Annotated in this window: 57 protein-coding genes and 3 pseudogenes (2 of these 60 only partly in view); 48 read left to right on the top strand and 12 right to left on the bottom strand. The window is 71.0% G+C overall.

Going from position 1 to position 55587, the window contains the following annotated elements:
• The 26 genes and pseudogenes from rplP to QE381_RS07390 all read left to right on the top strand — a co-directional run.
• Nucleotides 1-398: the 3' portion of a 50S ribosomal protein L16 gene (gene rplP / locus QE381_RS07515; protein ID WP_029145865.1), read on the top strand. Its footprint begins 22 nt before the window's first position; only the last 398 of its 420 coding nucleotides appear in the window; its start codon lies beyond the left edge, outside the window; the stop codon is at nt 396-398.
• Nucleotides 398-715: a 50S ribosomal protein L29 gene (gene rpmC / locus QE381_RS07510; protein ID WP_307216885.1), complete on the top strand. Its 318-nt coding sequence runs from the start codon at nt 398-400 to the stop codon at nt 713-715. The genes rplP and rpmC overlap by 1 nt, the downstream gene beginning before the upstream one ends.
• Nucleotides 715-1044, top strand: a complete 330-nt coding sequence (gene rpsQ / locus QE381_RS07505) for a 30S ribosomal protein S17 (protein ID WP_307216883.1) — start codon at nt 715-717, stop codon at nt 1042-1044. Before rpmC ends, rpsQ begins: the two co-directional genes overlap by 1 nt.
• A gap of 3 nt (nt 1045-1047) precedes the next feature.
• Nucleotides 1048-1416, top strand: a complete 369-nt coding sequence (rplN, locus tag QE381_RS07500; protein WP_307216881.1) for a 50S ribosomal protein L14 — start codon at nt 1048-1050, stop codon at nt 1414-1416.
• A gap of 2 nt (nt 1417-1418) precedes the next feature.
• Nucleotides 1419-1778: a 50S ribosomal protein L24 gene (gene rplX, locus QE381_RS07495; RefSeq protein ID WP_307216879.1), complete on the top strand. Its 360-nt coding sequence runs from the start codon at nt 1419-1421 to the stop codon at nt 1776-1778.
• Nucleotides 1779-1780: 2 nt separating this feature from the next.
• The gene (gene rplE, locus QE381_RS07490; RefSeq protein WP_307216877.1) at nt 1781-2368 is read left to right on the top strand and encodes a 50S ribosomal protein L5; all 588 of its coding nucleotides are present in this window, start codon (nt 1781-1783) and stop codon (nt 2366-2368) included.
• Nucleotides 2369-2455: 87 nt separating this feature from the next.
• Nucleotides 2456-2854, top strand: coding sequence for a 30S ribosomal protein S8 (rpsH, locus tag QE381_RS07485; RefSeq protein WP_307216874.1), 399 nt, complete (start codon nt 2456-2458; stop codon nt 2852-2854).
• A gap of 6 nt (nt 2855-2860) precedes the next feature.
• A complete protein-coding gene (gene rplF, locus QE381_RS07480) occupies nt 2861-3397 on the top strand; it encodes a 50S ribosomal protein L6 (protein ID WP_307216872.1) in 537 nt (178 codons plus the stop codon).
• Between the two features lie 2 nt (nt 3398-3399).
• Nucleotides 3400-3759, top strand: coding sequence for a 50S ribosomal protein L18 (rplR, locus tag QE381_RS07475; protein WP_307216870.1), 360 nt, complete (start codon nt 3400-3402; stop codon nt 3757-3759).
• Between the two features lie 20 nt (nt 3760-3779).
• Nucleotides 3780-4439, top strand: coding sequence for a 30S ribosomal protein S5 (rpsE, locus tag QE381_RS07470; protein WP_307216869.1), 660 nt, complete (start codon nt 3780-3782; stop codon nt 4437-4439).
• The gene (rpmD, locus tag QE381_RS07465) at nt 4439-4624 is read left to right on the top strand and encodes a 50S ribosomal protein L30 (protein ID WP_023954062.1); all 186 of its coding nucleotides are present in this window, start codon (nt 4439-4441) and stop codon (nt 4622-4624) included. The genes rpsE and rpmD overlap by 1 nt, the downstream gene beginning before the upstream one ends.
• On the top strand, nt 4624-5166 hold the full coding sequence (gene rplO / locus QE381_RS07460; RefSeq protein ID WP_307216867.1) for a 50S ribosomal protein L15: 543 nt from the start codon (nt 4624-4626) through the stop codon (nt 5164-5166). Before rpmD ends, rplO begins: the two co-directional genes overlap by 1 nt.
• 141 nt (nt 5167-5307) lie before the next feature.
• Complete coding sequence (secY, locus tag QE381_RS07455; RefSeq protein WP_307216865.1) at nt 5308-6633, top strand: preprotein translocase subunit SecY; 1326 nt, start codon at nt 5308-5310, stop codon at nt 6631-6633.
• Nucleotides 6630-7252: pseudogene (locus QE381_RS07450) on the top strand (adenylate kinase). Before secY ends, QE381_RS07450 begins: the two are co-directional and overlap by 4 nt.
• 2 nt (nt 7253-7254) lie before the next feature.
• Nucleotides 7255-8085, top strand: coding sequence for a type I methionyl aminopeptidase (map, locus tag QE381_RS07445; protein WP_307216863.1), 831 nt, complete (start codon nt 7255-7257; stop codon nt 8083-8085).
• 64 nt (nt 8086-8149) lie between these two features.
• A complete protein-coding gene (locus QE381_RS07440) occupies nt 8150-8908 on the top strand; it encodes a thioredoxin domain-containing protein (RefSeq protein ID WP_307216861.1) in 759 nt (252 codons plus the stop codon).
• A gap of 115 nt (nt 8909-9023) precedes the next feature.
• A pseudogene (locus tag QE381_RS17835) lies at nt 9024-9722 on the top strand (lamin tail domain-containing protein); the annotation flags it as partial.
• An 86-nt stretch (nt 9723-9808) separates the two neighbouring features.
• Complete coding sequence (locus QE381_RS07430) at nt 9809-12058, top strand: lamin tail domain-containing protein (protein WP_307216857.1); 2250 nt, start codon at nt 9809-9811, stop codon at nt 12056-12058.
• 299 nt (nt 12059-12357) lie between these two features.
• Complete coding sequence (gene infA, locus QE381_RS07425) at nt 12358-12579, top strand: translation initiation factor IF-1 (RefSeq protein WP_047544504.1); 222 nt, start codon at nt 12358-12360, stop codon at nt 12577-12579.
• Nucleotides 12580-12649: 70 nt separating this feature from the next.
• Entirely contained in the window at nt 12650-12766 is a 117-nt protein-coding gene (gene rpmJ / locus QE381_RS07420; protein ID WP_005050492.1) for a 50S ribosomal protein L36, read from the top strand.
• A 155-nt stretch (nt 12767-12921) separates the two neighbouring features.
• Entirely contained in the window at nt 12922-13296 is a 375-nt protein-coding gene (gene rpsM / locus QE381_RS07415; RefSeq protein WP_307216854.1) for a 30S ribosomal protein S13, read from the top strand.
• Nucleotides 13297-13330: 34 nt separating this feature from the next.
• Nucleotides 13331-13729: a 30S ribosomal protein S11 gene (rpsK, locus tag QE381_RS07410; RefSeq protein WP_039395885.1), complete on the top strand. Its 399-nt coding sequence runs from the start codon at nt 13331-13333 to the stop codon at nt 13727-13729.
• 145 nt (nt 13730-13874) lie between these two features.
• A complete protein-coding gene (locus tag QE381_RS07405; protein ID WP_307216852.1) occupies nt 13875-14864 on the top strand; it encodes a DNA-directed RNA polymerase subunit alpha in 990 nt (329 codons plus the stop codon).
• 34 nt (nt 14865-14898) lie between these two features.
• A complete protein-coding gene (gene rplQ / locus QE381_RS07400) occupies nt 14899-15474 on the top strand; it encodes a 50S ribosomal protein L17 (protein WP_307216850.1) in 576 nt (191 codons plus the stop codon).
• A gap of 285 nt (nt 15475-15759) precedes the next feature.
• Complete coding sequence (gene truA / locus QE381_RS07395) at nt 15760-16596, top strand: tRNA pseudouridine(38-40) synthase TruA (RefSeq protein WP_307216848.1); 837 nt, start codon at nt 15760-15762, stop codon at nt 16594-16596.
• Between the two features lie 62 nt (nt 16597-16658).
• Nucleotides 16659-17351 (top strand): endonuclease/exonuclease/phosphatase family protein, encoded by a 693-nt coding sequence (locus QE381_RS07390; protein ID WP_307216846.1) that lies wholly within the window; start codon nt 16659-16661, stop codon nt 17349-17351.
• Nucleotides 17352-17358: 7 nt separating this feature from the next.
• Here the strand turns inward: QE381_RS07390 and QE381_RS07385 are convergent, their stop codons facing one another.
• Complete coding sequence (locus tag QE381_RS07385) at nt 17359-17895, bottom strand: cell wall protein (RefSeq protein WP_307216843.1); 537 nt, start codon at nt 17893-17895, stop codon at nt 17359-17361.
• Nucleotides 17896-17941: 46 nt separating this feature from the next.
• On the bottom strand, nt 17942-19417 hold the full coding sequence (locus QE381_RS07380) for a DUF4012 domain-containing protein (RefSeq protein ID WP_307216842.1): 1476 nt from the start codon (nt 19415-19417) through the stop codon (nt 17942-17944).
• Between the two features lie 407 nt (nt 19418-19824).
• Here QE381_RS07380 and QE381_RS07375 point away from each other — a divergent pair, with 407 nt between their 5' ends.
• Nucleotides 19825-20424, top strand: coding sequence for a hypothetical protein (locus QE381_RS07375; protein WP_307216841.1), 600 nt, complete (start codon nt 19825-19827; stop codon nt 20422-20424).
• 23 nt (nt 20425-20447) lie between these two features.
• Here QE381_RS07375 and QE381_RS07370 read toward each other — a convergent pair whose 3' ends face one another.
• Nucleotides 20448-21560 (bottom strand): hypothetical protein, encoded by a 1113-nt coding sequence (locus QE381_RS07370; protein WP_307216840.1) that lies wholly within the window; start codon nt 21558-21560, stop codon nt 20448-20450.
• Nucleotides 21557-22810: a cell wall metabolism sensor histidine kinase WalK gene (locus tag QE381_RS07365; RefSeq protein WP_307216837.1), complete on the bottom strand. Its 1254-nt coding sequence runs from the start codon at nt 22808-22810 to the stop codon at nt 21557-21559. Before QE381_RS07365 ends, QE381_RS07370 begins: the two co-directional genes overlap by 4 nt.
• Before the next feature lie 86 nt (nt 22811-22896).
• Here QE381_RS07365 and QE381_RS07360 point away from each other — a divergent pair, with 86 nt between their 5' ends.
• Both QE381_RS07360 and QE381_RS07355 read left to right on the top strand, forming a co-directional pair.
• Complete coding sequence (locus tag QE381_RS07360; protein ID WP_307216834.1) at nt 22897-23226, top strand: hypothetical protein; 330 nt, start codon at nt 22897-22899, stop codon at nt 23224-23226.
• A 100-nt stretch (nt 23227-23326) separates the two neighbouring features.
• Entirely contained in the window at nt 23327-24013 is a 687-nt protein-coding gene (locus QE381_RS07355; protein ID WP_307216833.1) for a fructose 1,6-bisphosphatase, read from the top strand.
• 7 nt (nt 24014-24020) lie between these two features.
• Here QE381_RS07355 and QE381_RS07350 read toward each other — a convergent pair whose 3' ends face one another.
• Entirely contained in the window at nt 24021-25097 is a 1077-nt protein-coding gene (locus QE381_RS07350) for a hypothetical protein (RefSeq protein ID WP_307216831.1), read from the bottom strand.
• Nucleotides 25098-25500: 403 nt separating this feature from the next.
• On the opposite strand from QE381_RS07350, the pseudogene QE381_RS07345 reads away from it, so the two are divergent.
• The 5 genes and pseudogenes from QE381_RS07345 to QE381_RS07325 form a co-directional block, all read left to right on the top strand.
• Nucleotides 25501-25665, top strand: a pseudogene (locus tag QE381_RS07345) (glycosyltransferase); the annotation flags it as partial.
• Nucleotides 25625-26875: a glycosyltransferase gene (locus QE381_RS07340; protein WP_307216830.1), complete on the top strand. Its 1251-nt coding sequence runs from the start codon at nt 25625-25627 to the stop codon at nt 26873-26875. The pseudogene QE381_RS07345 and the gene QE381_RS07340, both read left to right, overlap by 41 nt.
• A gap of 34 nt (nt 26876-26909) precedes the next feature.
• Nucleotides 26910-28163 (top strand): D-arabinono-1,4-lactone oxidase, encoded by a 1254-nt coding sequence (locus QE381_RS07335; protein ID WP_307216828.1) that lies wholly within the window; start codon nt 26910-26912, stop codon nt 28161-28163.
• A gap of 14 nt (nt 28164-28177) precedes the next feature.
• Complete coding sequence (locus QE381_RS07330) at nt 28178-29257, top strand: NADH:flavin oxidoreductase/NADH oxidase (RefSeq protein ID WP_307216827.1); 1080 nt, start codon at nt 28178-28180, stop codon at nt 29255-29257.
• Nucleotides 29258-29433: 176 nt separating this feature from the next.
• On the top strand, nt 29434-29700 hold the full coding sequence (locus QE381_RS07325) for a hypothetical protein (protein WP_307216825.1): 267 nt from the start codon (nt 29434-29436) through the stop codon (nt 29698-29700).
• A 20-nt stretch (nt 29701-29720) separates the two neighbouring features.
• Here the strand turns inward: QE381_RS07325 and QE381_RS07320 are convergent, their stop codons facing one another.
• The gene (locus tag QE381_RS07320; RefSeq protein ID WP_307216823.1) at nt 29721-29900 is read right to left on the bottom strand and encodes a hypothetical protein; all 180 of its coding nucleotides are present in this window, start codon (nt 29898-29900) and stop codon (nt 29721-29723) included.
• A gap of 238 nt (nt 29901-30138) precedes the next feature.
• Between QE381_RS07320 and QE381_RS07315 the strand changes: the two genes are divergently transcribed.
• From QE381_RS07315 to QE381_RS07300, 4 genes are read left to right on the top strand one after another with little or no spacing between them, the layout of a single operon-like run.
• Nucleotides 30139-31395 carry an aminotransferase class V-fold PLP-dependent enzyme gene (locus QE381_RS07315; RefSeq protein WP_307216821.1) on the top strand — a complete coding sequence of 419 codons (1257 nt, stop codon included), beginning with the start codon at nt 30139-30141 and terminating at the stop codon, nt 31393-31395.
• Nucleotides 31392-32486: an N-methyl-L-tryptophan oxidase gene (gene solA / locus QE381_RS07310; protein ID WP_307216819.1), complete on the top strand. Its 1095-nt coding sequence runs from the start codon at nt 31392-31394 to the stop codon at nt 32484-32486. Before QE381_RS07315 ends, solA begins: the two co-directional genes overlap by 4 nt.
• Nucleotides 32483-35953 (top strand): primary-amine oxidase, encoded by a 3471-nt coding sequence (locus QE381_RS07305; protein ID WP_307216817.1) that lies wholly within the window; start codon nt 32483-32485, stop codon nt 35951-35953. Before solA ends, QE381_RS07305 begins: the two co-directional genes overlap by 4 nt.
• Nucleotide 35954: 1 nt before the next feature.
• Nucleotides 35955-36458, top strand: coding sequence for a hypothetical protein (locus QE381_RS07300; RefSeq protein WP_307216815.1), 504 nt, complete (start codon nt 35955-35957; stop codon nt 36456-36458).
• A 48-nt stretch (nt 36459-36506) separates the two neighbouring features.
• Here QE381_RS07300 and QE381_RS07295 read toward each other — a convergent pair whose 3' ends face one another.
• From QE381_RS07295 to QE381_RS07275, 5 genes are all read right to left on the bottom strand, one after another.
• Nucleotides 36507-37772, bottom strand: a complete 1266-nt coding sequence (locus QE381_RS07295) for an amidohydrolase family protein (protein WP_307216813.1) — start codon at nt 37770-37772, stop codon at nt 36507-36509.
• Nucleotides 37769-38617 carry an ABC transporter ATP-binding protein gene (locus QE381_RS07290; protein WP_307216811.1) on the bottom strand — a complete coding sequence of 283 codons (849 nt, stop codon included), beginning with the start codon at nt 38615-38617 and terminating at the stop codon, nt 37769-37771. Before QE381_RS07290 ends, QE381_RS07295 begins: the two co-directional genes overlap by 4 nt.
• Nucleotides 38614-40299, bottom strand: coding sequence for a dipeptide/oligopeptide/nickel ABC transporter permease/ATP-binding protein (locus QE381_RS07285; protein ID WP_307216809.1), 1686 nt, complete (start codon nt 40297-40299; stop codon nt 38614-38616). Before QE381_RS07285 ends, QE381_RS07290 begins: the two co-directional genes overlap by 4 nt.
• Complete coding sequence (locus QE381_RS07280; RefSeq protein ID WP_307216806.1) at nt 40286-41269, bottom strand: ABC transporter permease; 984 nt, start codon at nt 41267-41269, stop codon at nt 40286-40288. The genes QE381_RS07285 and QE381_RS07280 overlap by 14 nt, the downstream gene beginning before the upstream one ends.
• A 69-nt stretch (nt 41270-41338) precedes the next feature.
• On the bottom strand, nt 41339-42898 hold the full coding sequence (locus QE381_RS07275) for an ABC transporter substrate-binding protein (RefSeq protein WP_307216805.1): 1560 nt from the start codon (nt 42896-42898) through the stop codon (nt 41339-41341).
• A 128-nt stretch (nt 42899-43026) separates the two neighbouring features.
• Here QE381_RS07275 and QE381_RS07270 point away from each other — a divergent pair, with 128 nt between their 5' ends.
• The gene (locus tag QE381_RS07270; protein WP_307216803.1) at nt 43027-44067 is read left to right on the top strand and encodes an Lrp/AsnC family transcriptional regulator; all 1041 of its coding nucleotides are present in this window, start codon (nt 43027-43029) and stop codon (nt 44065-44067) included.
• Here QE381_RS07270 and QE381_RS07265 read toward each other — a convergent pair.
• Nucleotides 44057-44767 (bottom strand): GntR family transcriptional regulator, encoded by a 711-nt coding sequence (locus QE381_RS07265; protein WP_307216801.1) that lies wholly within the window; start codon nt 44765-44767, stop codon nt 44057-44059. The two genes, QE381_RS07270 and QE381_RS07265, sit on opposite strands and share 11 nt — an antisense overlap.
• Before the next feature lie 130 nt (nt 44768-44897).
• On the opposite strand from QE381_RS07265, the gene QE381_RS07260 reads away from it, so the two are divergent.
• The 9 genes in view from QE381_RS07260 to QE381_RS07220 are tightly spaced (at most 27 nt apart) and all read left to right on the top strand, a layout consistent with a single transcriptional unit that may run on beyond the window.
• Nucleotides 44898-45842, top strand: a complete 945-nt coding sequence (locus QE381_RS07260; protein WP_307216799.1) for a PDR/VanB family oxidoreductase — start codon at nt 44898-44900, stop codon at nt 45840-45842.
• Between the two features lie 27 nt (nt 45843-45869).
• Nucleotides 45870-47207 carry a Rieske 2Fe-2S domain-containing protein gene (locus QE381_RS07255; protein WP_307216797.1) on the top strand — a complete coding sequence of 446 codons (1338 nt, stop codon included), beginning with the start codon at nt 45870-45872 and terminating at the stop codon, nt 47205-47207.
• Complete coding sequence (locus tag QE381_RS07250) at nt 47200-48729, top strand: glutamine synthetase family protein (RefSeq protein ID WP_307216794.1); 1530 nt, start codon at nt 47200-47202, stop codon at nt 48727-48729. Before QE381_RS07255 ends, QE381_RS07250 begins: the two co-directional genes overlap by 8 nt.
• A 16-nt stretch (nt 48730-48745) precedes the next feature.
• The gene (locus tag QE381_RS07245) at nt 48746-50203 is read left to right on the top strand and encodes an aldehyde dehydrogenase (RefSeq protein ID WP_307216792.1); all 1458 of its coding nucleotides are present in this window, start codon (nt 48746-48748) and stop codon (nt 50201-50203) included.
• A gap of 27 nt (nt 50204-50230) precedes the next feature.
• Complete coding sequence (locus tag QE381_RS07240; protein WP_307216790.1) at nt 50231-51244, top strand: phosphotriesterase; 1014 nt, start codon at nt 50231-50233, stop codon at nt 51242-51244.
• 3 nt (nt 51245-51247) lie between these two features.
• On the top strand, nt 51248-52264 hold the full coding sequence (locus tag QE381_RS07235; protein WP_307216788.1) for a phosphotriesterase: 1017 nt from the start codon (nt 51248-51250) through the stop codon (nt 52262-52264).
• Nucleotides 52261-52890: a cysteine hydrolase family protein gene (locus QE381_RS07230; RefSeq protein WP_307216787.1), complete on the top strand. Its 630-nt coding sequence runs from the start codon at nt 52261-52263 to the stop codon at nt 52888-52890. The genes QE381_RS07235 and QE381_RS07230 overlap by 4 nt, the downstream gene beginning before the upstream one ends.
• 5 nt (nt 52891-52895) lie before the next feature.
• Nucleotides 52896-54410 (top strand): GMC family oxidoreductase, encoded by a 1515-nt coding sequence (locus QE381_RS07225; RefSeq protein ID WP_307216785.1) that lies wholly within the window; start codon nt 52896-52898, stop codon nt 54408-54410.
• Nucleotides 54407-55587, top strand: partial view of an amidase gene (locus QE381_RS07220; protein ID WP_307216783.1) — the 5' portion only. Its footprint extends 235 nt past the window's final position; only the first 1181 of its 1416 coding nucleotides appear in the window; its start codon is at nt 54407-54409; its stop codon lies off the right edge, out of view. Before QE381_RS07225 ends, QE381_RS07220 begins: the two co-directional genes overlap by 4 nt.

Raw genomic sequence — 55587 nt, 5'->3', positions numbered from 1 at the left:
AGTACCGCAAGCAGCACCACCCGGGTCGCTCGGGCCAGGCCACCGGCGGCACCAAGGTGTCGTTCGGCGAGTTCGGCATCCAGGCCCTCACGCCCGCTTACGTGACGAACCGTCAGATCGAGTCCGCTCGTATCGCGATGACCCGTCACATCAAGCGTGGCGGCAAGGTGTGGATCAACATCTACCCCGACCGTCCGCTGACCAAGAAGCCCGCCGAGACCCGCATGGGTTCCGGCAAGGGCTCGCCCGAGTGGTGGGTCGCGAACGTCAAGCCGGGTCGCGTCCTCTTCGAGGTCGCCGGCGTCAACGAGCAGCTCGCTCGTGAGGCCCTGACCCGTGCCATCCACAAGCTGCCGTTGAAGGCACGCATCATCAAGCGCGAGGAGGGCGACGCGTAATGGCGATCGGCACCAAGCAGCTCGCCCCGAGCGAGCTCGACACGTTCGAAGACCAGCGTCTGGTCGAAGAGCTGCGCAAGGCCAAGGAGGAGCTGTTCAACCTGCGCTTCCAGTCGGCCACCGGGCAGCTCGAGAGCCACGGCCGCATCCGCGCCGTCAAGCGCGACATCGCGCGTCTGTACACCGTGATCCGCGAGCGCGAGCTCGGCATCCGGGCCACCCCTGTCGTCGAGACCAAGCCGGCCAAGGCCAGCAAGGCCAAGGCGAAGAAGACCGAGGATGCGGCTCCCGCCGCCGCCGAAGGAGAGGCTGAGTGATGGCCACCACGAAGAAGGCCGACGAGACCGTCGAGGCCGGCCACGAGCACGCCGAGAACGACGTGCGTGACGCGAACGCTCGCGGATACCGCAAGTCGCGTCGCGGCTACGTCGTCAGCGACAAGATGGACAAGACCATCGTCGTCGAGGTCGAGGACCGCGTGAAGCACCCGCTGTACGGCAAGGTCATCCGCCGTACCTCCAAGGTCAAGGCGCACGACGAGGGCAACACCGCCGGCATCGGCGACCTCGTGCTGATCAACGAGACCCGGCCCCTGTCCGCCACCAAGCGGTGGCGTCTGGTCGAGATCCTCGAGAAGGCGAAGTAAGAAATGATTCAGACCGAATCCCGCCTCAAGGTCGCCGACAACACCGGCGCCAAGGAGCTGCTCACCATCCGTGTGCTCGGCGGCTCCAACCGGCGCTACGCAGGCCTCGGCGACGTCATCGTCGCCACGGTCAAGGACGCGATCCCGGGCGGCAACGTCAAGAAGGGCGATGTGGTCAAGGCCGTCATCGTCCGCACCGTGAAGCAGACCCGTCGTGCCGACGGGTCCTACATCAAGTTCGACGAGAACGCCGCCGTCATCCTGAAGAACGACGGGGAGCCCCGCGGCACCCGCATCTTCGGCCCGGTCGGTCGTGAGCTTCGTGACAAGAAGTTCATGAAGATCGTCTCGCTCGCCCCGGAGGTCATCTGATCATGGCGAAAATCAAGAAGGGCGACCTGGTTCAGGTCATCTCGGGCGCCAAGCCCGAGCGCGGCGGCGACCGCGGCAAGCAGGGCAAGGTCCTCGAGGTCCTTACCGAGCAGAACCGCGTCATCGTCGAGGGCGTGAACTACGTCACCAAGCACAACCGCGTGGGCCAGTCCCAGCGCGGCACCAAGACGGGTGGCATCGAGACGTTCGAGGCCCCCATCCACATCTCCAACGTCGCCCTCGTCGACCCCTCGACCAAGAAGCCGACCCGTGTCGGTCACCGAGTCGAGGAGAAGACGAAGGACGGCGTGAAGCGCACGGTCCGCGTGCGCTACGCGAAGAAGAGCGGCAAGGACCTCTGAGCATGAGCAACGCCACTGCTGCGGAGGCTGGCACCATCCAGCCCCGCCTCAAGCAGAAGTACAACACCGAGATCGCGAAGGCCCTGCAGGACGAGTTCGGCTACGCCAACGTCATGCAGACGCCCCGTCTGGTCAAGGTCGTGGTGAACACCGGCGTCGGCGAGGCGGCTCGCGACGGCAAGGTGATCGATGGCGCGGTCGACGACCTCACCAAGATCACCGGCCAGAAGCCCGTCGTCACCAAGGCGCGCAAGTCCATCGCGCAGTTCAAGCTGCGCGAGGGGCAGCCGATCGGTGCGCACGTGACGCTCCGCGGCGACCGCGCCTGGGAGTTCCTGGACCGTCTGGTCAACCTGGCGCTTCCCCGCATCCGCGACTTCCGCGGCCTGTCGCCCAAGCAGTTCGACGGCCACGGCAACTACACCTTCGGCCTGCAGGAGCAGTCGGTCTTCCACGAGATCGACCAGGACCGCATCGACCGCGTGCGCGGTTTCGACATCACCGTCGTGACCACTGCGACCACGGACGACGAGGGCCGTGCGCTGCTGCGTCACCTCGGCTTCCCGTTCACCCAGGCGGACGAGAAGTAACCCCGTGCCGGCACCCGCCGGCATCCACCACAGGTCGGCCGTCGTGTAACGGCGCGTCGAAACCTGGTGACAGAGAGAAGAACACACATGACGATGACAGACCCGGTCGCAGACATGCTGACCCGTCTGCGCAACGCGAACTCGGCCCACCACGACTCCGTGTCGCTGCCGAGCTCGAAGCTCAAGACCCACATCGCCGAGATCCTCCAGCAGGAGGGCTACATCGCCGGCTGGGAGGTCGCGGACGCTCGCGTCGGCCAGACCCTCACGCTGACGCTGAAGTATGGCCCGAACCGCGAGCGGTCGATCGCCGGCATCAAGCGCGTGTCGAAGCCCGGCCTCCGGGTCTACGCCAAGTCGACCGAGATCCCCAAGGTCCTCGGCGGCCTCGGCGTGGCCATCCTGTCCACCTCCTCCGGTCTGCTGACCGACCGGCAGGCCGAGTCGAAGGGCGTGGGTGGGGAAGTCCTCGCCTACGTGTGGTGACCTGACATGTCGCGAATCGGACGTCTTCCCATCGACATCCCCGCCGGCGTCACCGTGACGGTGGACGGCCAGGATGTCGCCGTCAAGGGCCCCAAGGGCGAGCTCGCGCTCGTCGTGGCCCGCCCCATCGAGGTCAAGGTCGAGGAGAACCAGGTTCTCGTCACCCGCCCCGATGACGAGCGTGCGTCGCGGTCGCTCCACGGCCTGACCCGCACCCTCATCAGCAACAACATCATCGGTGTCACCCAGGGCTACACCAAGGGCCTCGAGGTCGTCGGAACGGGTTACCGCGTGGCTCAGAAGGGCTCCTCGGTCGAGTTCGCCCTCGGGTTCTCGCACCCCGTCCTGGTCGACCCGCCTGCCGGGATCACCTTCACGGTCGAGGGCAACAACAAGCTCACCGTGAGCGGCATCGACAAGCAGGCCGTCGGCGAGGCGGCCGCGAACATCCGCAAGATCCGCAAGCCCGAGCCCTACAAGGGCAAGGGTGTGCGCTACGCCGGCGAGGTCGTCCGGCGCAAGGCCGGAAAGGCTGGTAAGTAACCATGGCTGTGACTTCGAAGTCCGTCGCGCGTTCGCGTCGTCACGCCCGTCTTCGCAAGAAGATCGTCGGCACCGCCGAGCGGCCGCGTCTGGTCGTGACCCGCTCTGCGCGTCACGTGTTCGTGCAGCTCGTCGACGACGCACAGGGTCACACCCTGGCGTCGGCATCCACCCTCGAGGCCGACCTGCGCGGCTTCGACGGCGACAAGACCGCCAAGGCGCACAAGGTCGGCGAGCTCGTCGCCGAGCGTGCGAAGGCTGCCGGTGTGTCGGACGCGGTCTTCGACCGCGGCGGCAACCGCTACGCCGGCCGTGTCGCCGCCGTCGCGACCGGTGCCCGCGAAGGAGGGCTCAACCTGTGAGTGAGATCAAGGAGACCGCTGTGTCCGATGGCACTGTGACCGACGCCCCCCAGGCTGCGGCCGAAGCGCCGGCGACCGAGCGTGAGCCCCGTCGCGGCGGCCGCGAGCGCAACCCCAACCGGGACCGCAACTCGCGCGACCGCAACGACAGCCAGTTCCTCGAGCGCGTCGTCACGATCAACCGCGTGTCGAAGGTCGTCAAGGGCGGTCGCCGCTTCAGCTTCACGGCGCTCGTCGTCGTGGGTGATGGCAACGGCCTCGTCGGCGTCGGCTACGGCAAGGCCCGCGAGGTGCCCCTGGCGATCTCGAAGGGTGTCGAAGAGGCCAAGCGCAACTTCTTCCGTGTGCCGCGTACGGGGTCCTCGATCCCGCACCCGGTCCAGGGTGAGGCGGCAGCCGGCGTCGTGCTGCTGCGTCCCGCAGCCGCCGGTACCGGTGTCATCGCGGGCGGCCCGGTTCGCGCCGTCCTCGAGTGCGCCGGCATCCACGACGTCCTGTCGAAGTCGCTCGGCTCGTCCAACACGATCAACATCGTGCACGCGACCGTCGAGGCGCTGAAGCAGCTCGAGGAGCCCCGCCACGTCGCGGCCCGTCGTGGCCTCGACTTCGACCAGGTCGCTCCGGCTCGGCTCGTCCGTGCCGAGGCCGACGCGGCCGCTGCGCAGAAGGTAGGTGCCTGATGGCCGCCCGGCTGAAGGTGACGCAGGTCAAGTCCAAGGTGAGCGAGAAGCAGAACCAGCGTGACACGCTGCGTTCGCTCGGTCTGAAGCGGATCGGCGACTCGGTCGTCCGCCCCGACGACGCGCAGACGCGCGGCTACGTCAAGACCGTCGCGCACCTCGTGAAGGTTGAGGAGATCGACTGATGGCCGACAAGGCTGAGAACACGACCGCAGAGGTCGTCGAGAAGAAGGCGCCCGCCAAGAAGGCGCCGGCGAAGAAGGCTGCGGCCAAGGAGACGGTCGCGCGTCCCGGTGTCCTCAAGGTGCACCACCTGCGTCCGGTCCCCGGCGCCAACACCGCCAAGACCCGCGTCGGTCGTGGTGAGGGCTCCAAGGGCAAGACCGCGGGCCGCGGCACCAAGGGCACCAAGGCCCGCTACCAGGTCAAGGTCGGCTTCGAGGGCGGGCAGATGCCGCTGCACATGCGCACCCCGAAGCTGCGCGGGTTCAAGAACCCGTTCCGCGTCGAGTACCAGGTCGTGAACCTGGACAAGCTCGCGGAGCTGTACCCGGACGGTGGCGACGTCACGGTGACCGACCTGGTCACCAAGGGCGCCGTCCGCAAGAACGAGAAGGTCAAGGTGCTCGGCACCGGCGAGATCTCGGTCAAGCTGAACGTCGCGGTGGACAAGGTCTCCGGCTCGGCAGAGCAGAAGATCCTCGCCGCGGGCGGCAGCATCAAGTAATTCCCCGATGGGGGTCGGAGCGTGTCTCCGGCCCCCATCGTCGTTCCCGGGAACGCCCTTCGTCGCGTGCGCGCACTCAGGGTGGGATAACCTGGACATCTGTGCGCCCCGCGCGCCGGAACCTTTCTGGAGGACCCCCACGTGTTCAGCGCAATTGCGCGCGTGTTCCGCACGCCCGACCTGCGGCGGAAGATCGCATTCACCCTGGGCATCATCGTGCTCTACCGGCTCGGAGCGCACGTGCCGTCGCCCTTCGTCGACTTCAGCAACGTGCAGCTGTGTCTGTCCGACTCCTCGAACACGCAGGGCCTGCTCTCGCTGGTCAACCTGTTCTCCGGTGGCGCGCTGCTGCAGCTGTCGATCTTCGCGCTCGGCGTCATGCCGTACATCACGGCGACGATCATCGTCCAGCTCCTGCGCGTGGTCATCCCGCACTTCGAGGCGCTCTACAAGGAGGGCCAGGCCGGGCAGGCGCGGCTGACGCAGTACACGCGTTACCTCACGATCGCGCTCGCTCTCCTGCAGTCGACCACCCTCGTGACCGTCGCCCGCAGCGGCCAGCTCTTCGGCAACACGGGTGTCGCGGCGTGTCAGCGACTGCTGACGAACGACGCGTGGTGGGCGCAGCTGCTCATGATCATCACGATGACCGCCGGCACCGGCCTCATCATGTGGTTCGCCGAGCTCGTCACCGAGAAGGGCATCGGCAACGGCATGTCGCTGCTGATCTTCACCTCGATCGCGGCGAGCTTCCCCGCGGCCATGTGGACGATCTGGCAGTCGAAGGGCTTCGAGATCTTCCTGCTCGTGCTCGCGGTCGGCATCGTGATCGTGGCGCTCGTGGTGTTCGTCGAACAGTCGCAACGCCGCATCCCCGTCCAGTACGCGAAACGCATGGTGGGCAGGCGCACGTACGGCGGCACGAACACGTACATCCCGATCAAGGTCAACATGGCGGGCGTCGTCCCCGTCATCTTCGCCTCGTCGCTCCTGTACATCCCGGCTCTCATCGCGCAGTTCAACCAGACCCCCGGTGCCGACGGCTCGCTGCCCGGCTGGGTCGTGTGGATCCAGAACTATCTGACGCGCGGCGACCACCCGCTCTACTGGCTGATCTACTTCCTGCTCATCGTCGGGTTCACCTACTTCTACGTCGCGATCACGTTCAACCCGGTCGAGGTCGCCGACAACATGAAGAAGTACGGCGGATTCATCCCCGGCATCCGGGCGGGACGTCCCACGGCCGAGTACCTCGACTACGTGCTGACCCGCATCACGCTCCCCGGCTCGATCTACCTCGGTCTGGTCGCCCTCATCCCGCTGATCGCGCTGGCGTCGGTGAGTGCGAACGCGAACTTCCCGTTCGGCGGCACGTCGATCCTCATCATGGTCGGTGTCGGCCTCGAGACGGTGAAGCAGATCGACGCGCAACTCCAGCAACGTCACTACGAAGGGCTCCTGCGATGACCGCTCGCCTTCTGATCGTCGGCCCGCAGGGCTCGGGCAAGGGCACCCAGGGTGTCCGCATCGCCGAGGCCTTCGGCGTTCCCGCCATCTCGACCGGCGACGTGTTCCGCGCCGCGATCAAGGACGGCACCGCGCTCGGAACGCAGGTGCAGGCGATCATCGAGGCGGGCAACCTCGTCCCGGACGAGCTGACGAGCGCCGTGGTGCGCGAGCGGCTGTCCGAGGACGACGCGGCCGCCGGCTTCCTCCTCGACGGCTATCCGCGCAACCTCGGCCAGGTCGGTGACCTCGACGCCTTCCTCGAGGCGCGGGACGAGAGCCTGGACGCGGTCATCGAGCTGAGCGTGCCGCGCGAGGAGAGCATCGATCTACGCCGCGGGACGAGAGCCTGCGCCTCGCCCGCCTCGCCAAGCGCGCCGCGGAGCAGGGACGCACGGACGACACGGAAGAGGTCATCGCCCACCGCCTGTCGATCTACGAGTCCGAGACGGCTCCCATCCTGGGCGTCTACGGCGACCGGGGACTCGTGCTCTCGATCGACGGCGTCGGCTCGCTCGACGAGATCACCGAGCGCATCGTGACGGCCCTCATCGGGCGCGGCCTGACTCCCCAGTCCTGACCGTGCTGCGGCGAGGAATCTACAAGACCGCATCGCAGTTGCGATCGATGGTCGAGCCGGGTCAGATCACGGCCGACGCGCTCCAGGCCGTGCGCGAGATCATCGCGCCCGGCGTGACGACGGCCGAGCTGGATGCCGCCGCGTCGCGGGTCATCACGGGTGCGGGAGCGCGCTCCAACTTCCAGCTGGTCCGCGGGTACCGCCACACGACCTGCGTCTCGGTCAACGAGCAGGTCGTGCACGGCATCCCGGGGGACCGGGCGCTGGAGCCGGGCGACATCGTCTCGATCGACGCCGGTGCGGAGTACCGGGGCTGGAACGGCGACTCCGCCATCACGATCGTCATCCCGGATCCCGATCGCCCCGAGCTGGTCGCGTCGCGGGAGGAGCTCTCCCGCGTGACCGAGGGATCGATGTGGGCAGGGATCGCCGCGCTGGCGACCGCCCACCACATCGGTGAGGTCGGAGCCGCGATCGAGGACCACGTCGTGGCCTCGGGCCACGGCTACGGGATCCTCCGCGACTACGTCGGGCACGGCATCGGGCGCAAGATGCACGAGGCGCCCAGCGTCTTCAACTACCGCACGCCCGACCCGGGACCCCGCGTCGGGCCGGGCCTCGTCCTCGCGATCGAGCCGATGATCGTCACCGCCTCGGAGGAGACGGTGGTCGAGGACGACGGCTGGACCGTGTCGACGACCGACGGCGGCGACGGCTCACATTGGGAGCACAGCGTCGCCGTGCACGATGGAGGTATCTGGGTGCTCACGGCGCCCGACGGCGGGGCTGCCGGCCTGGCTCCTTTCGGCGTCCGGCCACGCGAGATCGCCTAGCCCCGTCGACTGACCCGATCACAGCACGAGGCGGCCGACGGCCGCCGGGAGGAACGGAACGAACATGGCTGCCGCGCAGAAGAAGGGCAAGGGCGGCTCCGACCGCCAGGGCGCCCCGAAGGGGTACAAGCCCGTCAAGAAGACCAACTGGTTCGCCATCTGGGTGAGCGTCGCGGCCGTCGTGCTCGTGGTCGCGATCGCCGGCGGCGTGGTCTGGATGAACAACGTGAAGGCGGGTCCGTCCGCTCCGGTCGTGGTTCCCTCCTCCAGCGGCATCGACACCGAGACGGGGGCGATCGCCGTCGGCACGGGCTCGGGCACCCTCGACACCTACGTCGACTTCATGTGCCCCGTCTGCGGCAACTTCGAGAAGACCTACGGCCCGACGATCCAGTCGCTCGTCGAGGACGGCACGATCACCCTGAACATCCACCCGATCTCGATCCTCGACCGTCTGTCCAGCGGCACCCAGTACTCCACGCGCTCCGCCGCGGCGATGTACGCGGTCGCCGCGACCCGGCCGGACCTCTCGCTGGCCTACCTGCAGGTCCTGTTCGCCAACCAGCCCCAGGAGAACAGCTCGGGCCTGACCGACGACCAGCTGATCGCCTATGCGCAGCAGGTCGGCGCCGGGGATGCCGCCGACGCGATCCGCAGCGGCACGTACGAGTCGTACGTGACCTCGATCACGCAGAAGACGCCGATCCAGCCGGGACAGTCCGGCATCGCGACCCCCACGATCGCGATCAACGGCGAGGTGATCCTGAACTCGACGCTGACGGGCGACCCGCAGCGGGACCTCGTGGCGCGCTTCTCGGGCTGAGCCCGCTCGCGCAACGCGAGGCGTTCGGCCGGTGTTCACCGGTCGTTCGCATGCGCTCGGAACACTCCTCTACGGCGGCCTCCGCACCTGGCCCCCGTAGAGGAGTGTTCTTTCCATGCGACGACTCGTAGCGGCGACCGCCGCCCTGCTCGCCCTGTCCGCCGCCGCGCTGGTGGCCCCCGCGGCCCACGCGGCGCAGGCCGCGCCGACCCTCGTGATCAACGAGGTCGAGTCCGACGGCGACGCGCACGACTGGGTGGAGCTGTACAACCCCGGGGACCAGGCCACGGATGCGTCGGGGCTGCGCATCACGGACGACAAGCGCCTCGAGCGCACCCTGACCCTGCCTGCGAACACGGTCGTCGCCGCTCGGGGATTCCTCACGATCGACGTCGACGACAAGACGACGTGGGGGAGCAGCGCCTTCGGTCTCGGCAAGGCCGATGAGGTGCACCTCTACTGGGAGGGCGCCGAGATCGACGGCTACTCCTACGCATCCAGCCCCTCGACGACCTGGGGCGCGTGCCCGGATGGCAGCAGGTCCTTCGTCGCGACAGTGGCCGCGACGAAGGACCGCCCGAACGCCTGCGCCGTCGACCCCGTCGCGGCGGTGCGCATCAACGAGATCGAGTCCGACGCGCCCGACAAGGGCAGCGACTGGGTCGAGCTGACCAACGTCGCGACCGCGCCGGTCGAGATCGGCGGGCTGGTCCTCAAGGACGACGGCGGGAAGAACGACGTCGTCATCCCCTCGGGTCTCACGATCCCAGCCGGTGGGTACGCGGCGATCGACGTGACCGGGCTCGGCGGCGCGGACTCCGCCCGTCTGTTCACGGCCGACGGCGCCACCCTGATCGACAGCTACTCGTGGACCGCGCACGCCGGGAAGACGTACGGCCGGTGCCCCGACGGCACCGCGGCGACTTCGCCCCGACCGTGTCCTCGACGCGCGGCGCGGCGAACGACTGCGCCAAGCCGGCGGGCTCCTCCGACATCCGGATCAACGAGATCGAGTCCAACGGCGACGACCGGGGCGACTGGATCGAGCTGCACAACGGGGGGAGCGGCGCCGTCGACATCGGGTCGTGGATCCTCCGCGACAGCGACGACGGCCACACCCTCGTCATCCCCGCCGGCACGACCATCGCGGCCGGAGGCTTCGCGTCCTTCGCGACCGAGGACCTGGGCGGCTTCGGCCTCGGGAGCGCCGATGCGGCCCGGCTGTTCCTCGCGGACGGGAAGACCCTCGTGGATGCCTTCTCGTGGACCTCGCACGCCGCGACCACCTACGGGCGATGCCCCGACGGCACCGGCGACGTCGTCACGACGGTGTCGTCGACCCGTGGTGCCGCCAACGCCTGCGTTCCCGTGCGCATCAACGAGATCGAGTCCGATGGGGACGCCGGGGGCGACTGGATCGAGCTCCTCAACATCGGGTCGGCTCCGGTCGACCTGGGCGGGTACGTGGTCAAGGACGACGACGACACGCACGCGATCACGCTCGCGTCCGGGACGACGCTCGCCGCGGGCGCCCGCCTCGTGGTCGTCACGAACGACACGTCCGCATGGGGGAGCGCGGCGTTCGGGCTCGGCGCCGCGGACAGCGTGCGGCTGTTCACCCCGAAGGGCGCGCTCGTCGACTCCGACAGCTGGACGGCCCACGCCGCGACGACCTACGCGCGGTGTCCTGACGGCACGGGCGCCTTCGCGACGTCCGCGTCGAGCACCAGGGGGACCGCCAACGACTGCGGCTCGGCGGCACCGGTGGAGGCCTGGCCCGGCTCGTCGGAGGTGGCCACGATCGACGAGGCGAACGTCTTCGGCGGAGACCTGAGCGGGCTGTTCTTCCAGGACGGGTCGCTGTGGGCGGTCAACAACGGCACGGGACAGCTCCTTCGCCTCGCGTCCGACCAGGGTGCGATGCGCCCGGCGGCGACCTGGACGCTGCGCTACGGCGACGGCACGGGCGCGGTCGACGCGGAGGGGGTCACGCTCGTGGGCGACACGGCCTACGTCGCGAGCGAGCGCAACAACGAGGACTCCAAGAAGAGCCGCGCCTCGGTCCTCGCCTACGCGCCCCGGGGAACATCGGGCGACCTGTCGGCGACGGCCGAGTGGAACCTGACGCCCGTGCTCGGCATCACTGCGGCCAATGGCGGGCTCGAAGGGATCGCCTGGATCCCCGACACCGCGCTCGTCGCCGGCGGCCTCGCGGATGCGTCCACTGCGGCGCCGTACGATCCGTCGCGGTACCCGGGGCATGGTGCCGGGCTGTTCTTCGTCGGCGTCGAGTCGTTGAAGAAGGTCTACGCGGTCGCGCTCATGCCGAACGGGCAGGCAGCCGTCGTCGCGACGATCGACCCCGGGCTGAGCCTCGTCGCCGAGGTCGCGTACGACGCGAGCACGGACACCCTGTGGGCGGTGTGCGATGAGGCGTGCGACGGGGAGAGCGCCGTGTTCGCGCTGGGGGCGAAGGGCGCTTTCGAGCTCGTGCACCGCTACGCCAACCCTGCCGGCATGCGCGACACCATCGCCAACGAGGGCTTTGCGTTCGGCGCGTGCGCCGATGGGGGCCGTGCCGTCTACTACGCCGACGACGCGAACACCGACGGGCACGCGCTGCGGGAGGGGACTCTCCCCTGCGCCGACGCCGGGGGTGGCCCGGGGTCGGGCGGCGAGGGGCCGGGATCGGGGTCGGGCGGCGGCGGTCTCCCGGCCGCGACCGGGCCCGCGGCCCCCGCCGAGTCGGCGCTCACGGATGCCGCGCGGGGCGGGGTCACCGGTCCGTCGTCGGCGACGCCGGGTGAGACGGTCACGATCACGGTCGGCACGCGGTACGCCGGGCAGACCGTGTTCGGATGGGTCTTCTCGACGCCGATCCCGCTCGGCAGCGCGGTGGTCTCGGCGGCGGGTACGGCATCCTTCGCCCTTCCCACCACGCTCCCGGCGGGGGCGCACCGTGTCGTCGTGACGGATTCCTCGGGTGCCGTGATCGGCTGGACCCCGGTGTCCGTGGCGGCGCTCGCCGCGACGGGCGGCGACGACACGCGGGGCTGGGTCCCCGCGTCGCTCGTGGTCGTCGCCGTCGGCGCCGCGCTGGTGCTCCTCGCCCGCCCCCGCCCCCGCCCGTCCTCCCGCACCCGCGCCTAGCCTCCGTCTAGCTGGCCTCCGATGACGTCGTGACGGTCGAGGGGACACACCCCCACGACGAACGGGCCGTCGCGGACCTGCGACGTGGAGGACGCCGTGCTCGCCGAGAAGAGGCGCGAGGACCGGACCCGCGGAACCCCCACCCCGACGCATGCCGCGGCGGGGTGGCGAGGGGGCGGGGGATGGCGTATAGTTGATCTTTGGTGCCTTGCGCCCTCGTTGGCGTTCCGCCGCGGGGCGGCGGCACCCACATCCCATCCACCGCAGACCGGCCGGTCTGCAGAAGCGTCAGCGAGGCTATGGCTAAGAAAGACGGTGTCATCGAGATCGAAGGCACGATCTCCGAAGCGTTGCCGAACGCGATGTTCCGCGTCGAGCTCAGCAACGGGCACAAGGTGCTCGCCACCATCTCCGGAAAGATGCGGCAGAACTACATCCGCATCATCCCCGAGGACCGCGTCGTCGTGGAGCTCTCGCCCTACGACCTCACCCGCGGCCGCATCGTCTACCGCTACCGCTGAGCCCACAGCACCCCGGCCGAGAAGTAACGGCCCGCACCGCGGGCACGAAGACAGCGAGACAGGACACATCATGAAGGTCAACCCGAGCGTCAAGCCGATCTGCGATCACTGCAAGGTGATCCGCCGTCACGGCCGCGTCATGGTCATCTGCAAGTCGAACCCGCGTCACAAGCAGCGCCAGGGCTGATCGGATGCGGCGGGCTCGCCGCATCCGGCATCACAACTGAACATGACATCGGCAGGATCAGAGCCCGCCCGAGCGATCGGACGCGGGGGACACCTCGGGCGGAGGCCCGGGCACCGATCCTGCTCCACACCTCCATACACTCCTAGGAGCCCCGCATGGCACGTCTTGCCGGCGTCGACATCCCGCGCGACAAGCGCGTGGTGATCGCACTCACCTACATCTACGGCATCGGCCGTACCCGCTCGAACGAGATCCTGGCTGCGACCGGGATCGACGAGAACATCCGCGTCAAGGACCTCAGCGACGACCAGCTCGTCGCGCTCCGCGACCACATCGAGGGCACCTACAAGGTGGAGGGTGACCTTCGCCGCGAGGTGGCCGCCGACATCCGCCGCAAGGTCGAGATCGGCTCCTACGAGGGCCTGCGCCACCGCCGCGGCCTTCCCGTGCGCGGTCAGCGCACCAAGACCAACGCGCGTACGCGCAAGGGTCCCAAGCGCACCGTCGCCGGCAAGAAGAAGGCGCGCTAAGGCGCCCCGCCCACAGGTTTAGGAGAACACGCACATGGCACAGGCCAAGTCCGCGGCGCGCAAGCCCCGCCGCAAGGAGAAGAAGAACATCGCCGTGGGTCACGCCCACATCAAGTCGACGTTCAACAACACGATCGTCTCGATCACGGACCCCTCGGGTGCCGTCATCAGCTGGGCGTCCTCGGGCGGTGTGGGCTTCAAGGGCTCGCGCAAGTCGACCCCGTACGCCGCCGGCATGGCCGCCGAGTCGGCCGCCCGTCAGGCTGCCGAGCACGGCGTCAAGAAGGTCGACGTCTTCGTCAAGGGCCCGGGCTCGGGTCGCGAGACGGCGATCCGTTCGCTGACCGCAGCGGGTCTCGAGGTCGGCTCGATCCAGGACGTCACGCCGCAGGCGCACAACGGCTGCCGTCCCCCCAAGCGCCGCCGCGTCTGAGTTCACGGAGCCGGGGCACCCCTCGTCGGGTGCCCCGGCCTCCGCACGCTTCCGGCTGCGGTGAGCGCACCGCGGCCGTCCACAACTCAACACCTCAACACTCGCAAGTGTCATATAGCGGGCACTTAGCCGAAAGGAACACATCGTGCTCATCGCACAGCGTCCCACTCTGACCGAGGAGAAGGTCGGGGAGTTCCGCAGTCGTTTCGTGATCGAGCCCCTCGAGCCCGGCTTCGGGTACACGATCGGCAACGCGCTGCGTCGCAGCCTCCTGTCCTCCATCCCGGGAGCGGCCGTCACCAGCATCCGCATCGACGGCGTCCTGCACGAGTTCGACACCATCCCCGGTGTCAAGGAGGATGTCGTCGAGATCATCCTCAACATCAAGCGTCTCGTCGTCTCGAGCGAGCGCGATGAGCCGATCACGGCCTACCTGCGCAAGACGGGTGCGGGCGAGGTCACGGCCGCCGACATCTCGGCTCCCGCCGGCGTCGAGGTGCACAACCCCGAGCTCGTGATCGCGACCCTCAACGACACCGCGCGCTTCGAGCTCGAGCTGACGATCGAGCGCGGTCGCGGCTACGTCTCCGCGACGCAGAACCGCAACGAGTACGCCGAGGCCGGTCAGATCCCGATCGACTCCATCTACTCGCCCGTGCTGAAGGTCAGCTACCGCGTCGACGCGACCCGCGCCGGTGAGCGCACGGACTTCGACAAGCTCGTGCTGGATGTCGAGACCAAGCCCGCGATCGCCCCCCGCGACGCGGTCGCCTCGGCCGGCCGCACCCTCACCGAGCTGTTCGGTCTCGCGCGCGAGCTGAACGTCGAGGCCGAGGGCATCGAGATCGGCCCCGCGCCGGTCGAGACCGTGCTCACCAACGAGCTGTCGATGCCGATCGAGGATCTCGACCTGTCGGTCCGTTCGTACAACTGCCTGAAGCGCGAGGGCATCAACACGGTCTCGGAGCTGGTCGCCCTCTCCGAGACGCAGCTGATGAACATCCGCAACTTCGGCCAGAAGTCGGTCGACGAGGTGCGCGACAAGCTCATCTCGCTCGGTCTGTCGCTCAAGGACTCGGTGCCCGGTTTCGACGGCGCCCACTTCTACAGCGGCTACGACGACGAGACCGTCTGACCCCGCCCGAGACCTCACACTGGAGTAACTGAGAATGCCTAAGCCCACGAAGGGTCCCCGTCTCGGCGGGGGACCGGCCCACGAACGTCTGCTGCTCGCGAACCTCGCCGCCGCGCTGTTCACGCACAAGTCCATCAAGACCACCGAGACCAAGGCCAAGCGGCTTCGTCCGCTCGCCGAGCGCCTCATCACCTTCGCCAAGCGCGGCGACCTGCACGCTCGCCGTCGGGTGTTGTCGGTCATCGGCGACAAGGAGGTCGTGCACGTCCTGTTCACCGAGATCGCGCCGCTCGTGGCCGATCGTGAGGGTGGCTACACGCGCATCACCAAGGTGGGCAACCGGAAGGGCGACAACGCGCCCATGGCCGTGATCGAGCTCGTGCTCGAGCCCGTCACCAAGCGCCGTTCCGCCGCCGAGGCCACGTCCTCCGCGACGAAGGCTGCGGCTGCTCCCGTCGCGGACGAGACCGAGAAGCCGGCCGACGCCCCCGCCGAGGAGACCGAGGCCCCCGCCGAGGCCGCTGAGGCCGGCGCCGAGTCGCCCGAGGAGGGCGCGGCCGCCGAGGCCGTCGCCGCCGACGCCGTCGAGGGCGAGTCCGCCGAGAAGTGACGCCGCCGCCGCATGCCGGCAGCACACAGCAGGTCGAGGCCCGCACGAGTGGATCGTGCGGGCCTCGACCGTGTGCGGGCTGACTCCCGCAAGGTCAGCGCAAGACCGGCGCAAGAGCAGCGCAAGATCGCCGCAAGACGCGCCACGACGCCCCGCGGTGCTCGTACGGTTCTTCGGGGGATGTCGCGTGGGTGCGGTGATCGCCCCGATGCCCGTACCCGATCGGCTGGGGGGTTCACCCGAGTTCGCCGCATTCACGCGACACGCCCCGGATAGGCTGGATCGGTGCGGATCCGCCTCGACATCGCCTATGACGGAACGCACTTCCGTGGATGGGCCCGCCAGCCGGGCCTGCGCACGGTGCAGGGCACGCTGGAGGCGGCGATCGCCCGAGTCCTCGGAGGCGAGCCGCGGCTGGTCGTGGCCGGGCGTACGGACGCCGGTGTGCACGCGAGCGGGCAGGTCGCCCACCTCGACCTCGATCAGCAGCAGACGGCACGCGTGGCGCCGCGACGGGGAAGCGCGGATCCCGTGGCGGACCTCGCGCATCGGATCCGCGGCGTGCTGGGCGCGTACCCGGATGTCACCGTGTCGCGCACCTCGATCGCCCCCGACGGCTTCGATGCGCGGTTCTCGGCGGTCTGGCGGCGTTACGCGTACCGTGTCGCGGACGACGTGCCCGGCTACGACCCGCTCGAGCGTGCGCGGACGACCAGGGTTCGGGGCCGGCTCGAGGTCGCGCCGATGGACGCCGCCGCCCGCTCGCTCATCGGACTCCACGATTTCGCCGCCTACTGCAAGCCACGCGAAGGCGCCACCACGATCCGCACGCTTCTCGACTTCGGCTGGACCCGGCAGCCGGACGGCGTGCTCCTCGCCCACGTGACCGCCGACGCGTTCTGCCACAGCATGGTGCGCGGTCTCGTGGGCGCGTGCGTCGCCGTGGGATCCGGGCGGCTGCGGGTCGAGGACGTGGCGCGGCTGCGTGACGATGCGCAGCGCACGAGCGCGTTCGCCGTCCTCGCCGCCCGCGGGCTCACGCTCGCCGAGGTCGGCTATCCGGCCGACGAGCTGCTCGCCGCGCGCGCCGAGCAGACCCGTGCCCGGCGCGACGAGGAGTGATCCTGAGGGTTCGTCAAGAGGACACGGACCGGCAACACGCCGCCGGTAGGCTGGAACACACCATGCGGGTGATCTCGTACAACCTCTGCAAACACCGTGCCGCCGGTGAGCTCACCTCGCTCGTCGAGGCGCACGCGGTCGACGTCCTGTGCCTCCAGGAGGCCGACACCGCCGACATCCCCACCCGGCTGGCCGGGCTGCGGCTGGCCGATGCCACGCAGCGCAACCGCCTCGGCCTCGCCGTCTACTTCCGCGAGAGCAGCTTCCGCCTCGGCGAGGTGCGGGCGCTCTCGCTCAAGAAGTCCCTCCACGACCGCGTGCTCAAGCCGGCCGAGGAGCGGATGCTGGGCGTGCGTCTGCACGACATCGACGCGGGCCGCGAGATCATCGTCGCGTCGTTCCACGCGGCCCCCCTCACGGCGCTGAACTCGCTGCGGCGGCACCAGATCCGTGCGGCTCTCGCAGCCCTCGAAGACCTCGGCCCGGGACTTCCCAGCCTCATGGTGGGGGACTACAACTACCCGGTGTTCAAAGAGAAGCTGGGCGAACGCGTCCGCGAGCAGGGCTACGAGCTCACCCTCAGCGACTCGCGCACCTACACGCGATACCGGTTCTTCCGGGGGCACTACGACTTCGCGACCTCGGTCGGCTTCGACATCCAGACCGTGCGGACTCTGCCGCAGGGACTGAGCGATCACCTGCCGATCCTCGTGACCGCGGACGTCGACACGGCCTCGCGCCGGCTCGCGGGCTGAGCGGCGCTCAGGCCTCGTCGAGCTTGCGGCGGCGGCGGACGACGAACGAGGCGATCAGGACCACGATGCCCGCGAGGATCAGCGCGCCGCCGCCCACCCACAGCCCGATCAGCGACTGGCTGTCGAATCCGGTGACCGAGAGCGAGCCGATGGTCACCGTGACGTTCGCGCCCGGTGAGGACGCGGAGAACACCGCGATCGTGTAGGCGCCCGATGCGTTCTCCGGGAAGGTGAGGGTGAGGGCGTTCATGCCGCCGGCGGCGTTGGCCGTGGCGGTGTGGGTCGCCGTCTCCACCCCTGCGCGCACGAGGGCGAACGAGACGCCGGAGGCGTTCTCGCCGCGCACCGTGATCGTGAGACGCTCTCCGCTGCCGAAGGTGCCGTTCTGGACGCCGAGCTGGACCGAGCCGCCGCGGTCGACCGTCGTGGACGAGACGGTGATCGAGTCCGCGGGGGCATAGGCGACGGCGGGGATGGCGGTGCCGATCACGAGCGATGTGACGACGGCGAGAAGCCCGAAGGTGCGGGCCAGGAGGTGTGACATAGTGGTCCGTTCGGACCGGGGTGGGGGGAAGTCCCGGTCCGGGCGATTATCCCGCAGAACTGCAAGATGCGGAAATCGTCTCGGCGTTCGCGGGGATCACGGGGGTGACGCGGGCCGTGAGCCCCTCGGTCTGCGGGGTGCGGACGCGGATGCGCGCGGTCGCGCTCCCGCCCGGGGGGAGATCTGTCGTCCAGGTCAGCACGGGCCGGCCCTCGTTCGTGCCGCTGCCGAAGCCCGGGGCGCTCGACGGGCCGTCGCTGGTCGAGAACACCACCTCGCTGCCCGCGGGGAGGTAGAGGTAGGCGACCGTCCGCGTGATCCCCGCCCTGACCCCGAAGCCGCCGCCGCCCGTGATGTAGCTCGGCAGTGACGCGGCGTCGGCGGGCGCGTCGCTGCGCACCGTGACCGTGAGCGCGGCGTCCGGGCTGCCCTCCGTGTCCGTGCACCAGCCCACCCCCACGCCGAGATGGGTGTAGAAGTCCATCTTCGAACCGGTGCCGTCGTTGACGTAGACGCCGAAGCCGGTGGTCGTCGCGTCGGTGACGGGGAGGCCCCCCTGCAGCGTCGTGCCGTCCAGCACCGCCTGCTCGGCCGGGTCGGCGCTCCAGACGAGCACCCGGTTCTCGGCGCCGGCGCGCGCGAGCGCCTCGACGAGCTTCGCGGGGTCGACGGAGCCTTTCGCCAGCGTCTGGAAGACGATGGCGGCGGCCGCCTTGAAGAACGCGTCCTGCTCCGCAGGCACCGAGTAGCGCTCGTAGACCCCGTTGAGCAGCAGCGCCACGGCGTTGTCGGAGGTGAGCACGTCGCCCGTCGGGAGCGTGATCGGACCGGTCGCCGCCAGCACGTAGGACAGGGTGACCGGATCGAGCGAGATCACGCCGTCGACGCGGACGCCCGTGTGCCGCTGCCACATCTCCTGCGCGATCGGTGCCCCGACGGCGAAGTCGGGGATCTGCGTCGGGTTCTGGATGTACACCCCGGGCTTCTGGCCCATGATCGCGGTGATCTCGTCGCTCAGCGGCACGACCGAGTCCCGGTAGCGGGTGAAGTCGGAGGACGAGCCCTGGGCGGTCAGCGACATCTCGCCGTTCTCCGTGTGGATCATCGCCATCGCGCCGATGATCCCGCCCAAAGACCGCCACTCGGCGTTGTTCTGGAAGACCACGAGGTAGTTGCGCGGACCGCTCGCGCCGAGGATGTCCGGCATCAGGGCCGTGGCCCGGTTCAGCGCGTCCGTCGCGGTGCGGGCGGTGTCGAGCATGCCCCGCAGCTCGTCGATCTGGCGGGCGAGCGGCGGCAGCAGCCCGGGCGTGTCGATGGCGTCGACGGATGCGGCCGCGGACGCCGTGCCGGCGGCGGCCTGGGCGGCAGGCGCCTGCAGCGCGGTCAGCGCGGCGACGTCGAAGTGCCCGCCCGTGGGGCGCAGCGCGGGCGAGCGAGAATCCGGACGCCGTCTGCGCGAGGGGCTGCAGGGCGGTGTTCGCCACGTCGTCGACCGCGGCGATGGAGGTGGAGACGGCATCCAGCTGCGGTCCGACCCAGGGCAGCAGTTCGGCGGCGCGCCAGATCGGGTCGGAGGTCAGCGAGCGGGCGGCGCCCGTCTCCGCGCCGACGCGGGGGAGGTCCGCGGCGGCGCCCTCGGGGTCGCTGAGCGAGGCGGTCAGCGAGCCGACCGCCTGCCGAGCGGTCTGGAGGTGTTGGACCGCGAGGACACCGCGGACTCCGACCCACGCGGCTCCGAGGAGGCCGACGACCGCCACGCCCATGAGCACCCAGGTGAAGATCGCACCGGCGCGACGGGCGGTGCGGGGCAGCGGGGAGCGCGGTGACGGGGGACGGGCCACCCTGTCACTCTACGTGGCGGGTCCGTGGGACAGTGACGCCGCGGATAGACTTGCGCCTGATCGTCAGGAGGGTCCGATGGGGTCGATGCGCGTACGCAGCTGGGGCGTCGCCGCCGCGCTGTCGGCCGTCCTCGTCCTCGCAGGATGCGGCCCCGCCCCGTGGAACGCGGATCCCGAGCCCGCGCCGACGCCGACGGCCACGCGGAGCACTCCCGTCCCGACCCCGGTCTCGAACGACCTCTCGAGCGGTTCGACACAGCGAACCGTCAAGACGGGGGCCGTCACGGCCACGATCAACTACTGGTCGACGCTGTCGATGGACAGGTGGACGGCGACGGCGCTCAAGCCGATCAGTCTGTCGATGACCACGACGGTCGCCCCCAACGACGGACAGAAGGTGTACCTGCAGAAGGCGACCATGGTCGTGGTGCCCGCGGACGCGTCGAAGGCGCTCGACCCGTTGCAGCCGCAGACCGACCAGTCGTCGGTGTCGCCGGGGTACCTCGTGCTGTCGCCCTACAGCTACTCGCAGACGTTCAACGTCGGCGACGTGCCCGCCGGCACGACGTATGTCACGGTCCAGTTCACGTACGACTTCCTCGTGCAGACGACGCCCGACTCCACCGAGTACGCGAAGCAGACCGCGAGCGACACTCTCGTGATCGCGATCTCCGGCGGCTCGTAGACGTAGGGGCGGGAGGCCTCGCGTCAGTCGTCGGCGGATCCCACCCGGTGCCAGCGGTCTCCGCCCTCCGCGGCGGCGCGCTCGGCGGCGTCCACCGCGCTCACGCGGAGGGCGTCGAAGTCGTAGCCGGTCGCACGCGCGGGAACCCAGCCGACGCTGGCCGAGAGACCGACGACCTGCTCGGTGCCGGGCGCCTTCTCCACGGCGTCCAGGAGGTTCCGGACATGGTTGCGGATGACGCTCTCGCCGTACGGGACGAGTGCCAGCATCGTGCCGGACGACGCGACCCCGACGTCGGCGTTGGCCGGCAGGGCGCGGACCACGGCTCGCTCGAACTGTGCGACGACACGATGGAAGTCGCTCGGCCCATGCACGGCCCGCAGCTCGGCGAGCTCGTCGAGCTGGACCGCGAGGAGCGCCCAGTCGGGCTCGTCCCGGTCGTGGGCGCGCCGCAGCCGCTCCCTCGCGACGTGTGCGAAGCGGTCGGACCCCGCGGTGGCGGGAGGCCCCAGGTTCTGGGTCATCGCCGCCATCGCGATGACCGCGCACATCGCGTACGCGACGGTCGCGATCCCGCCGATGCTCGGAAGCACCGTGAGATCCTCGAACATCCCCGGCGCCGCAAGACCCACGATCAGCGCCGCGAGGCCGAGCACCGCGAGCGAGCCCGAGACCAGCCGGAAGGCGAACACCGCCGGCAGCGTGCGTTCCGGACAACGGCCCAGCTCCCACATCGTCAGCGCCGAGAAGACACCGGCGGCGCCGAAGACCACGCACACGGCGCGGGCGTGCCAGGCATCGGGCACGAGCGCGAGGAACGCCGCCCATGCGAGCCCCGCGAGGGCGGCGACCCATGCGCGGGACGCGCTGCCGCGCCAGCTCCGGATGCCGCTCCACGCCAGGGGGATGGCCACGAAGGCAGTGCCCGTGGCCGCTCGACGCAGGACCGGGAGGCCGCCGTCCACCGCGACGAACACCGCGAACAGGCTCAGCAGACAGACCGTGAACGACCGCGACCACAGCAGCGTCGCGCGCGAAGGATGCGGCAGGAAGCACAGGGTGATCACGAGGAACAGGGCGAGGGCGACCGGCGCCGCCTGCGGCACGCCCATCGACAGCTCCTCCAGCGCCGTCACGAGGTCGCCTTCGCGGCGCGCGGGAGGAGCACGTCGGCGGTCGTGCCGATGTCCACCTGGGACTCGAGGACGAGCTCGCCGCCGTGCGCCTCGACGATCGAGCGCGCGATCCCCATCCCGAGGCCCGTGCCGGAGACGCCGCTGCGCTGCGCGCTCGAGGTGCGGAAGTAGGGGTCGAAGACGCGGGGCAGGTCCTCCGCCGAGATCCCCACGCCGTCGTCCGACACGCGCACGCGGACCATGTCCCGCTCCGCGGCGACGGCCACCGTCACATGACCGGACTCCGGCGTGTACTTGATCGCGTTGCTCAGCAGGTTGTCGATCACCTGGCGGAGACGGAACGCGTCGCCGTGCACCCACAGGCCCGGAGGGACATCGAGTGCCAGCTCGATCCCGGCGCTGTCCGCCGCCGGCCGGAAGGACTCGACCGAGCCCGCGACCACGCGTCCCAGATCGACGTCCGCGTGCTGCGTCGGCTCGGCGATCATGGCAGCAGGGCGATGGCTGAGGATGTCGTCGATCAGCAGGCGCATCCGTTGCGACGCCGCCTCGATGACCTTCAGCTGCTCCCGGGCACGCGCCGGCAGCGATTCGTCCTCGGCCAGCAGCTCGGCGTGACCGAGGATCGCCGTCAGCGGATTGCGGAGCTCGTGCGAGACGACGGCGGCCATCCGCTCCTGGGCGCGGCGCGACTCGATCAGCGCGGTGATGTCGTGGATCACGAGGAGGATGCTGGGCGCCTCGTTCGCCGAGTCCGGCAGGGGCCGCGTCGACACCGAGAGCGCGTGCCAGCCGCCGTCCGCGTCGAACAGCCAGATCCGCTCCTCCTCCAGCGTCTCGCCGCGGGCCGCGCGAACGATCGGCCGGTCGTTCTCGCTCAGCGCCGGGCCGCGCAGCGCCACGTACTCGACGCTCGTCGGCGGAGCCGTCGGATCGCTGCCGCTGAGCCCGTAGAGCCACCGGTAGGTGTCGTTCATCGCGAGGACCCTGCCGTCCGCGGACAACCGCACGATACCGGTGTCGATCGCGTTCAGCATGAGGCTCACCCGGCGCTCCTGCGACCGCACCCGGGCGACGGTCTCCTGCAGCTTCCCGGCCTGTCGTTGCAGGAGCCGTTTGAACGCGCGCGTCTGACGGGCCGTGAGGTAGGTGCTCATCCCGAGGAAGCTGAGCGACAGGGCGATGATGAGCAGCCGGGCGATGGTCGAGTCGTCGAAACCGGTGATCGCGGTGTGCAGCAGAGCCAGCACGAAGATGAGGCCGCCGGGCCGCGAGCGCCGCGGTCGCGGCGAAGTGGGTCGCGATCCAGATGACGGGGAACACCCAGAGGAACGACGTGTACAGACCGCTGCCGTACTCCATCAGCCCGATCGCGACGATGTCGAGCATCGGCGGCGCGAGCGCCGCGTTACGGGGCATGCGATGCCAGGGCACGGCCAGCGTGGCGGCCGTGATGACGATGACCGCGGCGACACCGGCGGAGAAGCTCCAGAACGCGAACTGCCCCGGCGCCAGCGCCTGGACGACGAGTGCCACCACGACGACCACGGCGGCCAGCAGAAGCTGCGACATCCAGATGGACCGCGTGCGGGAGCCCGTGGCGATCGTGCCCGCGTGCTGCGGACCACGTTCGGACATCCCCCCAGTCCTCATGCAGCGAGTCTAGTGAAGCTGAAGTATACTTTCGGCGCTGTCGACGTCACGCGGACCCTGTGGACGGCATACCCGAATCTCCGCTCTCGAGCGGCTCCCCCGAGGAGTGGACCGTGACCCGTACGACATCGCGCCGGATCGCGGCGGCTGCGCTCGCGATCGTCCTCGGCATCGCGCTCAGCGGCTGCTCGCAGATCGTCGACGCCTTCAACAACCTGCAGGGCGACAAGGCGGTCGTGGCCACGCCCACGTCCGCGCCGTCGGCGTCCATGGTGTTCAACTCGCAGTTCACGTACGACGGCTCCGTCAGCCTCTCCACGGACGTCGCCCCCGATCTCGAGCTGCGCCTGGACGTCTGGGCCCAGGACCCGAAGCGCACGCAGGAGTGGACGCCGACGAACGACAAGACCTTCGGGTTCGCGGTCAACGTGCACGACAAGCGCGTCGACGAGAAGGCCGTGCTGACGCAGAAGCGTCGCGTCTACATCTCCGCGATCCAGATCACCTCGCAGACCGCCCAGACGAGCGGCCAGTCGCAGATGCCGTACCAGTTCCAGGCGGACCCGCGCACGCTCGTGCCGAGCGACACGCTCCGCTCGGACCGCGGCCTGCTGCTGAACAGCTTCCAGGGCGGCCTGCTGGTCCCGGAGCAGACGATCCACCAGCTCCCCGCGGACGCCTACGGGATCACGCTGACCTTCGCCATGACGGTCTCGGTCGAAGGCACCGCGAACACCGACAGCTCGTTCCAGCAGCAGGTCGTCTACCAGTACCTGCCGATCGCGATCTTCACGCCCTGAGGCCGCCTCAGGCGTGGGCGACCCGGATGCGTCCGAGCAGCCGGGAGCCGTGTCGGCGACCGAGCAGCGCATCGACGGTCGCAAGGTCGTGGATCTCGAGCTGCTCGATCCGGATCTCCGGCAGGTCCTCGTACGCGACGAGCGGGGTGAGGTCGTCGAAGCGGCGCTGGAGTGCCGCGACCAGCGACGGCTGCGCCTGCGCGGTGCGCATGGTCGCCAGGAAGCGTCCCCGCCCGATCCGCGCGACCGGGCAGTCGGCGGGTGCCGTCTCGCCCGCCGCCCGCCACAGCGCGTCCTCGACGGACTCGGCCCGAGCCGCGCCGTGTGCGGCCCGGATGAGCGCGAGGTCCGGCAGTGAGAGCACGCACGTCGTCACCGCAGAGCCTTCGTCGAGCCGGGCGCGCGCCCACTCCCGCACGCGCGCGGCACCCGGCTGCGGCCGAGCGCCCACGTCGAGCGCGGCGGCCATCCGCCACGAGCCGACCCCGACGGCCAGGATGCAGAGGATGCCGAGCGCGGTGGTGATCTGCGTCACCATCCCCCACGGGAAGAAGGCGGCGCCGTAGCCGAGGATCGCGGCGGCGCTCAGCCGCAGCGCGCAGAACGCGGCGTATCCGAGCATCACGTGGCGGACGATCCGCGCACCGCGCAACGTCGACACCGGCGGCGAGAAGGTCTCGATCCCGCCCAGGGCGCACGCGAGAAGGAGCGCGGCCACCTTGACCGCGCCCGAGACGACGGTGTCCGCGAACGGGGCGACCAGGCCCGTGACCGCCGACAGGCCGATCGCCACGAGCACCGCGGCGGGGGCCCGCCCGTTCACCCGGGTCAGGGCGACCCAGATGAGCGCGGGCGAGCACACCATCGCCCCGTTCGCGATGGCCAATGTGATGCGTGACGAGCCGCCGTAGTCGGCGAGGTACATGACGGCGGAGAGGGCCGCAGCGATTCCCGCGACCGCCATGTGGCGCAGCAGCGTGCCCCGCGCCCCTTCGGCCCGGATCGCCCCCTGGCGCAGCACGAGAAGACCGGCGACCGCCGCGAGGGAGACGATCACCAGCGCGGTGACACCGAGTGCGCCCATGGCGATCCGTCCGGTCCGGTCCGACACAGCGAATCTTGCGCCGATCTTGCGGATACCCTCACGGATCTTGTGGGTACGCTCGATCCGAACGCGGTGATTCTTGCGGCGAGCCTAGCAGTGTGGTCGGAGGCGTTCGAGAACCTACGACGCCATGATCGACTGCGCGAGGCAGGGACCCTGCTCGCCGACCAGGATGTGAGTCACGTGTCCGACCCTCGGATGTCCTACCCGGCCCGCGAACCTCCCCGCCGACGTCGTGCCGGCCTATGCCGTGCCGCCGGCCTACGGACCCGGCATCGGGGTGCCGCCCCTGACGCCGCAGGCGGCACCTGCCCCGGCCTATGCCATCCCGAGCGCGCTCGACACGTTCGGCGCGGGCGGGCCTTCGTTCGACGAGGACTTCATGGCAGTCCTCGAGAACACCAACGTCCACCGCTCCACGATCGGCTGCGTGATCCCCGCGTACAACGAGGAGGAGTCGATCGCGGACGTGATCGAGGCGCTCCTCAAGCAGACGCGGGTGCCCGATGTCATCCACGTCGTCATCAACAACACGACCGACGACACCGCGAAGATCGCCGCCGAGTACGCGGGACCGCACGAGATCACGACCGAGCTCGGCGAGCAGTTCACCGAGGTGTTCGTCCACGACATCGGCAAGAACCCCGACAAGAAGGTGGGCGCGCTCAACTACGGCTACTCGCTCGTCGAAGGGTGCGACTTCCTCCTCGGGCGTCGACGGCGACACGATCGCGCACCCGAAGGCGGTCGAGTATCTCGAGACCGAGGCCGTCAGCGACTCGCGCATCGGCGGCATCTCGGCGATCTTCACGATCGACGATCGCCCGATCAAGGGGCTGCTCGCGAAGTTCCTCATCGCCGGCCAGCGCACCCAGTTCGCCGCGTTCAACCTGCAGAACCTTCTGCGCGGGCGCAACATGGCCGTGCTCGGCGGGCAGTTCTCGATCTTCTCGACCAACGCGCTGCGCGACGCGATGAAGGCCAACCACCAGGTGACGCCGTGGGTGAAGGACAGCGAGGTCGAGGACTCGCTGCTCTCGCTGCAGATCAAGAGCGCGGGGTACCTCACCAAGATCAGCCCCTACGCCCGCGCCAACGTGGGCGGCATGACGACCTTGAAGGGCTACGACGCGCAGCAGGTCAAGTGGACGTACGGGGCGATCGAGCTCATGTGGCCCGGCCAGCGCGGCGACACGAAGGGGCAGCCGTTCCACCCCAATCTGCGCCTGCGGTGGTTCGAGAACTTCGGCATGCTCACGAACCTGTTCGTGCGCGTCGCGTTCATCATCCTGCTCGCCGGCTCGCTGTCCATCAACGCGTTCGTCTTCTCACCGCTGTGGCTGATCCCGCCGCTCGTGGCCGTGATGCTGAACGTCCGCATCGCGATGACGATGAAGTACTGCGACCAGCGCGACATCCTGTTCGCGGCGCTCGTGTTCCCCGCCGAGCTGTTCATGTGGGTGCGCCTCGGTCACTTCCTCCGTTCCTGGAGCCGGTTCCTCTCGCGCAAGAAGGTCGACAACTGGGCCATGCAGGCCAAGGCGGAGAAGGGCGGCGGCGCGGGAGGCCACTGGGTGCCGCTCGTGCTGCTCGTCGCGGTCCTCATCGCGATGGCCGTCATCTGGAACATGCTCGGACCGGTCGCGCAGTCCTCGATCCTCTGGGTCGGATGGCCGATCGTCGGCGTCGTCACCGTGCTCCAGACCGTCCTCATGTTCAGCAAGCTCATCCGTCGGTACCAGGGCTACAAGGTCTGACCCCGCGGGGTCGGGGGTCGGGCAGACTGGGGGGATGCCCGCATCCGTCGGCCGCAACTGGGCCGGTAACCTCTCCTACTCCGCGCGCGAGCTGATCGCGCCGGACTCCGTGAACGAGCTGGCCGAGACGATCCGGCGTGAGCCGCGGCTGCGTGTGCTCGGCTCGCGCCACTGCTTCACCGACATCGCCGACACCGACGGCGTGCTGGTCTCCCTCGCCTCGCTCGCGGCCGCGCCGATCGAGCTCGACGAGGCCGCAGGCACCGTTCGGGTGCCGGCCGGCGCCCGCTACGGCGAGATCGCCCCGACGCTGGATGCGGCCGGCTTCGCGGTGGGGAACCTCGCCTCCCTGCCGCACATCTCGGTCGCGGGCGCCGTGCAGACGGGGACCCACGGCTCGGGAGACCGCTCGCGCTCCCTCGCCGGGCAGGTCGCGGCGGTCGAGATGCTCGGAGCGGACGGCGAGCCCGTCGTCCTCCGACGCGGCGACACCGAGTTCGACGGGGCCGTCGTCGCGCTGGGCGCGCTCGGCGTCGTCACGCACGTGCACCTGGAGGTCGAGCCGCGCTTCGAGCTCGCGCAGACCGTCTACGACGGCGGGGACTGGGACGCCATCCTCGGCGACCTCGACGCCGTGACCTCGGCGGCCCGCAGCGTGAGCCTGTTCACCACGTGGCGCGACCCGGACCGCGTCGACCTGATCTGGACCAAGCACGCCGCGACCGATCCGGGGCTGGACGCCGCGGCGCTGGGCGCTCGCCCGGCGGACGGCCCGCGACATCCCATCGCCGGAGTCGACCCCTCTCCCGCGACGGAGCAGGGTGGCGTGCTCGGCCCCTGGTACGAGCGGCTGCCGCACTTCCGGCTCGCCTTCACCCCCTCGGCCGGGGCGGAGCTGCAGACCGAGTACCTCGTCGCGCGCGCAGACGCGGTGAGCGCGATCGAGGCGCTCCGGCGGCTCGCCGCGCGCATCGCGCCGCTGCTGCTCGTCGCCGAGGTGCGCACGATCGCCCGCGACGAGCTGTGGCTGAGCCCCGCGCAGGGCAGGGACACGGTCGGACTGCACTTCACCTGGCGACCCGATCAGCCGGCCGTCGAGGCGCTGCTGCCGACGATCGAGGAGGCGCTGCCGCCCAGCGCCCGCCCGCACTGGGGGAAGCTGTTCACGATGGAAGCCGAAACGGTCCGCGAGCGTTACCCCCGCTGGGACGACTTCCGCGCGCTCCGGGCGCGGCGCGATCCCGAGGGCCGCTTCACGAACGCCTACCTTCGCCGGCTCGGAATCTGAAAGGACGGATGCCGATGCATGCTCCGCGACTGTTCACACCGATCGCGATCCGCGGGCTCGAGGTGCGCAACCGCCTCTGGGTCTCGCCCATGTGCCAGTACTCGGCCGACGCCGAGCCCGGCATGCCGACGCCCTGGCACCTCGTCCACCTGGGCTCGATGGCGGCCGGCGGCGCCGGTGCCGTGATCCTCGAGGCCACCGGCGTCGTCCCCGAGGGGCGCATCAGCGCACGGGACCTCGGGCTGTGGAACGATGCCCAGCGCGACGCCCTGCGGCCGATCGTCGAGTTCGTGCATGCCCGCGGCGCCGCGGTCGGCATCCAGCTCGCACATGCGGGACGCAAGGCGTCGACGCATCCGCCGTTCGGAACGGGCGGGCGTGGCAGCGTCCCGATCGCGGACGGCGGCTGGGAGGCCGTCGCCCCGAGCGCCGTCGCGTTCGGCGACTACGCCGTCCCCCGCGCTCTCACGGTCGACGAGATCGCCGGGATCGTCACGGCCTTCGCGGCGGCCGCCCGCCGCGCCGTGCAGGCCGGCTTCGACCTGGTGGAGCTGCACGCGGCCCACGGGTACCTGCTGCACCAGTTCCTCTCGCCGCTCAGCAACCGACGCTCGGACGAGTACGGCGGCTCGCTGGAGAACCGCGCGCGGCTGCTGCTCGAGGTGCTGGAGGCGGTGCGCGCGGCGGTGGGGGAGAGCGTCCCCGTGCTGGTCCGGTTCTCCGCGACCGACTGGGCTCCGGATGGCTGGACCCCCGAGGAGACGAGCATCGTCGCGGGATGGGCCGCCGCCCGCGGCGCCGACCTGTTCGACGTGTCGACCGGAGGTCTCGTGCCGGGCGTCGACATCCCGACGGGCCCCGGGTATCAGCTCCCGTTCGCCGCGGCGGTGCGGCAGCGGACGGGGATGCCGGTCGCCGCCGTCGGGCAGATCGATCGCGCCGAGCAGGCCGAGCAGGCGCTCGTGTCCGGTCAGGCCGATGTGATCCTCTCGGCTCGAGAGATGCTGCGCGACCGGAACTTCGCCCTGCGTGCGGCGCGGGAGCTGGGGGCCACGCCGCCGGTGCCCGGACAGTATGCGCGCGCATTCGCCTAGCACTTTCGGGGGCGCAGCGAAAGGGTCGCACGGCGGCGGTTCGCGACCGTGACAATCGCTTCATCACCCCTTGCGATCGGAGCGACGATGACGCACTCAGACCCTTCCTTCGACGCGCTGCCCCCCACCCAGCCGATCGAGCTCCCGTGGCTGGACCCTTCCGGGGGGAAGCGCTCGTGAGCCCGACGCCGCGCGGCGCAGCCCTCGGCGCCGCCGTCGATGCGGCCGCCGTCGGGCCCCCGCCCGCGGCGGATGCAGTGCGTGTCGAGCGCCATGGCTTCGACTCCTACGTCGTGACACGGGCGGGCGTGGTCATCGGCTTCGTCGAGGTCGTCGGGCGGATCCACGTCGCCTCGCAGGGCAGGAGTCTCGACCGCGCCGTCGAGATCGCCCAGGTGCTCGACCTCCCCGCCGCCGTGCAGCGCCTCATCGACGCGGCCTGAGCGGACCCGCCCTCGTCGGCTCAGTGCGCCGCGTCGGGCGAGGGCGCCTCTCCCGGCTCCGGCCACACCGCGACGGCGGCGACGATGTCTCCGACCACGAGCTGCGAGGGCCCGCTCGTGCGCTCGGCGAGCAGGCTGTAGCCGGTCGGCAGGTCGTCGACCAGCTGACCCGCGCGGGGACCTCCTCGAAGCAGGAACATGCTGCCGAGGGTAGCCACGGCATCCGTGAGCCCCAGGGGGGGTTGCGCGCAGCGCGGCCATCGGCATCCGCATCCTCTCTCCTGACCGCGAGACCAGTCTGCGCCGCCGAGACCGGTTGGTTCATCGCCGGTCTCGGCGCGCGGGACTGGTCTCGCGGTAAAGGGGAGGGGGGAGGGGGGGACGCAGGATTGGATCCACATATGTTACGTTTGGATCCTACTTGACTCAGGATGTCGCATGAACTCGATCCCAGGGCCTTCCGGCCTCCCCGCGGTACCGTCCGCCGCCCCCGCGGGCATCGACGTCGCGGCCGAGCGTGCTCGCACGGCGGGGGCTCGCCTGGCCAGCCACTTCAACTCGGCGGGTTCGGCGCTGCCCTCCCGGCCCGTGGTCGCCACGGTGATCGACCACCTCCGGCGCGAGGAGGAGATCGGCGGCTACGAGGCGGCAGCGGAGGCGCGACCGCGCGTGGAGGCCGTCTATGCCTCGGCCGCACAGCTCATCGGCGCGGATGCCGAGGAGATCGCGCTGCTGGACAGCGCCTCGACGGGCCTGCGCGTCGTCCTCGACGCGCTCCGCCCCGTCCGTCCCCGGCGGATCATCGCGACCAGCAGCACCTACGTCAGCCACGCGCTCCACCTCATGACGATCGCGCGCGAGAGCGAGATCGACCTCCTGGTCGCCCCGACCGGTCCCGGGCGCGGCGTGGACCTGGATGCCCTGGCACGGCTGCTCGCGGACGGCCCGCCGGCGATCGTCACGGCCGCGCACGTGCCGACCTCCTCCGGGCTCGTCGAGCCCGCTGCCGCCATCGGGACGCTCGTCCGCGAGGCCGGCGGCGTGTTCCTGCTGGATGCGACGCAGTCGGTCGGGCACCTGCGGACGGACGTCGCCGAGATCGGATGCGACGTGCTCGTCACGACCGGCCGCAAGTTCCTGCGTGCGCCGCGCGGCACCGGCTTCGCCTACATCCGGCATGGTCTCGTCCGCGACCTGGCCCCGACCTCGCCCGATGTCCGTGCCGCCCGCTGGACGGCCCCCTTCGACTGGGAGCTCGACGACTCCGCACGTCGCTTCGAGACGTGGGAGGCGGCGGTCGCCGCGCGTCTCGGACTGGGCGCCGCCCTGGACGAGGCATTGGCGCGCGGGTCGGTCGAGACGGAGCGGTGGCTCGTCCACGCCGGTGCCCGGCTCCGGGCGGCCCTGGAGGACGTGAGGGGCGTATCCGTCGCGGATCCCGCCGACGCGCGCTCCGCGATCGTCACCTTCGTGGTGGAGGGCGTTCCCGCCGCGCGGGTCGTGCAGGAGCTGACCGAGCTGCGCGTGCGCGTCGTGTCCGTGCCCGCCACGCATGGACAATGGGACCTGGGTGATCGCGGCATCCCCGCCGTCGTGCGTGCCTCGGCTCACGTCTACAACGACGAGTCGGACATCGCCGCGCTGGTGGACGGCGTGGCGGCGATCGCTCGCAGAGCACGGACGGGAGCGGCATGAGCGTCGTCGAGGCGGATGTCGCCGTCCTCGGCCTCGGAGTCCACGGCAGCGCCGCGGCGGCGAGCCTCTCCCGTCGGGGACAGCGGGTCGTGGCGCTCGATCGATTCGGCGCCGGTCACGGACGGGGCTCCTCGCACGGCCGCACCCGGATGATCCGGCGCGCCTATCCCGCCGCGGTGTGGAACGGATTCGTCGATGCGGCCTACGACGCATGGCGGGCGCTGGAACGCGAGACGGGCCGAACCCTGATCCGCCGTACCGGCGGCGTCTACGCGCATGCCGGTGCGTCGCAGCTGCAGGGCCCGGGCGTCGAGAGCCTTCCGGACGCGGCGGCGGTGGCCGACCGCATGCCGGCCCTGCGCATCCCCGAGGGATATCGCGCGGTCTACGACCCGGACGCCGGTGTGCTCGAGGCCGCCGAGGCGATCGCGGCGCTGCGCGAGACGGCGCTCTCGCACGGTGCCCGGCTGCGCTTCGGGGAACGGGTGACCGGATGGGACCTCGTCGGAAGCCGTGTGGAGGTGCGGGCCGAGGCCGGCACGATCCGCGCGGACCGGCTCGTCGTCGCGGCGGGGGCCTTCGCCGGCGCCCTCGTTCCCGCGCTCGCGCGCTCGCTGGAGGTGTGGCGCATCCTCACGCTCACGGTGGCTGCGGGCCAGCCCGCCGGGATGCCGCCCGGGCTCGGGGCGTTCTCGATCGACCGGCCCGAGGGGCTCGTCTTCGGGATCCCCGACGCGGCCGGCAACGGGCTCAAGATCGGTGTCGATGCGGGTGAGGTCTGGGATCCCGAGGTGCCGGTGGCGGAGCCGACCGACGCGGAGGTGGCGCACCTGCGCACGCTGATGGAACGCTACGTGCCGGGGATCGACACGCGTGACGTCGAGGCGGCCGCGTGCCTGTACACGATGACCGAGGACCGGCGCTTCACGATCGGAACGCTCGCCGATGCGCCCGAGGTCGTGCTGGCCGCGCCCTGCTCCGGTCATGGCTTCAAGTTCGGAGCCGCGGTCGGCGATGCGGTGGCCGACCTGTGCGCGGGCGTCCCGCGGCCGGACCTCGAGTTCGTCTCGACCGCGCGGCGAGGGCTGTGACCGTGGCCGTCGCGCTCGCCGCCCCTCATCCGCGCGCCGTCGACGCGGGCCGCCGGGCTGCGTCATCCGGGGGGAACGCGCTGGATGCCGCGCTCGCCGCGGCCGCCATGCTCACCGTCGTCTACCCCCACCAGTGCGCGATCGGGGGCGACCTCATCGCCCTCGTGCGTCATCCCGACGGCCGCACGGTCGCGGTGCTGGGCGCCGGAACCGCTCCGGCCGCCATCGGCGAGGTCGCCTCGGGCTGGAACCGGGTGCCCCGGCGCGGCCCGCACGCGGTCAGCGTGCCGGGCATGGTGGCCGGCTGGATCGCGATCGCCGAGCAGGGGGCGTCCCTCCCGCTGGGAGCCGCGCTCGCCGACGCAGCGGACGCCGCACGCGCAGGAGCCGTGGTCAGCGCCGGTCTCGCCCGCGCGATCGAGAGCGAGGCGGAGGCGATCCGCGGCGACGCGGGCCTGGGAGCCCTGTTCGCCCCCGGGGACCGGCTCGCCCGCGCCGGCGACACGATCGTGCAGCCGGCCTTGGCGCAGACGCTCGATCGGCTCGCCGCCGACCCCTCCGACATGTATCGGGGCGTCACAGCGGCCCGGCTCGTCGCCGCGCTGCGCGCGGCGGGCGGCACCCACAGCAAGGCCGACTTCGCCGGCTACGCGGCCGAGGTCGTGCCCGCCCTGACCACGCGGATCCACGACCGCGTGTGGTCGGTCGCGCCGCCGCCCTCGGCGGGAGCGCTCGCACCGGCGGTGGTCGCGCGTGCCGCCACCGCCGACCCCGCGGCCCTGGTCGCCGCCAGCGTGCGCGGCGCCGCCGCGCGCGCCGCCCTCCTCGGCGACCCGCGGTCGGGGCCGGTCGACATGGATGCGCTGCTGCGCCTGGACGCCGGCACCCCTGCCGTTTCGCGACGCGAGGCGCGCGCCAGCGGCGACACCGCGGCGGTCGTCGCGGTGGACGATGACGGCTGGGCGGTGTCGATCGTCCAGAGCGTCTACATGACCTTCGGTGCGGGACTCCTCGATCCCGGGACGGGCGTCCTCCTCCACAACCGCGCAAGCGCCTTCAGCCTCGACCCGGACTCGCCCGGCCGCCTCGTCCCCGGTGGGCGGCCGCCGCACACGCTCTCGCCGCTCCTCCTCGACGACGCCGGCACCCTCCTGGTCGCGGGCTGCCAGGGCGGACGGGCCCAGCCGTGGATCCTGGCGCAGCTCCTGGCGGGTCCCGAGGCGATACATGAGCCGCTCGCACGCCTGCTGGGCCGGCCGAGATGGGTCATCGGCGACGTCGACCTCGGCTTCGAACGGCTCACGCTCGTCGCCGAGCCCGGAGCGCCGGAGGCGGCGCACGACGCGGGCCCGCACGGCGGGCATCGATGTCGCGAGCTTCCCCGGCCCCGCCGACGAGGCCGGGCACGTGCAGCTGGTCCGTCGCACCGCGCTCGGGGCGCTCGACGCCGCATCCGATCCCCGCGCCGACGGCCTCGGCGTGATCATTCCCACCCGGTCCCTGAAGGAGGACTCATGACCGAACGACTGTGGAGCGACCCGATCACCCCCGAGGAGATCACCGAGTTCGCCGCTCTCGTGCGGGCGGACCCCCGCATCGGCGTCCGTCCCCGCTTCTGGGGGATCGCCCTCGAGGAGTCGCTGTGCCGTTCACTGGCGCCGGGGCAGGGACGGCCGGTGCGCACGGTCGTGATGAACCCCGACGCGCACGCCGCCTGGGAGGTCACCGGCTGGACGTCGGGAACCGACCGCGGCGCGTCGATCAGCGCGTGGGCACCCGTCGACGCGAGACGGCCGGGGGTCTCGTCGGACGAGGCGAGGATGGTCGCGCAGGCGGCGCGCAACAGCCCGGTGCTCCAGGCGGCGCTCGCGGCGCGCGGGATCACGGACACCTCGCTGGTGTGGGTCGACCCGGAGTCGATCACGGGCTTCGAGCCGGAGGACCTCGCCGACCGCCGGCTCTCCTGGGGCACCGTCTGGCACCGGGAGACCGCGGACGACAACGGCTATGCGCGACCGGTGGCGGGCCTGGTGCCCATCATCGATCTCGAGACCCTCGAGATCGTGCGGCTGGAGGACCACGGTGTGATCCCGATGGCGACCGAGGGCGGCAACTACCGCTCCGGCACCTGGGGACCCGACCGGGCGGTGGCGCCGCTGGAGATCACGCAGCCCGACGGGCCCGGATTCTCCGTCGACGGACACGAGGTGACCTGGCAGAACTGGTCGTTCCGCATCGGCTTCACGCACCGCGAGGGCCTCGTGCTGCACGACGTCTCGTACCGCGACGGCGATGCGGTGCGCCCCGTCCTCCGCCGGGCGGCGGTCAACGAGATGTACGTCCCGTACCTGGACTCGGACCCGACCGCCTATCGCAAGAACTTCTTCGACTGGGGCGAGTACGGGGCGGGCCCGCTGACGGCATCGCTCGAGCTGGGCTGCGACTGCCTGGGCGAGATCCGCTACTTCGATGCGCACTACATCGACGGTCACGGGGAGGCGAAGACGATCGTCAACGGCATCTGCCTGCACGAGGAGGACCACTCCATCCTCTGGAAGCACGTCAACACCCGCACCGGCGAGGCGGACGTGCGCCGGTCCCGGCGCCTGGTCGTCTCCTTCTTCGCCACCGTCGCCAACTACGACTACGGCTTCTACTGGTCGCTGTACCAGGACGGCAACATCGAGTTGGAGATCAAGCTCACCGGCATCCTCTCCGTCTCCGGGATCGGCGGCGACGCGATGCCCCGCTACGGCCGGATGGTCAGCCCCCATGTGCAGGCGCCGACGCACCAGCACTACTTCGCGGTGCGCCTGGACACCGCCGTCGACGGTCCCTCGAACCGTCTCGTGGAGGTCCACGCCGAGGTCGAGGAGGACGAGACGCTCAACCCCTGGGGCAACGCCGTGAAGATGGTGTCCGAGACGATCCGCTCCGAGAAGGATGCGGCACGTTCCGCCGACGCCTCGCGGGCGGTGCACTGGCGGATCGAGAACACCGAGCGCACCAACCGCTTCGGCGAGTCCACGTCGTACCGGCTCAGCCTGCCGAACACGACGCGACTGTTCGCCAGGCCGGGAAGCATCGTCGAGCGCAAGGCGCCGTTCGTCGCCAAGCATCTCTGGGCGACGGCGTACGATCCCGGCGAGCGCTTCATCGCGGGGGAGTACCCGAACCAGGCGCCGCTCGCGGCGGAGGGGATCACGGCCTGGCAGCTCGCCGATCGTCCCCTCGACGGCGCGGAGCTCGTCGTGTGGCCGATCGTCGGCGTCCACCACTATCCGAAGCCGGAGGAGTGGCCGATCATGCCCGCGCACCGCATCGGGCTGCGGCTGGAGCCGGACGGGTTCTTCACGCGCAACCCGTCGCTGGATCTCCCGCCCTCCGACGACGCGCACTGCGCACCCGCGGCGAACGGCCACGGCACGCACCACGACCACGGCCACGGCGCGCACCACCACCACTGAGGTGAGCCAGCTCCTCCACGTCGGCGCGCTCGGGGCGTCGGCGCTCGGGCTGTGCTGCGCGGCAGCGGATGTCGCGCGCCCGCGGCGGCGCGAGCTCGCCCTCATGGCGGTCATGGTGCTGGCCATGCTCGACGTCGTCACGGGGTCGTCGTTGTTCCCGGTCGTGTGGTGGAGCGCGGCGATCGTGGCGACCTCGGTCGCGCTGGCCGTGCACCGCCGCCGTGCCGCACCCGTCCGCGTGCCGGCCATGCGCCTGCACGCCGCGCTGAGCGGCGTCGTCATGGGAACGACCATGCTCGTGATGGCCCACGCTCACGGTTCGGCCGTCTCCGGCGCCCACCACGGCGTCTCGGCTCGGGCGATCCTCGTGGTCCTCGCCGCGGCGGCGACGATCGTGGCCGCATCGGCGGTGTGGCGGAGCCGACGCGGCCATCCGCTCGAGCGGGCGCAGCACGCGAGCACAGCGGCATCCCTGCTGCTTCTCGCCGCGGCCTCGTTCGCCTGAGCGGCGAGACCGCCCCGCGTCACGGCGGGGCGGTCTCGCGCAGATCCGCTACGCGACCCGCGTCGCGGTGTCGGCGAGGCGCGCGATGTCCTTGCGGACGATGCCGTCCTGGATGACCAGCACGACGTTCTCCGGCGCGGCCAGCACCGAGACGTCGGTGAGCGGGTCCCCGTCGCACACGACGGCGTCGGCGACCATTCCGGCTCGCAGCGTGCCCAGCCGGTCGCCGAGCCCCAGGAGCTCGGCACCGTTCCGCGTGCCGGCGAGGATCGCATCCATCGGCCGCATCCCCAGCGAGACCAGATGCGACAGCTCCGCCAGGTTGCGGCCGTGGGGGATGACACCCGAGTCCGTTCCGAGAGCGAAGCGTGCCCCGCGCTCGATCGCGCGGGAGATGTTCGTCTTCGTGTACTCGACCCACCGGACCTTCTTGTCGTAGTGGTACGGCCGCATCTTCTCGCGCTCGAGCGGGGCGAAGATGGTCGAGAGGGTGGGCACGAGGAAGGTCCCGTTCTCGCAGGCCAGGTCGATGCCTTCGTCGTCGATGCCGTAGGCGTGCTCGACGCTGTCGACGCCGCCGTGGAGCGCTGCCAGGACGCCGGCGGTGCCCTGCGCGTGCGCGGCGATCGGGCGGCCTCCCCGTCGATCGACCTCGGAGCGGATCACCCTGATCTCCTCGGCGCTGACGTCCTCATCCGTGGGGCGGTCGTGCGGGCTGCTCATGCCGCCGCTCGTGCAGACCTTGATGACGTCGGCGCCGTCGCGGAGCAGGCGGCGGGTCGCGACGCGCAGCTCATCCGCGGTGTCCGCGATCTCGTCGCCCGCCGGGAGCCAGCTGTGGGCGGTCCCGCCGGGCAGATGGAAGTCCGCGTGGCCGCCGGTATGGCTGACGATCCGTAGCGCCAGGTGCAGGCGGGGGCCTTCGATGAGGCCTGCGGCGACCGCCTCGCGGAAGCCGGCGGTGAGTCCCGCGAGATCCCGCGCGGTCGTGACGCCGGCGTGAAGCGTCTCGCGCAGGCGCCGCCCGGTCTCGAACACGACATAGGCGGGATCGTTGGTGAGATCGTGGAAACGGTCGTTGGTGGACTGGAACGAGAGGTGCACGTGCGCATCGACGAACCCCGGCATCAGGGTGCGTCCGCCGATGTCGATGACCTTCGCCGCGGGTGCTTCCGGCGCCCCCGCTGCCGGGCCCGCGTAGGAGACGATGCCCTGCTCGTCGATCAGCAGCACGGCGTCGTCGACGGGAGCCGCGCCGGTCCCGTCGATCAGGCGTGCGCCGACGAGTCGCAGACCTCGGTGGGTGGTGCTCATGTTTCGGATGTCCTTCCTGCAGTGTCGACACCGCTCTCCGCCGAGAGGGGAGACGTGTCGATGGTGAAGCCGGGTGCGCCCGGGACGGAGTCGAGCAGAAGCCGGGTGTAGGGATGGCGGGGCCGCCGGAAGACCTCGTCGACCGGCCCCCGTTCGACGATCTGTCCGTGGCGCATGACCGCGACGTCATCGCAGACGGAACGGACCACGGCGAGGTTGTGGGAGATGAACAGCATGGTCAGTCGCAGTTCCTCCCGGAGCCGCGCGAGGAGGGCGAGCACGTCCGCCTGAACCGAGACGTCGAGTGCCGAGGTGATCTCGTCCGCGATGACCAGGCGCGGCTCCACCGCCAGGCCCCGGGCGATCGCGATGCGCTGCCGCTGACCGCCGGAGAACTCGTGCGGGCGACGTCGTGCGGCATCGGCGGGGAGTCGGACCTGTGCCAACGCGTGGGCGATCCGCGCCTCGTCTCTCGTGACGGAGGGGTGCAACGGGTCGATGGCCTCCGCGATGGTCTGTGCGATCGTGCGCCGTGGATCGAGCGACGAGTACGGATCCTGCGGGATGAGCTGCACCGTGCGTCGGAGCCGGCGCGAGGGGGCGGTGTGCACGTCTTGTCCGGCGATGGCGACGCGGCCTGCGGCGAGGGGGACCGTGCCGACGAGCGCTCCGGCCAGGGTCGACTTGCCCGAACCGGACTCGCCCACCAGTCCCATGACCCGTCCCTCGCGGATCGTCAGGTCGACGCCGCTCAGGATGCGTGCTCGGCCGCTGCCTCGGCCGAGCACCACCTCGACGCCGTGCGCGTCCAGCATCGCCTCCGTGCTGAGGGGTGGAGCGATCATCGGGCGACCTCCTGCGGCGGGACGGACGGGGGCTCGGACGGCTCCAGCGTCGGCGTCGCGGCGAGGAGCGTGCGCGTGTACGGGTGGACGGCATGGTCCAGGTCCAGCGCACGCGCCGGCAGCTCCTCCACGATCAGCCCGTGCCGCATCACCAGCACGCGGTCGCAGAGCGCGCGGACCACGGCGATGTCGTGAGAGATGAACAGCAGCGCGGTGCCGGCGTCTCCGCTCACGCGGCGCAGCTCTCGCAGTATCTCCCGCTGCACCGTGACATCCAGCGCCGTCGTCGGCTCGTCGGCCACGATGAGCTCGGGTGCCGCGGCGAGGGCCGACGCGATCATCGCGCGCTGCCGCATCCCGCCGGACAGCTCGTGGGGACGTTGGCGCAGCCGGCGCTCGGGCTCGCGCATGTGCACGGCGCGGAGCATCGCCACGACACGCTCGCGTGCCGCGCGGCGGCGGTAGCCGAGATGGGCGCGCAGGGGCTCCGTCAGCTGCGTGCCCATGCGGAGCGCCGGATTGAAGGTGGTCCCAGGATCCTGGTAGACGAGCGCGATCCGTCGCGCGAGCTCCCGAGGCGACGGATCGCCCAGCAGGTCGAGCTCGCCGAGGGTGAGACGTCGCGCGTCGGCGCTCAGCCCGTCCGGCAGCAGCGCGGCGATGCTCATCGCGGTGAGCGACTTGCCGGACCCGGACTCGCCGACGATCCCGAGCCGCTCCCCGCGGCCGACGCGCAGGCTGATCCCGTGCACGAGCGGCACCCCGTCGTCGCGGCGGACCACCAGGTCCTCGACGACGAGCAGCGCCTCGTCCGGCGTGAAGCGGTCGACGCGGCGCGGTGGGGCACCGGCCGGACGCCGATGTCGGCGCGGCACGGCGCGTGCGGCCAGGCCGTCGCCGATCAGGGTCGCCGCGACGCCGACGATCACGATGAGGGCCGCGGGACCCAGGACTTGGTACGCCCGCCCGGCCAGCAGCGACGGCAGTGCCTCGTTGAGCAGCTTTCCGTAGTCGTACTGCGGCGACTGCACGCCGAGACCGACGAAGGAGAGCGCCGAGATGGCCGTGAGGCTCTGGGCGAAGGTGGACGCCGAGAGCACGAGCAGCGGCTCGGAGATGTTCGGCAGCACGTGGCGCGTGAACAGACGCAACGGCGGCACCCCGAGCAGTCGTGCGTTGGCCACGAACGCGCGATGCATCACCGCGCCGGAGAGGTTCGAGGTCAGGCGGGCGAAGTACGGCACGCCCGACAGCCCGATCGCCAGGACCGCCGAGGACGCGCTGGCGCCGAGGATCGCCGCGACGACGAGGGCGAGCAGCAGGCCGGGGAAGGCCACGAGCGTCTCGATGACACGCATGCAGAGCTCACGTGGCCGCTCCGGCAGCAGCTGCACGAGTCCTCCGACGACGACGCCGCCGACGACGCAGATCGCGGTGGCGCCTATCGTCATGAGCAGTGTCAACCGCGTGGCGACGAGGCTGCGGGCGAGCATGTCGTGTCCGAGCGCATCGGTGCCCAGCCAGTGCTGGAGGCTCGGCGGCTGGGCTCGCGCGCCGAGCGCATCGGCCTCGGTCTGCCAGATCGCAGGCGCGAGCAGCGCGATGAGGACGACGGCCGCCATCATCACGATCCCGGTCCACAGACCTGGATCGAGCCGGCGACGACGGTCAGCGGCTGCCATGGGAACCTCCCAGCGTTCGCGGGTCGACGATGCCCAGCAGCACATCGACGATCACGGTGATGACTGCGGCGATCGAGCCGATCACGACGACCATCCCCTGGATCACGGGATAGTCGCGATCGAGGATGGCTTGGATGATGCCGGTGCCCAGCCCGGGCAGGGCGAAGACGCTCTCGATGACCAGGGCCCCGCCCAGCATCCCGCTCAGCACGAGGCCACTCAGCGTCAACGTCGTGGTGAGCAGGTTGGGGAGCATATGGCGCAGGTAGAGGGTCGCCGCAGGCAGCCGCCAGCCCCTCGCCGTGCGGATGTAGTCCTCGCCGAGGACGACGGCCGTCTCCCTTCGGACGACGCGAGCCACGGTGCAGATCGGTCCGACCGAGAGGGCGATCACGGGGAGCACGAACGACGCGGCGGGGGCGCGGCTCGTGTAGGCGGGCGGCAGCGCCGGAAGCAGGCCGACGCCGGTTCCGAGCAGGATGACGAGCAGGGTGGCCAGCACATAGCCGGGCAGCGAGTCCAGGAGGCCGGTCGCGGCGCCGAAGCCCGCGTCCATCCAGCGGCGCCGGCCGCCGCGGGTGAGCACGCCGACCGCCATGCCGAGCGGGACGGCCACGACCAGGACGACGAGGATGCCCACGAGCGACACGGTCACGGTGAAGGGCAGCCGCGCGGCGACCAGCTGTGCGACGGGCACGCCGTACCGGAAGGACGTCCCGAGATCGCCGGTGAGCAGACCGCCGACGTATCCGCCGAACTGCTGCCACAGCGGCAGATCCAGACCCAGACGTGCGCGCAGCTGCTCGATCTCCGCCGTCGTCGCATCGGAGCCCGCGAGAGCGACGGCGGGATCCCCGGGGATGAGCTGGACGATGAGGAAGGAGACGACGACGAGCGTCGCGAGGGTCGCCGCGAGCCCTGCGAGTCGGCGTGCGGCGAAGCGGAACCAGGGCGAGCGAGCCGTCGGCACGGCCCCCTCCACAGGAGAGGGCGTGCCGACGGAGAGGGCGAGCGAGTCCATGGCGGCGGGCGGGCAGGATCAGTCCGTGAGGCGCAGTGTGCTGATGTCGACGTAGTCGCCGAACGCGCGCACCGAGAAGCCGGGGGCGGAGAACCAGGTCGCCACCGAGCTCACCAGCGGCAGCGCGTCGACCCGTGCGAGCACGCTCTCCTGGGCCTCGGCGAACGCGGCGGCCTTGTCCGCATCATCCGTCGCCGCCAAGGCGCGCTGGAGCGCGCTGTATCCCTCGGCATTGTCCGCGCCCGTCTTCGACCGGCCGCCCTGCTCGGTCGTCGGGCCCATCACACGCAGCAGCGACGAAGGCAGCGTCCCCATCGCGTTGACGTCGCCCTGCAGGGTCAGGTCCCAGCCGGAGCCGCCGGCTCCCGTGGTCGTCGACCAGGTCGCGTTGTCGACCGCCGACAGGTCGACGGTCGCGCCGGCCGCCCGCAGGACCTCGGCGATGTAGTCGTTCGCTTCACCGAAGGCGGTCGTGCCGATCATCGCGATGTGGACCCCGGCGAGAGAACCCGCCGCGTTCGGGTCGTAGGCGATGGCGGCGGGGCTGTCGGCGACGACGTAGGGAACATTGTTGGAGGCGAGGGTGTGCAGCACCTCGCCGCGGCCGGAGGTGACGATGTCGTTGAGCGCCTCGGGATCGATGAGGCGGGCGACCGTCAGCCGGAGGTCGCGGTTGTCGTGGAAGATCGTCCCCTCGCGCTCGTTGAACACCACGTAGCTCGTGGAAGAGGTGACGGTGACGGCGTCGAACCCGCCGCCGGTCTCCAGTCGCGCGACGTTGTCGTCGAAGATCGGCGCGACGTCGAGCGCGCCGGCGAGCAGCTGCGTGGCGGTGGTGGCGTCGTCCGAGAGAGGGACCAGCGCCACCGAGGCTGCGGGAGTGCCCGTCAGCGGCGTCGAGAACTCGGGCCATGCGTCGTAGTCGTCGCGCAGATCGAACCGGTAGGAGACGGCGGGCTGCGCTTCGGCGAGGGTGTAGGGGCCGGAGAAGGCGCCGGTGGCCGTTCCCGCCGCGAGCGCGTCGAGGTCGGCGAGTCCCGCCGGGCAGACGATTCCCGACTGCGGCAGCGTCAGTCCCGTCAGCAGATCCGACCAGGGCTCGGTCAGCGAGATGCGGACGGTGCCGGCGGCATCGTCCGCGGTCACCGTCGACTGGCCGCGCCCGAAGGCCAGGCTGCGCGCCGAGGAGCCGGTCGCCGGGTCCATGAACCGTGAGAGGGAGGCAGCCACCACCTCGGCCGTGATCGGAGTGCCGTCCGAGCAGGTCGCGTCGTCGCGGAGCGTGAGGACATACTCGGACGCGCTCACCGACTCCCAGGTGCGTGCCAGACCGCCCACGAGCCGGTTGCCGTCGTCGCGTCGCAACAGGGTGTCGTACAGCAGACGTGCGACCTGGTAGTCGTCCGTCGCGGTCGCGCGAGCGGGATCGAACGTGCTCGGGTCGGTCAGAAGTGTGCTTCGGACCGTGTCCGTCGTCCCGGGGGAGGTGTTGCCGTCGTCGGCTGCGGCGCAGCCCACCACGGCGAGAACGGTGACGAGCGTGAGAACGGGTGGAGCGATGTGGCGGGTGGAAAACACGAATCCTCCTCGTTTGGATCCAAAGTCGACAGATTGGATAATCTTGATCATCATGGGTGGTATCGCCCGGATCGTCCTGCTCGGGACCGATGTCCGCAGGATCCGGTCATCGACGTGAGCAGGTGTGCATGAATCATTTCCAGCTGGACGAGCTGGATTACCAGATCGTTAACGCGCTCCAGGTGAACCCGCGCATCACCTGGACCGAGCTGTCACGCGTTCTGGTGGTCGACTCGTCGACGCTGTCGCGACGTTGGGGGCGGCTGGTGAGCACCGGACTGGTGTGGACGACGTGCCTCTACATGCCCACGCAGCGCAGAGGGGTGTCGCAGCCGACCGCTCTCGTGGAGGTGTGCTGCACCCGGGGCGAGGTGGCCGCCGTCGCCGAGCGGCTCGCGGTCGTCCCCCAGATCTTCAGCGTCAATGCGACCAGCGGCGACCGTCAGCTCTATCTGATCGTGGGCGGCGACTCGGTGGCCGGAATCGACACGGTCGTGCGCGAGCAGATCGAGCGGGTCGACGGCGTCGCGTGGACCCGTGTGCACTACATCCGTTCCGTCTTCCATGAAGGCGGCCAGTGGCGGATGCCCGCCCTCTCCGAGACGCAGCAGCGCCTCGTCGCGGCGACGCGGCCCCGTCGGGATGCTCCGATCGCGGCCGTGCCCACGGCGCGCGAGTGGGCTCTGCTGAACGCCCTGAAGGACGATGTGCGCCAGCCCCTCAGCGCCTTGCAACGGCTCGTGCCCGGTTCGCCGGCGTCGATAGCCCGCGCCGTCGACGGGCTCCTCGTCGCGGACTGGGCCCACTGGCGGGTCGACATCGCGCACGGCGCGGTCGGCTTCGCCTGCGCGGCGGTGCTCTGGATACGGGCGCCCTATGAACAGGTGGAGCGCATCGCGACGGCGTTCCGGATGGCGGAAGAGGTGCGGATGGTCGCGTCGGTCGCCGGCGCGGCGAATCTCGTGGTGATGGTCTGGCTGCGTGACCTCGACGAGCTCGAACACCTGGAGCGGCGTTTCGGCTCGGTCTTCCCGCGGCTCGACGTCGCGGACATCTGGATCGTCCCCCGCGCATACAAGCGCGCGGGCTGGCTGCTGGATGCGAACGGTCTGAAGCGGGGACGCGTGCCCTTCGACGAGGCCGTTCCGGGGGAACCCCTCAGCCGGTGAAGACCGTGGAGCTGCGACGCTCGTACCAGCGTGCGAGCTGCTCGCCGGCGCTGAGCACGTGGCTGCGCATCTCGGTGCGCGCCGCGGCCTCGTCGCCGCGCTCGAGGGCATCGATGATGCGGATGTGCTCGAGGTAGTTCTCCTCGCGGTGGCGATCGTCGTTCACCAGCAGCTGCGCGGAGACGTTGCGCGGGAACGTCTCGTTGATCTCCTCGATGGCGCGGGCGAGGCGCGCGTTGGCCGCGGCGGTGGCGATGGTCGTGTGGAAGATGTCGTTCTCGTGGCGGCTCTCCAGCGCCCGCTGGGTGCTGGCGTCGCCGCCCTGCGAACGGTCGTACATCTCCTGGTTGGCCGAACGCAGGCGCTGGAGCTCCGCGTGGGAGATGCGGCTGACGGCGCGGGCGGTCGCCAGCGCCTCCAGCTCCGCGCGCACCTCGTAGGCCTCGCGCACCTCCCACGGCGCGGGGACGCGGACGACCGCCCCGCGGTTGGGCACGACCTCGATCAGGCCGCCCGTCTGCAGTTGACGCAGCGCCTCGCGCACCGGCGTCCTGCTGACGCCGAAGTCGTTCGCGAGCTCGGCCTGCCGCAGCTGTGCCCCGATCGGGATGTCGCCGTTCATGATGCGGGCGCGGATCTTCCCGGCGAGCTCGTCGACCAGAGCGTGCCCGGTCGTCGCTGTGGTCTCGTCTGCCGGCATATCGGTGTTCCTCCCAGGGCGGTTCCGTTCCGAAAGGTAGCAGAACGAACGAGATGGGACCCGGAGCGCGGGGGTGGAGCGTCCATACTCGTAAGTATTGGATCCATATAGATGATGTTAGGATCCAACCATGTTCTCGACCGATGACCTCGCCGCTCGCGTGCGCAGCATGACGCGCGAGGCGGACGGCGTGCTCTCGGTCGAGCTCGAGGGCCGGGGACAGCCGCTGCCCGAGTGGACGCCCGGCGCCCACATCGATCTGGTCCTTCCCGGTGCGCCGGTGCGCCAGTACTCCCTGTGCGGGGAGCCCGGATCCCCGCGCTACCGCATCGCCGTCCTCCGCGAACCCGACAGCAGGGGCGGATCCCGCGCCGTGCACGAGCGCCTGCGCCCGGGCGACGAGGTCCGGCTGCGCGCGCCCAAGAACCACTTCGAGCTGGAGCCGGCCGGCGCCTACCTCTTCATCGCCGGCGGCATCGGCATCACGCCGCTGCTGCCCATGGTGCGCCGCGCGGCTGCGGAGGGCGCGCGCTGGCGGCTGCTGTACCTGGGGGCGACGCGGGAGCGGATGGCCTTCCTCGACGAGCTGGCGGCCCTCGCCGCATCCGGGGGCGACGTGCAGGTCGTCGCGCGCGACGAGAACGCCCGCGCCGACCTTCCCGCCGAGGTCGCCGCTCACCCCGACGCGCTCGTGTACGCCTGCGGTCCGGAACGGATGCTGAGCGCCCTCCGCGAGGCGGTCGCCGACCCCGACGATCGACTGCGCGTCGAGTACTTCAGGGCACCGGAGCTCGCCTACGAGCCCGGAGGCCCGTTCCGGATCCGGCTGGAGCGCACGGGCCTCGAGCTCGACGTGTCGCCGGAGGAGAGCATCCTCGAGGTCATGCGCGGTGCGGGAGTCGACGTCCTCTCGGACTGCGAGGAGGGGATCTGCGGGAGCTGCGAGACGCGCATCCTCGAGGGCGAGGCCGAGCATCGGGACCTCGTGCTGACGGCGCAGGAGAGGCAGCGAGGCGACTGCCTGATGGTCTGCGTCTCGCGCGCCGCGTGCCCCGTGCTCGTGCTCGACGCCTGATGACCCCACCCACCCGAGGAGCCAGCCATGCTGAAGCAGGAAGACAACGACAAGATCACCCGGTCGGGCCCCGGCACGCCGCTGGGCAACCTGCTGCGCTCCTACTGGCAGCCCGCAGCCCTCGTGTCCGAGATGCCGGGTGAGCGTCCGGTCAAGCAGGTGCGCATCATGAGCGAGGACCTCGTGCTCTTCAAGAAGCGCGAGGGCTGGGGGCTCATCAGCCGGTACTGCGCCCACCGCGGCGTCGACCTCTCCTACGGCCGGCTGGAGGAGGACGGCATCCGCTGCCTGTACCACGGGTGGCTCTACAACGGCGAGGGACGGTGCGTCGAGCAGCCCGCGGAGCCGGACCACAGCCAGTTCCTCGGCAAGATCCGCATCGCCAACTACCCCTGCATCGAGCGCAACGGCATCATCTTCGCCTACATGGGCGCCGGGGACCCGCCGCCGTTCCCGCACTACGACTGCTTCGTCGCCCCCGAGGAGTACACCTTCGCGTTCAAGGGGCTGTGGGACTGCAACTGGCTGCAGGGGCTCGAGGGCGGCATCGACCCGAGCCACGTCTCGTTCCTCCACCGCTTCATCCAGGAGGATCCGCGCGAGATGTACGGACAGCAGTTCGCCGAGGAGGTGGAGGGCACCGGCAAGAAGCTCTCGATGCTCGTGGGTGAGAGCTACCGGCCGGACATCGAGGTCGAGAGCGCCGAGCACGGTCTGCGGGTGTACGCCCTGCGCCAGCTCACGGAGGACATCAAGCACGTCCGCGTCACGAACCTGCTCTTCCCGAACGCCTTCGTCGTGCCGTTCGGCAACACCAAGGTGTTCACGCAGTGGCACGTCCCGATCGACGACGAGCACCACTACTGGTACATGATCTGGTACGACTTCGCGGAGCCGACCGACAAGGAGACCCTCCTGCAGCAGCGGCTCGAGGGCGTGAGCCTGCCCGACTACCGTCCGCTGCGCAACCGCGACAACAACTGGGGGTTCGACCCGCAGGAGCAGAAGGAGCTCACGTACACCGGCATGGGTCTGGACATCAACGTCCACGATCAGTGGGCGGTGGAGAGCATGGGCCCGATCCAGGACCGCACGGTCGAACGGCTCGGCGTGTCCGATCGCGCCGTGAGCGCGAACCGGCGTCTGCTGCTGCGCGCGATCGACGCGTTCGCCGCCGGGGCCAGGACCCCCTCGCATCCGATCAGCGAGGAGGAGGCCGCGCAGCTGACCGGCCCCATCGCGATGGACACGATCGCCGCGAACGAGGCCTGGCAGACCCGCTGGATCGAGCGCGAGAACGAGCGCCGCGCGGCATCGCCGTGGGCGGGACCGCTGCAGCGGAGCCCGGAGACCGTCGATGCGTGAGCGCAACGTCGACGAGCGCCGCGTCTCCGACAACGGGGGCGGGGCATCCGCGCGCCCCATGCTCGCCAAGGACCGCGAGGGCTTCATCGGCCGTCATGGCCTCTGGACCGAGGCGCACTACGCCGCGGCGGGACAGCTGCGCCGTGTGATGGACGAGCTCGGCATCGAGATGGTCCGCTTCTCGTTCGTCGACCAGCACGGGATCCTCCGCGGCAAGACGATCGCCCGCGCGGGCGTGGACGCCGCCCTCCGCTCGGGGGTCACCGCGCCCAGCTCCCTGCTGCTGAAGGACACCTCCGGCCAGTCCGTCTTCTCGGTGTTCGCCTCCGAGACGGGCGTCGGCGTCGATGGCTTCAGCGGCGCCGGTGACATCGTCATGGTGCCCGACCCCCGCACGTTCCGCGTGCTCCCCTGGGCGGAGCGCACGGCGTGGATCCTGTGCGACCTCCGCTTCCCCGACGGCTCCGCCGTGCCCTTCTGCACCCGCTCGATCCTGCGCGCCGAGCTGACGGCCCTCGAGGCGACCGGACTCGGGATGACGGTGGGGGCGGAGCTGGAGTTCCACGTCTACCGGATGTCGGGGGAGGAGCTCGACGCCCGTCACGTCGGCGCTCCCGGACGCCCCGGGCTTGCGATGGGCGCCGCCCCGACGACCCGCGGGTCGCAGCTGCTGCACGAGGAGGCCCTCGACGACATGCAGCCGTTGGTGGACGCGCTCTACCGCGGCCTGACCCTCCTGGACCTCCCGCTGCGTTCGATCGAGCTCGAGTTCGGCCCCAGCCAGTTCGAGATCACGATGGAGGCGGGCGACGCCGCCGACATCGCCGACGCCATCGTGCTGCTGCGGATGGCGGTGCGCCGGATCGCCCGCGGCCTCGGCTACCACGCGACCTTCATGTCCCGCCCGCAGGGTGCCGAGGGCGCCTCGACCGGGTGGCACCTGCACCAGTCGCTGTACGACCGCGAGACGGGTGCGGGCGTGTTCGTGCCGGATGCGGAGGGCACCGTGCTCTCCTTGACCGGGTCCGCCTACCTCGCAGGACTGCTCGCGCACGCCGCCGCGGCGGCGGCGTTCGCGGCACCCACGGTGAACGGGTACAAGCGCTATCAGCCGTTCTCGCTCGCCCCCGACCGCATCGCCTGGGGCATCGACAACAAGGGCGCGATGATCCGCGCCGTCGGCGGGGTGGGCGACCCGGCGACGCGGTTGGAGAACCGCGCGGGCGAGCCCGCTGCGAACCCCTACCTCTACATCGCGTCGCAGCTGATCAGCGGCCGTGACGGCATCCGGCGCGGGCTCATCCCGCCTGCGCCGACGGTCGACCCGTACCAGGCCGACGCGCCGGCGCTGCCGTCGTCGCTCGAGCACGCCGTCGAGGCGCTCGAGGCGGACGACGTCTTCCGCGCCGCGCTGGGCGCCGTCGTGGTCGACTGGTACGCGACCATCAAGCGCGCCGAGTTCGGCCGGTACCTGCGTCACGTCTCCGACTGGGAGCAGCGCGAGTACTTCAGCATCTACTGACCCGTCCAGGAGAGACATGAGCATCCGCACCACCGTCCGCGATCTGCCGGCCGCCCTCCCGTTCTTCCTCGCCGGGGAGTGGGTGGAGGCGGGGGAGCGCGAGACGTTCCCCGTCATCGATCCCGCCACGCAGGAGACGCTGACCAGGGTCGCGCAGGCGACCGAGGCCGACGTCGACGCCGCGGTCGGGGTCGCGGTCGCCGCGCACGAGGACCGCCGCTGGCGCGGGATGGCACCGCTGGAGCGCGCCCGCATCCTCAACCGTGTCGCCGACCTCATCGAGGAGCGCCTGGAGGAGCTCGCGATCCTCGAGACCCGCGACAACGGCAAGCCGATCGAGCGCTCGCGTGCCGACACCGCGACCGCCGCGCGCACGTTCCGCCACTTCGCGGGGGCGCCCTCGCGGCTCGAGGGGACCGTCGTGCCCATCGACGGCGGCGCCCACCACGTGTACACCGTCTTCGAGCCGGTGGGACCGGTGGCGATCGTGCTGCCCTGGAACTTCCCCATCATGACGGCGGCGTTCAAGCTCGCCCCGGCGCTGGCCGCCGGGTGTCCCGTGGTCGCCAAGCCGGCGGAGGACACCCCGCTCACGCTGCTCCGGCTCGCCGGCATCCTGCAGGAGGCGGGCGTGCCGGACGGCGTGGTGAGCGTGCTCACCGGAGACGGCCGGGTGGGCGCGGCGCTCACCGGGCACCCCGGGATCGCCAAGATCACGTTCACGGGCTCCACCGAGGTGGGGCGGATCGTCGCGCACGTCGCGGCGGAGGACTTCAAGCGCGTGACCCTCGAGCTCGGCGGCAAGAGCCCCAACATCGTCTTCGAGGACGCCGACCTCGACGCCGCGGTGCTGACTGCCATGCGTGCCTCCTTCGGGCACTCCGGCCAGATGTGCACGGCCGGCAGCCGGCTCCTGGTCCAGCGCTCGATCCTCCCGGAGATGACCGAGCGGCTCGCCGCCGCGGTGAGGAGGGTGCCGGTGGGCGACGGGCTCGACGGCGGCATCACGGTGGGTCCTCTCGTCTCCGAGGAGCAGCGCGAGCGGGTGCTGGGATACATCCGCGTGGGCGTCGACGAGGGGGCGACCCTCGTCGTGGGCGGCGGCACGCGCAGCCCCGGCTACTACGTCGAGCCGACGCTGTTCGCGGGCGTCACGAACGACATGACGATCGCCCGCGAGGAGATCTTCGGCCCGGTCGTCGGGATCATCCCGTTCGAGGACGAGGCGGATGCGGTCCGCATCGCCAACGACACGACCTATGGGCTGGCGGCGGCCGTCTGGACCCGCGACCTGTCGCGGGCGCACCGCATGGCCGCCGCGATCGACGCGGGGACCGTGTGGATCAACACCTACAACGTCTTCGACCCGGCACTGTCCTTCGGCGGCGTCGGCGAGTCCGGCCTCGGGCGGGATCTCGGCGACGAGGGGCTGCGCGGCTTCCTCGAGGCCAAGAGCGTCGTCATCGCCATCTGACCGCTCGCGCGGAGAAGGAGGTTCGGCGTGGTCGACACGGTGAACACGGTCACGGGGCCGATCGGCCCCGGGCAGCTCGGCGTCACGCTGCCGCACGAGCACGTCTACATCAACATGACGCTCACGACCCCGCAGGACGGCTACCTGAACGTGGCCGACGAGATGGCTGCCGAGCTCGCGCTGTACGCGGCGGCCGGCGGGACGACGCTCATCGACATGAGCAACGGCGAGCTCAGCGACTACGCCGCCCCCGTCGGCTACAGCGACGACCTCCGCGTCATGCAGCAGAACCCGGACACCGGGTCCCGGTCGATCGCGAACGTGCTCGCGACGAAGGAGATGGCCGAGCGGTCGGGCGTGCAGATCGTGCTCGGCACCGGGCACTACTACGACCACTACCTCGACAAGCGGTGGTTCGACCGCACCTCCACGAACGCCATCGCCGACCACCTCATCGCCGATCTCCTCGACGAGATCCCCGGCACCGGTGTGCGGGCGGGCGTCATCGGAGAGATCGCCTCCGACCTCTCCCACATCACCGCGGCCGAGGAGCGCTCCTTCCGCGCCGCGGGACGTGCGAGCCGGGAGACCGGCATCATGATCTCCACGCATGCCGCGACCTTCCCGACCGGGCTCGCACAGCTGGAGATCCTCGAGGAGGAGGGCGTCGATCCCTCCCGCGTTGTGATCGGCCACGCCGACACCGTCAAGAGCGTCGACTACTCGCTGGAGCTCCTGCAGAAAGGCGCCTTCGTCGAGTTCGACTGCCTCATGACCTGCCGGATCGGCGGGGTGCTCATCCGCCCTCAGATCGACCGGCGCGTCTCGTTCCTGCGTCGCATCATCGACGCCGGCTACGCGGACAGAGTGCTCCTCTCGCAGGACGTCTGCCAGCGCTCCCACCTGCGTGCCCTCGGCGGACCCGGTTACACGTTCCTCTTCGAGGAGTTCCGCGCGATCGCCGTCGAGTCCGGCATCGACGCGGAGATCCTCGACGCCATCTCGCGCGACAACCCCCGCCGCGCCGTCTTCGGGGAGTGACCCGTGCCCATCCACACCGTCCTCGGCCCCATCGATGCCGCCGACCTCGGCCGCACCTCGATGCACGAGCACCTGCTCAGCGATCTGCGCATCTGGGCGAAGCCCCCGACGGAGCTGCCGCCCCCGGGGGTGGAGATGGGGCCGGAGCTCATGGCGTACCTGCGCTGGAACTTCCTCTCCGTGCCCGAGAACATCGTGCTGCACGACCCGGAGGTCGCGGCCGAGGAGCTCGCTCACGTGCGGTCCGCCGGCGGATCCGCCGTCGTCGAGCTCACCCTGGACGGCATGGGCCGGCGCCTGTCCGAGCTGCCGGAGATCTCCCGCCGCGCGGGCGTGCACGTCATGGTCGGCGCGGGGTTCTACGTCGAGCCGACCATGCCCGAGGAGATCCGCGCCGCCGACGTCGACGCCCTGACCGAGATCCTCCTCGTGCAGTTGAACGACGGGATCGACGGGACCGGCATCCGTCCCGCCCTCCTCGGCGAGATCGGCACCAGCTATCCGGTGACCGACGCCGAATGGCGTTCGCTCCGCGCCGCCGCCCGCGCGGGCGCCGAGGCCGGCGCGTCCGTGTACACGCACCAGTCGTTCCGCGGGATGGCGGGCACCGAGGTGCTCGAGGTGCTCGTCTCCGAGGGGATGCCGGCGGACCGCGTGATCATCGGCCACCTCGACGAGTGCTGGGACACGTCGTACCACCGCGACATCGCCCAGGCGGGTGCGGTGCTCGCCTACGACACCTTCGGCTCGGACTTCTACTACGGCAGTGCGGACCTCCGGAACCCGACCGACGCGGAGCGGCTCGAGATGGTCGAATGGCTCCTGTCCGAAGGCTACGGCTCGCAGCTCGTCATCGCGCAGGACGTCTGGGCGCAGGCGAACCTGCGCCGCAACGGCGGACGCGGCTACGATCACCTCTTCGCCCGCATCGGGCCCGCCATCGCCGCCCTCGGGGGCGACCCCGCGGTCGCCGACCAGATCCTCATCCACACCCCGCGCCGACTCCTGGAGCGTCCATGACCACCGCCACCCCCACCGAAGCCCCCGCCATCGTCGGCAACGCCGTCCTGGTCGTCGTCGACATCCAGGGCGGCACCGGCACCGTCGCCCTCGGCGACGGCGGCATCCCCCACATGGGCGGAGCCGCCGAGCGCCGTCCGCGCGTGCGCAGGACCGTCGACCTCGCGCGCGAGGCCGGCATCCCGGTCGTCTGGATCCAGGAGGTGCACAAGGCGTCCCTCGTCGACATCGGGCGGGAGCTCGACGGTGCCGAGGGCCCGCACTGCATCGAGGGCGACGACGGCACCGAGATCGCCGCCTGGCTCGACCCGCAGCCGGAGGAGTTCGTCATCCGCAAGCGCCGCTACTCCGCGTTCTTCGGCACCGAGCTCGAGATCGTGCTGAAGGCGTACAGGGCCGAGACGCTGCTGCTCGTGGGCGGCCTCACCGACGTCTGCATCCACTACACCGCGGTCGACGCCCACCAGCACGACTACCGCGTGCGCGTGCTCACCGACTGCGTGGGCGGATCCAGCGAGCGTGCGCACGACGCGGCGCTCGACGCCATCGAGTACCTCCAGCGCGACGCCCTCGTCACCTCCGACGAGGTCGCCGCCTGGCTGACCGCCCGCATCGAACGGGCGTGAGGCGGATGCCGGTCCCCTCCGAGGCGGAGTACGTCGTCGTCGGCGGCGGCACGGCGGGGAGCGTCGTAGCCGCCCGCCTCGCCGAGGCTGGCCACGACGTCCTCGTGCTGGAGGCGGGGCCCGACTTCGGGCCGCAGGGCGATCCGGCCTGGCCGGCCGACCTGGTCGACGCGACCCGGCTCGGCCGCTCCCACGACTGGGGCTACGACTCGGGGGACACCTATCCCTGGACGGTCGGCTTCGAACGCGCCCGAGCGATCGGCGGCTCCAGCGACGTGAACGGCTGCACGCAGACGTGGGGGCACCGCCGCGACTACGACGCATGGGCCGAGTCGGGCCTTCCCGGGTGGGGCACCGACGACCTGCTGCCGCTGTTCCAGGAGGGGACGCGGCGGATGCGCGTCCACCGCTTCACCGCCGCCGAGCTCACGCCGTGGCAGCACGCCTGGTACGACGCGGCGCCGGTGGTCGGGATGCCGCAGGTGGAGACGCTCAACGACATGGACGCGGCCGCGGGGTTCGCGCCCGAGGAGATGAACATCCAGGACGGCGTGCGCGTCAACGCGGCCTTCGCCTACCTCGACCCCGTGCGGGCGCTGCCGAACCTCGCGATCGTCGGCGAGGCGGTCGTCGAGCGGGTGGTCGTGGAAGGCGGCCGCGCCACGGGCGTCGTCGTGCAGCATCGCGGCGCGTCCGTCACGGTCCGCGCCGGCACGGTGGTCCTCGCCGGCGGGGCCTACAACTCGCCCACCGTCCTGCTGCGCTCCGGGATCGGTCCGTACGCACAGCTCGCGCCGCTCGGCATCCCCCTCGTGCAGCACCTGCCGGGAGTGGGGGAGAACCTGCACGATCAGCCCTTCCTCCTCATGAGCTTCGAGGGGTCGGAGTCGATGGCGGCTGAGATGGCGGCCGCCAGGGCCGCGGGCTGGGCGCCCGACGAGCAGGCGATGGGGAAGGCGGCATCCCGGTTCGAGACCGAGGCGTTCGATCTGCACGTCCTCCCCTACAGCCCCACGCACCGCGGCGAGGCGAAGCGGTGGAGCATCGGCACGTCGGCGCTGCTGCCGCGCTCACGCGGCTTCGTGCGCATCCGCAGCACCGACCCGGAGGCGAAGCCGATCATCGACCACCGGTTCCTCACCGACCCGGAGGGGGTCGACGTGGCGATGCTGATGGACGGCGCGGAGATCCTGCGGGAGCTCGCGGCATCGCCCGCGCTCGCGCCCCTGGTGGGCCACGAGCTGCACCCCGGCCCCGACACGGTCGACCGCGAGGCGCTCGCCGCCCACCTGTACGCCCACCCGGACAACTACTGGCACCCCGTGGGCACCTGCAAGCTCGGCCTCGACTCCGACCCGATGGCGGTGGTCGACGCGCGCGCCCGGGTGTTCGGCGTCGACGGGCTCCGCATCGCCGACTGCTCGATCATGCCCACCATCCCCCGCGCCACGACCGCCATGCCCGCCATCGTCATGGGCGAGAAGGTCGCAGCCCTGCTCCTCGAGGAGGCCGCCCGATGACCGGCGAGCACCTGACCACGCTGTCCACCCGCGCGCTCGCCGACGGCATCCGCACCGGTGAGTTCAGCTCCGAGGAGGTCGTCGCTGCGCACCTCGCGCGTATCGACGCGCTGAACCCGGCGGTGAACGCGGTCGTCTCCCTGCAGCCGGACGCTGCGCTGGCCGAGGCGAGGGCCTGCGACCGCGAGCTCGCCGCCGGACGCATCCGCGGGCCGCTGCACGGGGTCCCGACCGCCGTGAAGGACCTCATGGACGTCGCGGGCATGCCCACCTCCCACGGCTCCCGCATCTACGCCGGACAGGTCGCCTCGGCCGACAGCGTGATCGTCGGACGGATGCGGGAGGCGGGCGCCGTCTTCGTCGGGAAGACCAACACGCCGGAGTTCGGAGCCGGTTCCCACACGTTCAACGACGTGTTCGGCGCCACCCGGAATCCCTATGACCTCGACCGCTCGGCGGGGGGCTCGAGCGGCGGCGCGGCGGCCGCGGTCACGTCCGGGATGCTGCCCTTCGCCGATGCCTCCGACCTCGGCGGCAGCATCCGCAACCCCGCCTCCTTCGGCAACCTCGTGGGGCTGCGTCCGACGGCGGGGCGCGTCGCGTCCGCGCGACCGGGGAACGCCTGGGACCCCGGGTCGGTGCTCGGCGTCGTCACGCGCGACGTGCGCGACACCGCCCTGCTCCTCTCGATCATCAGCGGTCCGGAGAAGCGCGCTCCGCTGTCCGTCGACGAGGACCCCGCACAGTTCCTCACGATCCGGCCGAGGTCGTTCGCCGGCACACGAATCGCGTACTCGCCCGACCTCGGCGGTCTGCCGCTGGAGCCGCAGGTCCGGGCCGCCACGGCCGCCGCGGCGGCCCGCCTCGCCGACCTCGGCGCGGATGTCGTCGAGGTCGACCTCGATCTCTCCGAGGCCGATCTCGTCTTCGAGACGTTCCGGTCGCTGGAGTTCTTCGACGGTCACGGCGACGATGCGCGCCGGCATCCGGACCTCGTGAAGAAGACGGTGCGCGACGACGTGTCGTGGGCGGAGGCGTTCGACGCCGCGCTGATCGTTCGCGCGGCGGCGGCGCGCACCCGTCTGTTCCGGCGGTTCCAGGCGCTCCTGGGCGAACACGCTCTGCTGCTCGCCCCGGCCGTGCAGGTGCTGCCCTTCCCCGTCGAGTGGGAGTACCC

This window comes from Microbacterium sp. SORGH_AS_0888, assembly GCF_030818905.1.
Lineage (GTDB): Bacteria > Actinomycetota > Actinomycetes > Actinomycetales > Microbacteriaceae > Microbacterium.
The sequence above is the reverse complement of the archived record's forward strand: the minus strand, read 5'-3'. Positions and strand labels throughout refer to the sequence as shown.

Bases quoted from the DNA above. Each gene is read 5' to 3' on its own strand.
- rpmC (WP_307216885.1), top strand. From the start codon at position 398: ATGGCGATCGGCACCAAGCAGCTCGCCCCGAGCGAGCTCGACACGTTC.
- rpsQ (WP_307216883.1), top strand. From the start codon at position 715: ATGGCCACCACGAAGAAGGCCGACGAGACCGTCGAGGCCGGCCACGAG.
- rplN (WP_307216881.1), top strand. From the start codon at position 1,048: ATGATTCAGACCGAATCCCGCCTCAAGGTCGCCGACAACACCGGCGCC.
- rplX (WP_307216879.1), top strand. From the start codon at position 1,419: ATGGCGAAAATCAAGAAGGGCGACCTGGTTCAGGTCATCTCGGGCGCC.
- rplE (WP_307216877.1), top strand. From the start codon at position 1,781: ATGAGCAACGCCACTGCTGCGGAGGCTGGCACCATCCAGCCCCGCCTC.
- rpsH (WP_307216874.1), top strand. From the start codon at position 2,456: ATGACGATGACAGACCCGGTCGCAGACATGCTGACCCGTCTGCGCAAC.
- rplF (WP_307216872.1), top strand. From the start codon at position 2,861: ATGTCGCGAATCGGACGTCTTCCCATCGACATCCCCGCCGGCGTCACC.
- rplR (WP_307216870.1), top strand. From the start codon at position 3,400: ATGGCTGTGACTTCGAAGTCCGTCGCGCGTTCGCGTCGTCACGCCCGT.
- rpmD (WP_023954062.1), top strand. From the start codon at position 4,439: ATGGCCGCCCGGCTGAAGGTGACGCAGGTCAAGTCCAAGGTGAGCGAG.
- rplO (WP_307216867.1), top strand. From the start codon at position 4,624: ATGGCCGACAAGGCTGAGAACACGACCGCAGAGGTCGTCGAGAAGAAG.
- QE381_RS07440 (WP_307216861.1), top strand. From the start codon at position 8,150: ATGGCTGCCGCGCAGAAGAAGGGCAAGGGCGGCTCCGACCGCCAGGGC.
- infA (WP_047544504.1), top strand. From the start codon at position 12,358: ATGGCTAAGAAAGACGGTGTCATCGAGATCGAAGGCACGATCTCCGAA.
- rpmJ (WP_005050492.1), top strand. From the start codon at position 12,650: ATGAAGGTCAACCCGAGCGTCAAGCCGATCTGCGATCACTGCAAGGTG.
- rpsM (WP_307216854.1), top strand. From the start codon at position 12,922: ATGGCACGTCTTGCCGGCGTCGACATCCCGCGCGACAAGCGCGTGGTG.
- rpsK (WP_039395885.1), top strand. From the start codon at position 13,331: ATGGCACAGGCCAAGTCCGCGGCGCGCAAGCCCCGCCGCAAGGAGAAG.
- rplQ (WP_307216850.1), top strand. From the start codon at position 14,899: ATGCCTAAGCCCACGAAGGGTCCCCGTCTCGGCGGGGGACCGGCCCAC.
- QE381_RS07390 (WP_307216846.1), top strand. From the start codon at position 16,659: ATGCGGGTGATCTCGTACAACCTCTGCAAACACCGTGCCGCCGGTGAG.
- QE381_RS07385 (WP_307216843.1), bottom strand. From the start codon at position 17,895: ATGTCACACCTCCTGGCCCGCACCTTCGGGCTTCTCGCCGTCGTCACA.
- QE381_RS07380 (WP_307216842.1), bottom strand. From the start codon at position 19,417: ATGCCGTCTCCACCTCCATCGCCGCGGTCGACGACGTGGCGAACACCG.
- QE381_RS07375 (WP_307216841.1), top strand. From the start codon at position 19,825: ATGCGCGTACGCAGCTGGGGCGTCGCCGCCGCGCTGTCGGCCGTCCTC.
- QE381_RS07350 (WP_307216831.1), bottom strand. From the start codon at position 25,097: ATGGGCGCACTCGGTGTCACCGCGCTGGTGATCGTCTCCCTCGCGGCG.
- QE381_RS07340 (WP_307216830.1), top strand. From the start codon at position 25,625: ATGTCATCCACGTCGTCATCAACAACACGACCGACGACACCGCGAAGA.
- QE381_RS07335 (WP_307216828.1), top strand. From the start codon at position 26,910: ATGCCCGCATCCGTCGGCCGCAACTGGGCCGGTAACCTCTCCTACTCC.
- QE381_RS07330 (WP_307216827.1), top strand. From the start codon at position 28,178: ATGCATGCTCCGCGACTGTTCACACCGATCGCGATCCGCGGGCTCGAG.
- QE381_RS07320 (WP_307216823.1), bottom strand. From the start codon at position 29,900: ATGTTCCTGCTTCGAGGAGGTCCCCGCGCGGGTCAGCTGGTCGACGAC.
- QE381_RS07315 (WP_307216821.1), top strand. From the start codon at position 30,139: ATGAACTCGATCCCAGGGCCTTCCGGCCTCCCCGCGGTACCGTCCGCC.
- solA (WP_307216819.1), top strand. From the start codon at position 31,392: ATGAGCGTCGTCGAGGCGGATGTCGCCGTCCTCGGCCTCGGAGTCCAC.
- QE381_RS07295 (WP_307216813.1), bottom strand. From the start codon at position 37,772: ATGAGCACCACCCACCGAGGTCTGCGACTCGTCGGCGCACGCCTGATC.
- QE381_RS07290 (WP_307216811.1), bottom strand. From the start codon at position 38,617: ATGATCGCTCCACCCCTCAGCACGGAGGCGATGCTGGACGCGCACGGC.
- QE381_RS07285 (WP_307216809.1), bottom strand. From the start codon at position 40,299: ATGGCAGCCGCTGACCGTCGTCGCCGGCTCGATCCAGGTCTGTGGACC.
- QE381_RS07270 (WP_307216803.1), top strand. From the start codon at position 43,027: ATGAATCATTTCCAGCTGGACGAGCTGGATTACCAGATCGTTAACGCG.
- QE381_RS07265 (WP_307216801.1), bottom strand. From the start codon at position 44,767: ATGCCGGCAGACGAGACCACAGCGACGACCGGGCACGCTCTGGTCGAC.
- QE381_RS07260 (WP_307216799.1), top strand. From the start codon at position 44,898: ATGTTCTCGACCGATGACCTCGCCGCTCGCGTGCGCAGCATGACGCGC.
- QE381_RS07255 (WP_307216797.1), top strand. From the start codon at position 45,870: ATGCTGAAGCAGGAAGACAACGACAAGATCACCCGGTCGGGCCCCGGC.
- QE381_RS07250 (WP_307216794.1), top strand. From the start codon at position 47,200: ATGCGTGAGCGCAACGTCGACGAGCGCCGCGTCTCCGACAACGGGGGC.
- QE381_RS07245 (WP_307216792.1), top strand. From the start codon at position 48,746: ATGAGCATCCGCACCACCGTCCGCGATCTGCCGGCCGCCCTCCCGTTC.
- QE381_RS07230 (WP_307216787.1), top strand. From the start codon at position 52,261: ATGACCACCGCCACCCCCACCGAAGCCCCCGCCATCGTCGGCAACGCC.
- QE381_RS07225 (WP_307216785.1), top strand. From the start codon at position 52,896: ATGCCGGTCCCCTCCGAGGCGGAGTACGTCGTCGTCGGCGGCGGCACG.